At 63.2% G+C, this 57671-nt stretch carries 55 protein-coding genes and 1 pseudogene (1 of these 56 only partly in view); 29 read left to right on the top strand and 27 right to left on the bottom strand.

Going from position 1 to position 57671, the window contains the following annotated elements:
• Nucleotides 1–24: 24 nt before the first annotated feature.
• From ACE03M_RS09095 to ACE03M_RS09115, 5 genes are read left to right on the top strand one after another with little or no spacing between them, the layout of a single operon-like run.
• A complete protein-coding gene (locus ACE03M_RS09095; protein ID WP_485933674.1) occupies nt 25–8757 on the top strand; it encodes an amino acid adenylation domain-containing protein in 8733 nt (2910 codons plus the stop codon).
• 40 nt (nt 8758–8797) lie between these two features.
• Complete coding sequence (locus tag ACE03M_RS09100) at nt 8798–9004, top strand: MbtH family protein (RefSeq protein ID WP_096159599.1); 207 nt, start codon at nt 8798–8800, stop codon at nt 9002–9004.
• Nucleotides 9004–9987, top strand: coding sequence for an ATP-binding cassette domain-containing protein (locus ACE03M_RS09105; protein WP_485933675.1), 984 nt, complete (start codon nt 9004–9006; stop codon nt 9985–9987). The genes ACE03M_RS09100 and ACE03M_RS09105 overlap by 1 nt, the downstream gene beginning before the upstream one ends.
• Nucleotides 9984–10784 carry an ABC transporter permease gene (locus tag ACE03M_RS09110; RefSeq protein WP_485933676.1) on the top strand — a complete coding sequence of 267 codons (801 nt, stop codon included), beginning with the start codon at nt 9984–9986 and terminating at the stop codon, nt 10782–10784. The genes ACE03M_RS09105 and ACE03M_RS09110 overlap by 4 nt, the downstream gene beginning before the upstream one ends.
• On the top strand, nt 10781–11536 hold the full coding sequence (locus ACE03M_RS09115) for a 4'-phosphopantetheinyl transferase family protein (protein WP_485933677.1): 756 nt from the start codon (nt 10781–10783) through the stop codon (nt 11534–11536). The genes ACE03M_RS09110 and ACE03M_RS09115 overlap by 4 nt, the downstream gene beginning before the upstream one ends.
• Before the next feature lie 148 nt (nt 11537–11684).
• Here ACE03M_RS09115 and ACE03M_RS09120 read toward each other — a convergent pair whose 3' ends face one another.
• The 4 genes from ACE03M_RS09120 to ACE03M_RS09135 form a co-directional block, all read right to left on the bottom strand.
• Nucleotides 11685–12959: an MFS transporter gene (locus ACE03M_RS09120; protein ID WP_485933678.1), complete on the bottom strand. Its 1275-nt coding sequence runs from the start codon at nt 12957–12959 to the stop codon at nt 11685–11687.
• Between the two features lie 94 nt (nt 12960–13053).
• Entirely contained in the window at nt 13054–14040 is a 987-nt protein-coding gene (locus ACE03M_RS09125; RefSeq protein WP_485933679.1) for a M56 family metallopeptidase, read from the bottom strand.
• Complete coding sequence (locus ACE03M_RS09130; RefSeq protein WP_485933680.1) at nt 14037–14426, bottom strand: BlaI/MecI/CopY family transcriptional regulator; 390 nt, start codon at nt 14424–14426, stop codon at nt 14037–14039. Before ACE03M_RS09130 ends, ACE03M_RS09125 begins: the two co-directional genes overlap by 4 nt.
• Nucleotides 14423–14917 carry a hypothetical protein gene (locus ACE03M_RS09135; protein WP_260847877.1) on the bottom strand — a complete coding sequence of 165 codons (495 nt, stop codon included), beginning with the start codon at nt 14915–14917 and terminating at the stop codon, nt 14423–14425. The genes ACE03M_RS09130 and ACE03M_RS09135 overlap by 4 nt, the downstream gene beginning before the upstream one ends.
• 166 nt (nt 14918–15083) lie before the next feature.
• Between ACE03M_RS09135 and ACE03M_RS09140 the strand changes: the two genes are divergently transcribed.
• The 5 genes from ACE03M_RS09140 (at nt 15084) to ACE03M_RS09160 (ending at nt 19934) form a co-directional block, all read left to right on the top strand.
• The gene (locus ACE03M_RS09140) at nt 15084–15827 is read left to right on the top strand and encodes a DsbA family protein (RefSeq protein ID WP_485933682.1); all 744 of its coding nucleotides are present in this window, start codon (nt 15084–15086) and stop codon (nt 15825–15827) included.
• Between the two features lie 6 nt (nt 15828–15833).
• Entirely contained in the window at nt 15834–17054 is a 1221-nt protein-coding gene (locus tag ACE03M_RS09145; RefSeq protein ID WP_485933684.1) for a hypothetical protein, read from the top strand.
• Between the two features lie 68 nt (nt 17055–17122).
• A complete protein-coding gene (locus tag ACE03M_RS09150) occupies nt 17123–17866 on the top strand; it encodes a DsbA family protein (RefSeq protein WP_485933686.1) in 744 nt (247 codons plus the stop codon).
• Nucleotides 17866–18762 carry a cytochrome c biogenesis CcdA family protein gene (locus ACE03M_RS09155; RefSeq protein ID WP_485933687.1) on the top strand — a complete coding sequence of 299 codons (897 nt, stop codon included), beginning with the start codon at nt 17866–17868 and terminating at the stop codon, nt 18760–18762. Before ACE03M_RS09150 ends, ACE03M_RS09155 begins: the two co-directional genes overlap by 1 nt.
• The gene (locus tag ACE03M_RS09160; protein WP_485933688.1) at nt 18762–19934 is read left to right on the top strand and encodes a hypothetical protein; all 1173 of its coding nucleotides are present in this window, start codon (nt 18762–18764) and stop codon (nt 19932–19934) included. The genes ACE03M_RS09155 and ACE03M_RS09160 overlap by 1 nt, the downstream gene beginning before the upstream one ends.
• A gap of 46 nt (nt 19935–19980) precedes the next feature.
• Here ACE03M_RS09160 and fdhD read toward each other — a convergent pair whose 3' ends face one another.
• Genes fdhD through ACE03M_RS09175 form a run of 3 tightly spaced genes read right to left on the bottom strand, consistent with a single transcriptional unit; the run spans nt 19981 to nt 22954 of the window.
• Nucleotides 19981–20874 (bottom strand): formate dehydrogenase accessory sulfurtransferase FdhD, encoded by an 894-nt coding sequence (fdhD, locus tag ACE03M_RS09165; protein ID WP_485933689.1) that lies wholly within the window; start codon nt 20872–20874, stop codon nt 19981–19983.
• A gap of 5 nt (nt 20875–20879) precedes the next feature.
• Entirely contained in the window at nt 20880–21431 is a 552-nt protein-coding gene (locus ACE03M_RS09170) for a MogA/MoaB family molybdenum cofactor biosynthesis protein (RefSeq protein WP_485933690.1), read from the bottom strand.
• Nucleotides 21432–21490: 59 nt separating this feature from the next.
• Nucleotides 21491–22954, bottom strand: a complete 1464-nt coding sequence (locus tag ACE03M_RS09175) for an FAD-dependent monooxygenase (protein WP_485933692.1) — start codon at nt 22952–22954, stop codon at nt 21491–21493.
• Between the two features lie 213 nt (nt 22955–23167).
• Here ACE03M_RS09175 and ACE03M_RS09180 point away from each other — a divergent pair, with 213 nt between their 5' ends.
• The 4 genes from ACE03M_RS09180 to ACE03M_RS09195 all read left to right on the top strand — a co-directional run bounded on the left by ACE03M_RS09180 (nt 23168) and on the right by ACE03M_RS09195 (nt 26132).
• Nucleotides 23168–23617 (top strand): MarR family winged helix-turn-helix transcriptional regulator, encoded by a 450-nt coding sequence (locus ACE03M_RS09180; protein WP_143920477.1) that lies wholly within the window; start codon nt 23168–23170, stop codon nt 23615–23617.
• Between the two features lie 92 nt (nt 23618–23709).
• On the top strand, nt 23710–24906 hold the full coding sequence (locus tag ACE03M_RS09185; protein WP_222103555.1) for an LLM class flavin-dependent oxidoreductase: 1197 nt from the start codon (nt 23710–23712) through the stop codon (nt 24904–24906).
• Nucleotides 24903–25469, top strand: a complete 567-nt coding sequence (locus tag ACE03M_RS09190) for an NADPH-dependent FMN reductase (RefSeq protein WP_485933693.1) — start codon at nt 24903–24905, stop codon at nt 25467–25469. Before ACE03M_RS09185 ends, ACE03M_RS09190 begins: the two co-directional genes overlap by 4 nt.
• A gap of 177 nt (nt 25470–25646) precedes the next feature.
• Nucleotides 25647–26132: a DoxX family protein gene (locus ACE03M_RS09195; protein ID WP_485933694.1), complete on the top strand. Its 486-nt coding sequence runs from the start codon at nt 25647–25649 to the stop codon at nt 26130–26132.
• A gap of 38 nt (nt 26133–26170) precedes the next feature.
• On the opposite strand, the gene ACE03M_RS09200 is transcribed toward ACE03M_RS09195, so the two are convergent.
• Complete coding sequence (locus ACE03M_RS09200) at nt 26171–27241, bottom strand: GlxA family transcriptional regulator (RefSeq protein ID WP_485933695.1); 1071 nt, start codon at nt 27239–27241, stop codon at nt 26171–26173.
• Nucleotides 27242–27285: 44 nt separating this feature from the next.
• Between ACE03M_RS09200 and ACE03M_RS09205 the strand changes: the two genes are divergently transcribed.
• Nucleotides 27286–27975, top strand: a complete 690-nt coding sequence (locus ACE03M_RS09205) for an isochorismatase family protein (RefSeq protein WP_485933696.1) — start codon at nt 27286–27288, stop codon at nt 27973–27975.
• Between the two features lie 4 nt (nt 27976–27979).
• Here ACE03M_RS09205 and ACE03M_RS09210 read toward each other — a convergent pair whose 3' ends face one another.
• Genes ACE03M_RS09210 through arsB form a run of 4 tightly spaced genes read right to left on the bottom strand, consistent with a single transcriptional unit; the run spans nt 27980 to nt 31440 of the window.
• A complete protein-coding gene (locus ACE03M_RS09210; protein ID WP_485933697.1) occupies nt 27980–28396 on the bottom strand; it encodes an arsenate-mycothiol transferase ArsC in 417 nt (138 codons plus the stop codon).
• Nucleotides 28393–29877, bottom strand: a complete 1485-nt coding sequence (locus tag ACE03M_RS09215; RefSeq protein ID WP_485933698.1) for an NAD(P)/FAD-dependent oxidoreductase — start codon at nt 29875–29877, stop codon at nt 28393–28395. Before ACE03M_RS09215 ends, ACE03M_RS09210 begins: the two co-directional genes overlap by 4 nt.
• Nucleotides 29870–30328, bottom strand: coding sequence for an arsenate reductase ArsC (locus ACE03M_RS09220; RefSeq protein ID WP_485933699.1), 459 nt, complete (start codon nt 30326–30328; stop codon nt 29870–29872). The genes ACE03M_RS09215 and ACE03M_RS09220 overlap by 8 nt, the downstream gene beginning before the upstream one ends.
• Nucleotides 30325–31440 (bottom strand): ACR3 family arsenite efflux transporter, encoded by a 1116-nt coding sequence (arsB, locus tag ACE03M_RS09225; protein WP_485933701.1) that lies wholly within the window; start codon nt 31438–31440, stop codon nt 30325–30327. Before arsB ends, ACE03M_RS09220 begins: the two co-directional genes overlap by 4 nt.
• A 120-nt stretch (nt 31441–31560) precedes the next feature.
• Here arsB and ACE03M_RS09230 point away from each other — a divergent pair, with 120 nt between their 5' ends.
• A complete protein-coding gene (locus tag ACE03M_RS09230; protein WP_485933703.1) occupies nt 31561–31911 on the top strand; it encodes an ArsR/SmtB family transcription factor in 351 nt (116 codons plus the stop codon).
• A 124-nt stretch (nt 31912–32035) separates the two neighbouring features.
• Nucleotides 32036–33634 carry a benzoylformate decarboxylase gene (gene mdlC, locus ACE03M_RS09235; protein WP_485933705.1) on the top strand — a complete coding sequence of 533 codons (1599 nt, stop codon included), beginning with the start codon at nt 32036–32038 and terminating at the stop codon, nt 33632–33634.
• A gap of 121 nt (nt 33635–33755) precedes the next feature.
• Here the strand turns inward: mdlC and ACE03M_RS09240 are convergent.
• A pseudogene (locus tag ACE03M_RS09240) lies at nt 33756–33956 on the bottom strand (IS5/IS1182 family transposase); the annotation flags it as partial.
• A 19-nt stretch (nt 33957–33975) separates the two neighbouring features.
• Nucleotides 33976–35394 (bottom strand): MFS transporter, encoded by a 1419-nt coding sequence (locus ACE03M_RS09245; protein WP_485933707.1) that lies wholly within the window; start codon nt 35392–35394, stop codon nt 33976–33978.
• Nucleotides 35395–35640: 246 nt separating this feature from the next.
• On the opposite strand from ACE03M_RS09245, the gene ACE03M_RS09250 reads away from it, so the two are divergent.
• Both ACE03M_RS09250 and ACE03M_RS09255 read left to right on the top strand, forming a co-directional pair.
• Nucleotides 35641–36093, top strand: coding sequence for a MepB family protein (locus ACE03M_RS09250; RefSeq protein ID WP_485933709.1), 453 nt, complete (start codon nt 35641–35643; stop codon nt 36091–36093).
• A gap of 246 nt (nt 36094–36339) precedes the next feature.
• Entirely contained in the window at nt 36340–37497 is a 1158-nt protein-coding gene (locus ACE03M_RS09255) for a calcium:cation antiporter (RefSeq protein WP_485933711.1), read from the top strand.
• 30 nt (nt 37498–37527) lie between these two features.
• On the opposite strand, the gene ACE03M_RS09260 is transcribed toward ACE03M_RS09255, so the two are convergent.
• The gene (locus ACE03M_RS09260) at nt 37528–38010 is read right to left on the bottom strand and encodes a winged helix-turn-helix transcriptional regulator (protein ID WP_143920489.1); all 483 of its coding nucleotides are present in this window, start codon (nt 38008–38010) and stop codon (nt 37528–37530) included.
• Nucleotides 38011–38085: 75 nt separating this feature from the next.
• Between ACE03M_RS09260 and ACE03M_RS09265 the strand changes: the two genes are divergently transcribed.
• Both ACE03M_RS09265 and ACE03M_RS09270 read left to right on the top strand, forming a co-directional pair.
• On the top strand, nt 38086–38520 hold the full coding sequence (locus tag ACE03M_RS09265) for a PaaI family thioesterase (RefSeq protein ID WP_485933712.1): 435 nt from the start codon (nt 38086–38088) through the stop codon (nt 38518–38520).
• A gap of 1 nt (nt 38521) precedes the next feature.
• Nucleotides 38522–39028: a PaaI family thioesterase gene (locus ACE03M_RS09270; protein ID WP_485933713.1), complete on the top strand. Its 507-nt coding sequence runs from the start codon at nt 38522–38524 to the stop codon at nt 39026–39028.
• Nucleotides 39029–39105: 77 nt separating this feature from the next.
• Here the strand turns inward: ACE03M_RS09270 and ACE03M_RS09275 are convergent, their stop codons facing one another.
• The 3 genes from ACE03M_RS09275 to ACE03M_RS09285 form a co-directional block, all read right to left on the bottom strand.
• The gene (locus tag ACE03M_RS09275) at nt 39106–40251 is read right to left on the bottom strand and encodes an HNH endonuclease family protein (protein ID WP_485933714.1); all 1146 of its coding nucleotides are present in this window, start codon (nt 40249–40251) and stop codon (nt 39106–39108) included.
• 119 nt (nt 40252–40370) lie between these two features.
• The gene (locus ACE03M_RS09280; RefSeq protein ID WP_485933716.1) at nt 40371–41501 is read right to left on the bottom strand and encodes a GmrSD restriction endonuclease domain-containing protein; all 1131 of its coding nucleotides are present in this window, start codon (nt 41499–41501) and stop codon (nt 40371–40373) included.
• Between the two features lie 175 nt (nt 41502–41676).
• A complete protein-coding gene (locus ACE03M_RS09285) occupies nt 41677–42474 on the bottom strand; it encodes an NAD(P)H-dependent oxidoreductase (protein ID WP_485933717.1) in 798 nt (265 codons plus the stop codon).
• 80 nt (nt 42475–42554) lie between these two features.
• On the opposite strand from ACE03M_RS09285, the gene ACE03M_RS09290 reads away from it, so the two are divergent.
• The 3 genes from ACE03M_RS09290 (at nt 42555) to ACE03M_RS09300 (ending at nt 45385) form a co-directional block, all read left to right on the top strand.
• Nucleotides 42555–43505 (top strand): AraC family transcriptional regulator, encoded by a 951-nt coding sequence (locus ACE03M_RS09290; RefSeq protein ID WP_485933718.1) that lies wholly within the window; start codon nt 42555–42557, stop codon nt 43503–43505.
• 72 nt (nt 43506–43577) lie between these two features.
• Nucleotides 43578–44249, top strand: coding sequence for a hypothetical protein (locus ACE03M_RS09295; protein WP_485933719.1), 672 nt, complete (start codon nt 43578–43580; stop codon nt 44247–44249).
• Nucleotides 44250–44485: 236 nt separating this feature from the next.
• Nucleotides 44486–45385, top strand: a complete 900-nt coding sequence (locus tag ACE03M_RS09300; protein ID WP_485933873.1) for a LysR family transcriptional regulator — start codon at nt 44486–44488, stop codon at nt 45383–45385.
• A gap of 20 nt (nt 45386–45405) precedes the next feature.
• Here ACE03M_RS09300 and ACE03M_RS09305 read toward each other — a convergent pair whose 3' ends face one another.
• From ACE03M_RS09305 to ACE03M_RS09340, 8 genes are all read right to left on the bottom strand, one after another.
• A complete protein-coding gene (locus ACE03M_RS09305; RefSeq protein ID WP_485933720.1) occupies nt 45406–46977 on the bottom strand; it encodes a tripartite tricarboxylate transporter permease in 1572 nt (523 codons plus the stop codon).
• 6 nt (nt 46978–46983) lie between these two features.
• On the bottom strand, nt 46984–47502 hold the full coding sequence (locus ACE03M_RS09310) for a tripartite tricarboxylate transporter TctB family protein (protein ID WP_485933721.1): 519 nt from the start codon (nt 47500–47502) through the stop codon (nt 46984–46986).
• Entirely contained in the window at nt 47499–48467 is a 969-nt protein-coding gene (locus ACE03M_RS09315) for a Bug family tripartite tricarboxylate transporter substrate binding protein (protein ID WP_485933874.1), read from the bottom strand. Before ACE03M_RS09315 ends, ACE03M_RS09310 begins: the two co-directional genes overlap by 4 nt.
• An 83-nt stretch (nt 48468–48550) precedes the next feature.
• Nucleotides 48551–49672 carry a CaiB/BaiF CoA transferase family protein gene (locus ACE03M_RS09320; RefSeq protein WP_485933722.1) on the bottom strand — a complete coding sequence of 374 codons (1122 nt, stop codon included), beginning with the start codon at nt 49670–49672 and terminating at the stop codon, nt 48551–48553.
• A gap of 2 nt (nt 49673–49674) precedes the next feature.
• Nucleotides 49675–50388 carry an enoyl-CoA hydratase/isomerase family protein gene (locus ACE03M_RS09325; protein WP_485933723.1) on the bottom strand — a complete coding sequence of 238 codons (714 nt, stop codon included), beginning with the start codon at nt 50386–50388 and terminating at the stop codon, nt 49675–49677.
• Nucleotides 50389–50605: 217 nt separating this feature from the next.
• Nucleotides 50606–51448: a sulfite exporter TauE/SafE family protein gene (locus ACE03M_RS09330; RefSeq protein ID WP_485933724.1), complete on the bottom strand. Its 843-nt coding sequence runs from the start codon at nt 51446–51448 to the stop codon at nt 50606–50608.
• Between the two features lie 67 nt (nt 51449–51515).
• The gene (locus ACE03M_RS09335) at nt 51516–51875 is read right to left on the bottom strand and encodes an enoyl-CoA hydratase-related protein (RefSeq protein ID WP_485933725.1); all 360 of its coding nucleotides are present in this window, start codon (nt 51873–51875) and stop codon (nt 51516–51518) included.
• Nucleotides 51860–52033: a hypothetical protein gene (locus ACE03M_RS09340; protein ID WP_485933726.1), complete on the bottom strand. Its 174-nt coding sequence runs from the start codon at nt 52031–52033 to the stop codon at nt 51860–51862. The genes ACE03M_RS09335 and ACE03M_RS09340 overlap by 16 nt, the downstream gene beginning before the upstream one ends.
• Nucleotides 52034–52097: 64 nt before the next feature.
• On the opposite strand from ACE03M_RS09340, the gene ACE03M_RS09345 reads away from it, so the two are divergent.
• From ACE03M_RS09345 to ACE03M_RS09360, 4 genes are all read left to right on the top strand, one after another.
• Nucleotides 52098–53405: an MFS transporter gene (locus ACE03M_RS09345; RefSeq protein ID WP_485933728.1), complete on the top strand. Its 1308-nt coding sequence runs from the start codon at nt 52098–52100 to the stop codon at nt 53403–53405.
• A 5-nt stretch (nt 53406–53410) separates the two neighbouring features.
• Entirely contained in the window at nt 53411–54160 is a 750-nt protein-coding gene (locus ACE03M_RS09350; RefSeq protein ID WP_485933729.1) for a GntR family transcriptional regulator, read from the top strand.
• 31 nt (nt 54161–54191) lie between these two features.
• Entirely contained in the window at nt 54192–55199 is a 1008-nt protein-coding gene (locus tag ACE03M_RS09355) for an aldo/keto reductase family protein (RefSeq protein ID WP_485933730.1), read from the top strand.
• A 267-nt stretch (nt 55200–55466) separates the two neighbouring features.
• Nucleotides 55467–56894 carry an MDR family MFS transporter gene (locus ACE03M_RS09360; RefSeq protein WP_485933731.1) on the top strand — a complete coding sequence of 476 codons (1428 nt, stop codon included), beginning with the start codon at nt 55467–55469 and terminating at the stop codon, nt 56892–56894.
• Here ACE03M_RS09360 and ACE03M_RS09365 read toward each other — a convergent pair whose 3' ends face one another.
• Nucleotides 56895–57383 carry an SRPBCC domain-containing protein gene (locus ACE03M_RS09365; protein ID WP_485933732.1) on the bottom strand — a complete coding sequence of 163 codons (489 nt, stop codon included), beginning with the start codon at nt 57381–57383 and terminating at the stop codon, nt 56895–56897.
• A 16-nt stretch (nt 57384–57399) separates the two neighbouring features.
• On the opposite strand from ACE03M_RS09365, the gene ACE03M_RS09370 reads away from it, so the two are divergent.
• Nucleotides 57400–57671, top strand: the 5' portion of a protein-coding gene (locus ACE03M_RS09370) for an ArsR/SmtB family transcription factor (protein ID WP_485933733.1). 85 nt of this gene lie beyond the right edge of the window; 272 of the gene's 357 nt are visible here — the first part of the coding sequence; the start codon lies at nt 57400–57402; the stop codon falls past the right edge of the window.

Raw genomic sequence — 57671 nt, forward strand, 5'->3', positions numbered from 1 at the left:
CCGCCCCCCCACGACCTCGCCTATGTGATCTTCACGTCCGGGTCGACCGGCCGGCCCAAGGGCATCGGCGTCGAACATCAGTCGCTGCTCAATCTCTTCCTCAGCCACCAGGAGACCATCTTCGCTCCAGCCGCGGAACGCCTCGGTCGCGGGCTGCGGGTGGCACACACCGCAGGGATCTCATTCGACGCCGCATGGGACCCGCTGCTGTGGCTCTTCGCCGGGCATGAACTCCACCTCATCGACTCGCTCACCCGCCGCGACCCAGAGGCCCTGACGGCCTACTTCACCACCCATGGCATCGACTCCACCGAGACGACGCCCTCGTTCATCAAGGCTCTGCTGGCTCATAGCAGCTTCGGCGCGGACGGCCACCCCAGCGTCGTCGCGTTGGGCGGAGAAGCAGTCGACAGCGGACTCTGGAAACAGCTGGCCGCGCGTGAAGGAATGACCGCCTACAACCTGTACGGACCGGCAGAGACCACCGTCGACAGTCTGACCGCAACCATCGCTGCCGACACGTCGCCGATCCTCGGCCAGTCCGTCACGAACACTCGGCACTACGTCCTCGATTCCCGGCTGGCCCCTGTGCCCGAACAGGCCACCGGAGAGCTCTACATCGCAGGGCTCAACCTGGCGCGCGGCTATGTGGACCGTCCCGGTACGACATCTGAACGCTTCGTTGCCGACCCGTTCGCCGACGATGGTTCGAGGATGTACCGTACCGGAGACATCGTCCGCCGGCCCCTGAACGGCGGCATCGAGTTTCTGGGCCGCGCCGATGAGCAGATCAAACTGCGCGGCTACCGAGTCGAACTCTCTGAGGTGGAACTCGCCCTGCAGTCTGATCCCAGGATCAGTTCGGCCATCGTCGAACTCAGGCAGAACCAGGCCGGCTATGCTCAGCTGCTCGGTTTCGTCACCTCTCCTTCGCAGCTCGATACCGCCGAGGTGCGCCGCATTATGAAGACCCGTGTCCCGGACTACATGGTTCCCTCGTTCATCATGCAGATTGAGAGCATTCCACTCACAGTCAACGGCAAACTCGACCGCCAGGCCCTCCCCGAACCGGAATCGGCACGTTCCGAATCCGAAGCGCCGAGAGACTCCCAAGAACGGATCGTGGCCGAGGCCTTCAGCGACGTGTTGGGCATCGACTCCGTCGGCATCGACGATGACTTCTTCGAACTCGGCGGACACTCGCTGCTCGCCACCCAATTGGTCGCCAACCTGCGCACGAGCTTCGCCACCGCACCCGCCCTGCGCGAGGTATTCCAACACCCCACGGTCCGCGAGCTCAGCGCCCGCTTCGACCCGAAGGCCACCACCGACGATGCCGGTCATGAGCTCGTCGCCGCAGACCGACCCACCCAGGTACCACTCTCATATGCCCAGGCTCGTCTGTGGTTCATCAACCAGTTCGATCCGAGTTCCGCGGCGTACAACATTCCCCTGACTCTGCGCGTGCGCGGACGACTCGACGTCAATGCGCTGCAATCGGCCATCAATGACGTCACCGCGCGGCATGAGAGCCTGCGCACCGTCTTCCCCTGGACGGCTGGGCAGCCCGAGCAGGTCATTCTCAACCCGGCCGACGCCCGCGTCGCTATGTCCACGGTCGGCGTCAGTGAAGGGCTCGTCCACCACACCGTGGAAGCTGAGGCCACCCGAGGATTCGACGTCTCCACAGAACTTCCGATCAGGGCCCTCCTCATCAGGCTCAGCGAGGATGATCATGTGCTGATGCTGACTCTGCACCACATCGCTGCTGATGGCTGGTCACTTGGACCCCTGGCCAGAGACCTCTCCACCGCCTATCGCGCTCGCGGGCAGGGTCGGGCCCCGGCCTTTCCCCCTCTTACTGTGCAGTACGCCGACTACGCCCTGTGGCAGCGAGAGACCCTCGGAACCGAGGACGACCTGAACAGTGCGCTCTCGCACCAACTGGCATTTTGGAAGGACACGCTGGCCGACGCGCCCTCACAGCTGCGCCTCCCCGCTGATCGGACCAGAAGTGCTGCGAACTCAGGATCTGTCTCCCGTGCAATTCCGGTCGACATCAGTCCCACGGTCCATGCCGGACTGCGCAGACTCTCCAGCGAGCGCAATGCCAGCCTGTTCATGGTGCTGCAGGCGGCATTCGCCGTCCTGCTGGACAAGCTCGGTGCGGGCAGTGACATCCCCATCGGCACCCCAGTCGCAGGCAGAACCGAGACCAAGCTCGACGAACTCGTCGGGTTCTTCGTCAATACGCTCGTCCTGCGCACCGACACCTCGGGCAATCCGAGTGCTGCCGACGTCATCGACCGAGTCCGCGGATCCAACCTCGCGGCCTACGCCAATCAGGATGCCCCGTTCGAGCGCGTCGTCGACGAGCTCGACCCACCGCGTTCTGAAGGTCTTCACCCCCTGTTCCAGGTGATGCTGACACTGCAGAACACGGAGCCTGTCGATATCGACATGGGCGACCTCAACGTCGAGCCGGACTCCGGCCCGCAGGTCTCGGAGGCGAAGTTCGACCTGCTCCTCGATCTGGCCGAACGCCGTGGTGAGGCGGCCGGAATCAGCGGCTCCCTGGAATTCGACTCCACACTCTTCGACGACTCCACTGCCCGCGGGATCGCCGCCAGGTTCGTGGACGTGCTCGAACAGTTCGCCACCGAACCGAACCGTCTTCTCTCAGACGTCGAGGTACTCAGCGGCGCAGAGCTCGACACTATTCGCCAGGAGAGCCGCGGAGCCGATCGCGAGCGAGTCGAGACGACGATCATCGACGCGCTCGACACCACTGTCCACCGTCACCCCGAGCGGACCGCACTCGTGGCCGAGGACACCGAACTGAGCTTTGCCGAACTCGGGGACCGCGTGCACCGCTACGGCCGCGCGCTCAGCCGGCGAGGCATAGAACCCGGTCAGCGGGTCGCGATCGCTCTGCCACGATCCGCCGATGCCATCATCGTGCCATTGGCGGTGCTGAGCATCGGAGCCATCGCCGTTCCCATCGACCTCAGCTACCCGCAGGAACGGATCCGGCTGATCCTCGACGTGAGCGACCCGGTCGCCGTCATCATCGACTCCCCCGACGTGCCGGTGCGAGCGGGCACAACCATCTCCACCGCGGATCTGCATGCCGAACCAGCATTCGCTCGCGGGGACGACTATCGTCCGAATCTCGATGACCGCGCCTATGAGATGTACACGTCCGGGTCCACCGGAACACCCAAGGGCGTCGCTGTGCCCCACCTCGGGCTGGCCAATCTCCTGGCTCACCACCAGGAGACGATCTTCGCCGAGGCAGGCCTGGGTGAAGAGTCGGTCAGAGTCGCACACACCGCCGGTCTGGGTTTCGACGCCGCCTGGGACCCGGTGCTCTGGCTCGTGGCCGGAGCGAGCCTGCACATCGTCGACGAAGATGTGCGCCGAGATGCCGAGGCGCTCGTGGAATTCTGTCGTGAGCAGCAGATCGATGCGCTCGAGACCACGCCTTCATTTGTGCGTCAGCTGATTGCCTCCGGTCTCCTTGACCGGGTCGGAGCCCTCGAACACGACCCTGATCGCGCCGATCACGCCGACGGCCGTGGCGAGACACAGCACCGCAAGACCCCTGTGCTGACGATCGCTCTCGGCGGAGAACCCGTGCCTGATGACCTGTGGCGTGAACTGGCCCAGCACGCGGGTACACGAGCCTATAACTTCTACGGGCCCACCGAATTCACCGTGGACTCAGTCACCGCAAAGATCGAAGGAGAGCACACCACGATCGGGCATCCGGTCAGGAACGTTCAGGCTCTGGTCCTGGACCAGCATCTTCGCGAAGTTGCCCACGGCGTCGTCGGCGAGCTCTATCTCGCAGGAGACGGAATCGCCACCGGCTATGTCAACCGCATGGCAGAGACCTCGGCGCGGTTCGTCGCGAACCCACACGGCGACGGCGAGCGCATGTACCGGACGGGTGACCTGGTCCGCCGAACCTCGGACGGACGCCTCGACTTCATCTCCCGTGACGACGACCAGATCAAGCTGCGCGGGTACCGGATCGAGCTCGGAGACGTCGAAAATGCGCTGACCGCCTGCCAGGGCGTCGAACAGGCCGCGGCCGTAGTCGACAACCCGCAGGACCCGCAATCGGCACGACTCGTCGGCTACTATGCCGGCGACGTCGAGGAGAGCGTCATCCGCAGCCATCTCACCCGCCGACTTCCGGCACCGATGGTCCCACGCGTGCTCATCTCAGTCGACTCGATTCCGCTGACGTCTCACGGCAAACTCGACCGCGGTCGTCTGCCGGTTCCGAACCTGACGGGAGGCCGGTCCTCCCGCGCCGCCCAGACTCAGGACGAACGCACCATGTGTGAGCAGTTCTCGCTCGTGCTCGAGGCCGAGCACATCGGACTCGACGACGACTTCTTCGAGCTGGGCGGTCATTCGCTGCTCGCCGTCTCGCTCATCGGTCACATCCGTGAGGCATTCGACGCCGATCTTCCGCTGCGAACGATCTTCGATGCTCCCACTCCCGCGGCCCTGCTGGGCCGCCTCGATGGCTCGTCCCGCAGCCTGCCGACCGGACTGGATGAAGGCAGGTCAGCACGCACCGAAGAGGTGCCCACCGCTGACCCCGGTGCCACTTCGGGGCTGCGCCTGTCCGAGTGGAAACGCTCTTCCCAGAGTGCTCGCCCTCACGCGATCCCCTTGTCTTTCGGGCAGGCGAGAATGCACTTCCTCAATCAGCTCGACACCAGGGCCTCCGACTACACCATCTCTCTCGCGGCGCGTTTTGAGGGAGACCTGGACCCGGATATCCTGGCCCAGGCTCTGAATGAGGTCATCACTCGGCACGAGATCCTGCGCACCATCTATCCGACCATCGATGGCAGACCTGTCCAGCACATCCTGCCGCCAGAGGCCGGACACGGCATCCTCGATCGCCGCACCACCCCGTCGCCGGCCGCGACCACAGAGGAGATGGCCCGGGAAGCCGCCCGAGGATTCGACCTCAGCACCGACCTGCCCCTGCGGGCTGTCCTCTTCGCCGAAGGCGGCCAATGGGTCCTTCATCTCGTCATGCACCATATCGCCACCGACGGAGCGTCCTTGGGGCCGCTGACTCAGGACCTGGCGACCGCCTATGCCGCACTGCGCGGCTCCGCCCAACCGATGCGACGAAAGCTCGACGTCCAGTACGCTGACTTTGCTCTGTGGCAGCGTCACGTGCTTGAAACGCAGACTCTTGTCGGTGACGGTCGTCCGCTCCTGGAGCACAGAACCCAATTGTGGACCGAGCGCTTGGCGGGCATTCCGTCCGAAACGCCGCTGCCCTCGGACCATCCTCGTCCGCATACCGCCCGTCAAGCCGGCCGTCACCATCACTTCCGCCTCGACGACCGCACGACGCAACGCCTGACCGCCATCGCCGCCGAGGCGGGAGCCAGCCTGTTCATGGCACTGCACGCAGTGCTCGCCGGGTTCCTCAGCAGAATCGGCGGCAGTGAGGACGTCGTCATCGGCTCGCCGAGCGCCGGACGTTCGGACCCAGAGCTCGAGGACATGGTCGGGCTCTTCGTCAACACCGTCCCGATCCGCACCGATGTCTCCTCCCAACCGGATTTCCACACCCTGCTTGCGCGCACCCGAACCGCGGTCATCGACGCACTGGAACTCGACGACGTACCATTCGAGCGGCTGGTCGAAGCCATCAATCCGCCCCGGGTGCTGGGCCGCCATCCTCTGTTCCAAACCATGCTCTCCCTGGAGAATACGGCCTCTCCCCTCCTCGACCTCCCGGGAGTCGACACGAGCATCGAACCGGAGGTCGAGACCGGAGATGCGAAGTTCGACCTCTCCTTCACCTTCCGCAGGACCGCCTCAGGCAGGTCGACTCCCGAAGCCGGTCTGGACGTCGTGCTCGACTACAACTCCTCGATGTTCGAGACCGCAACGATCAGCGACATGTGTGAGAATCTGTCCAGGTTCGTCGCCGAACTCGTGCAGAAGCCCGCAAGGTCGATCTCCGACATCTGCCTCCTCGAGACTGCAGAGGTCACTCACGCGATCAACCAACTCGCCGGCCCGGTCTCCTCGGGTTCTCTGCCGATGGTCCTCGATGTCTTCGCCACCACTGTGCGCCAGCTGCCCGATTCCACCGCGGTGGAATCAGCCGACACCTCGCTGACGTTCAGGGAACTCAACGAAGCCTCCGATCTGCTGGCCCGCGAACTCGTCAGGTTCGGTGCCGGGCCCGGGTCGACGGTGTCCGTGCGGCTGAGCCGCGGCGTAGGCATCATCGTCGCCACCCTGGCCGTTCTCAAGTCCGGTGCTGCCTACAACCCGATCGACATCGACTACCCCACAGGTCGCACGACTGCGATCTTGGCCGATGCGACACCGAGCATCGTCTTAGCCGAAACAGGAACCGCGGAGGAGCTGGCACCTGTCCTCGCCGAGGCCGGGATCGCCCCTCCCATCGTTGAGATTTCAGCCCTCGACGGCACAGTCGACGATGCCCGACCGACCTGGCCGTGGCCAGTCTCGGTGACTGCGGCACCGGAACAGACGCCTCCGGCGGGACAACTCGATCCGGCGGCCTATGTGACCTTCACTTCCGGCTCGACTGGACGGCCCAAAGGCGTTGAAGTCGGCCACGATGCGCTGGCGAACCTGCTCGCCTCCCACCGCGCCACCTATCTGCCGACCCCGGCCACCGGTGCCGAGCAGGTCACGGTGGCTCACACTACCGGTATCGGCTTCGACGCCGCATGGGACCCCCTGCTGTGGATGATGGTCGGGCACCGCGTCCACATCACCTCCACACTGGTCCAGCGCGACCCACAGCAGCTGGCACACCTGCTCCGCGATCTGCGTATCGGGTTCTGGGAGACCACCCCCAGCTACCTGCGTCAGCTCAGAACAGAACCGGACTTCCTGGAACTGATCGACCAAGCGGCCAAGGCAGATGACCCAGTGACTCTCGCCCTCGGCGGTGAGGCGATCGATGAGGACCTCTGGGGGTGGCTGCGCGAACGCCCCGGCATCAGTGCCTACAACCTCTACGGCCCCACCGAAACCACTGTCGACGCCTTTGCCGGGCCCGTAGCCGCCTCCGCGGCTCCGGTTCTCGGCTCGGCGCTGCAGCACATGCGCGGCTATGTGCTCGACGAACGACTCCACCATGTGCCAGCCGGGACGACTGGAGAGCTCTATCTCGCCGGGCGCCAGTTGGCACACGGATACCGAGGCCGCAGCGGACTGAGCGCCGAACGCTTCGTCAGTGATCCCTACGGTGAGCCAGGTGAACGCATGTACCGGACCGGGGACCTCGTTGTTCGTCATCACAACGGCGGCCTCAGCTTCCTGGGTCGCAGCGACAACCAGATCCAACTCCGCGGGTTCCGGGTCGAACTCGGCGAGGTCGAACGCGCACTGCGCTCGGCCCCGAACGTCAAGGACGCACTCGTGAGGCCATTCGGCGCTGATGCCGCCACCATGGCGCTGGTCGGCTATGTCGTAGCGGCTGGGACCACTGCCCCGGGAGCGGGAGAGGAGCGTGCAGACCTCGCCGATGAGGCTCGGCGACATGTGCGGTCGATGGTGCCGAACTATATGGTCCCGCCGCGGATCGTCGTCATCGACGAGATCCCACTGACAGCGCACGGCAAGATCGATGAGTCAGCGCTTCCCGACCCATCACAGACAGAGCTCGGGTCGCGTTCGGCACCTCGCACGCCACGCCAGGAGACCGTGGCCGCCATCTTCGCCGAGGTGCTCTCACTGCCCCGTGTCGGGATCGACGAGTCGTTCTTCGAACTCGGCGGCCACTCCTTCCTCGCCCGACCGCTCATCGCAGCCGTCAACGAGGCCCTCGGTGCCGAGCTCTCGGTCCAGTCCCTCTTCCGCTCGCCGACAGTCGAGCAGTTGGTGGACGAAGCGGGCCAGGAGACTGCTGATTCGGTCAGGGACAGCCTGCAGCGTCTGCTTCCGCTGCGTACGACGGGCACGAAGGCTCCTCTCTTCACGGTGCATCCGGCCACCGGCATCAGTTGGGGCTTCGCAACGATGCTCCACGGCCTCGATGCACAGCGTCCGCTGATCGGCCTGCAGATGCCGGGACTGGCACAGGAGGATCCGGAGCAGGTCACTGCTCACACGCTGATCGAGCTCGCCGACGATTACATCGCGCAGATGAGGTCGGTGCAGCCGGAGGGTCCGTATCACCTGCTGGGTTGGTCCTTCGGCGGCATTCTGGCGCACCGCCTGGCCGCGCGGCTGCAAGAGCTCGGTGAGGACGTTGCCTTCCTCGGGATCCTCGACGCCTTCCCCGACGGTCAAGCCGCCAACGAAATGGTCGTGGGTCCGGAGCTGTGGGCCGACTACCTCGGCGCCAATCATCCTGGCGTTCGGGTCGGAACGGAAGACCTCGACGACGAACGGGTTTTGGAGCTGCTGCGCGAACTCGGCAATCCGCTGGGCAACGTGTCGACTGAGACCATGAAGGCGATGACCGACGGGTTCTTCACCATGTCTCGACTGCTCCGGGAAGCTCCAGCGGAGAGATTCGTCGGCGATGTCGTGGTCTTCACAGCCACCCAGGATGTTCCGCCCGGCACCCCCACTGCCGAATCATGGCGGCCATATGTCACTGGTCACATTCACGTCACCGAAGTCCCGGCACGACACGCAGGCATGCTCACAGTGCCTGCCCTTCGAGAAATTCTTCCCGCGATGGCAATCCACTTGGACGATGACGCCGAACCACAGATGTAAGCGTTATATCTCACCAGCAATCGACAGGAGATGAGGAAAAGTGCAAAACCCCTTTGATGACACCACCGCCACTTTCCGTGTACTCGTCAACGACCTCCAACAGCATTCCCTATGGCCGACGTTCGCCGATGCGCCCGCTGGTTGGGTCATCGCCTTCGGCCCGGCTCAGCGCGATGAATGCCTCGAATTCGTCGAGGCGAATTGGACGGACATCACTCCGCGCCGGCTCGCCGAGATCGCGTCATAGTGATCCGCATTGACCAGCTGAGGAAGAACTACGGAAGCTTCAGAGCCTTGGACGGAATCGATCTGCAGGTCGACCAGGGACAGATCTTCGGATTGCTGGGGCCCAATGGGGCAGGCAAGACCACCACGGTCAAGGTTCTGTCGACGCTGATCCGTCCCGACTCCGGAGACGCGACCGTCGCGGGGAACTCGGTGACAGCCGATCCCACCGCCGTGCGCCGCAGCATCGGACTGTCCGGACAGTATGCGGCAGTCGATGAGAAGCTCACCGGCTACGAGAACCTCCTGATGGTCGCCCGACTCTACGGGATGAGTCGCACCGAGGCGCGAGCTCGAGCTCGCGAACTGCTCAGGGAGTTCGCCCTCGTCGACGTCAGAGACAAACGAGCAGGCGCCTATTCGGGTGGCATGCGACGGCGCCTCGACCTGGCTTCGGCTCTGGTCTACAGGCCACCGGTTGTGATTCTCGACGAACCCACCACCGGCCTCGACCCCCGCGGCAGGCTGGACACCTGGGACGTCATCTCCACTCTTGTCGGCCAAGGGACCACTGTGCTGCTGACGACCCAATATCTGGAGGAAGCCGATCAGCTGGCGGATCGCATCGCCGTCATCGACTCCGGTCGAGTCATCGCCGAGGGGACCTCGAACGAACTCAAGGTCAGCCTCGGCGCAGAACGCATCGCGCTGACCCTGGTCAGCTCCGATTTCCTCGCCGAGACTCTGCGCATCATCGAGCGTCTCCTCGGAGGCTCGGTCACACCGCAGCACGATTCCACGGGTCAGCGCCTCACGGTCCCGGCCTCGCAGGGACAGAAGACTCTGCTGGAGGTGCTCGGAGCTCTGGACCGAGCCGGTGTCGTCGTCACCGAGGCGGCACTGTGCCGTCCGACGCTCGACGACGTCTTCCTGGAGCTGACTGGAAGCCCGGCCACTGCGGAACCATCGCCTCAGCCGCAGCCGGAAGTCGAGGTGGAGGCTTGAGCACCATCACGTCGGCGGCACGCGACAGCTCCGTCATCGCCTGGCGCAATCTCCTCAACGTGGGCCGAACCCCCGGAGCCCTGGTCACCGGCGTCGTGCAGCCGGTGATCTTCGTGTTCCTGCTCGCGTTCGTCTTCGGCGGCAGCCTGGGCGGCGCACCCTATCGGGAGTTCCTCATCGGGGGAATCCTGGCCCAGACGCTGACCTTCAACTCCTCATTCACGGCCGTCTACCTCGCCAAGGACCTTCAGCTGGGGCTCATCGACCGGTTCCGATCGCTGCCGATGTCCCGCGTGGCAGTCATTCTGGGCCGGACCACATCCGATTTGGCCACCGGTGTGATCTCCCTCGTCGTCACCATGGCCTGCGGACTGATCATCGGGTGGCGCATCACCGAAGGCCCATGGTCAGCGCTCCTCGGCATCCTGCTCCTGCTCCTCTTCGGATTCGCCATGTCGTGGATCGGAGCGTTCATCGCGTTGACGGCGCGAAGTGTCGAGGTGGCTCAGAGCCTCGGCCTGATCTGGCTCTTTCCGGTCACCTTCCTCTCAGGGGCCTTCGTCTCGGTCGATTCACTGCCTGGACCAATGCAGCCGATCGCCTCGTGGAACCCCGTCACCGCAGTGGCAACCAGCGTCCGAGAACTGTTCGGCAATGTCTCCCCCGCTGGGTACACCTCAGGCACCGGCTGGGCGGCAGACAACCCGATGCTCTACGCGGTGATCAGCTGCGTGGCTGTCATTGCGATCTTCTCCACGATCGCGGTGTCCCAGTACCGAGGGATCAGTCGCAGATGACCGTTGCCGGGATCGAGTACCTGGTGTGCGACATCAGCGAGGTGCGCGAGATTCAGCGGGCTCACCCATGGCTCGCCTCACTGCTCTCACCGGCTGAGATGAAGCGTTCCGATCGCATGCGCCACGCATCCGATCGGATCGCCTATCGCTGCGCACATCTCGTCCTGCGTCTCGTCGCTGCTCGTCGAATCGGTGCCGATGTTCGGAGTGCTGGTGACCTGGAATTCACGCGTTGCTGCCGCAGCTGCGGTGGACCACACGGCAAGCCGCGGGTCACGGGCGCAGAAGTCAGCCTGTCGCGATCGGGAACGATGGTGATGGTCGGCTCTGCGCCGCCGTCCTCACCCATCGGCGTCGACATCGAAGGTCTCCCGAGCGCCGTATTCCCCGGATTCGATGACTATGTGCTGGCCCCGAACGAGGGCACCTCCGACTGCACGAACCCAGATCGGAGGCGTCTCGAACTCTGGGTAGCCAAGGAAGCCGCGCTGAAGACGAGTGGACATGGTCTGATTGTGGAGCCCAACAAGCTCGAAGTGGTGCGAACCGAAGTGATGCGAACCAGTGAGGAAACGTTATCTCTTGACGGCAGCGGTGCTTGGACATCTTCGATCAGAGCCCCCGACTATCCGGAAATCGATGGATTGAGCCTAGCCTCCGTGCCCTGTCGTCGCTCTCATGCGGCGGCACTCAGCTGTGTCGACCAACGACCGGTTACTCGCCTGACCCTCTCGGACCTTCTCATCGAGTGACGGGACGACCGTCACGTTGGGGTGCCGGTGAGCATACCGGCAATCAATCCGAGCACTGCAATGACGGCCAAGACGATGATGAGCACACGTTTACGCATAGTCCTGATTCTACGCAGGACGCCTGGACAGCAGCTCCGCGAGGAACGAATCATTCGCTTCTCCTCGACACACGCATGAGCAGAACCGCCAGCAGGACGCAGAGCAGGTAGACCAGTCCGACAACGGCCCAGCCCAGCGAGAAGCCACCGGGTGAGCTGACCAACAGCCCCATGGCCACCGGCCCCAGGGCGAACCCGGCGAACATCCCGGCGGTGACCATTCCACTTGCCGACGCCATCGCGATCGCGGGAATCGATCGAATGAGAGCGCTCATGAGAACCACCGAGACGCCGAGTGCCGAGGTGCCATGCAGGGCCGCCGCGATCCACAGCAGCCACGGCCAACTGGTCGCACCAGCGGCAAAGAACAAGGCGGCACCGATGACGGCGATGAACGCAAGAAGCAGCAGCACGCGGGGCCCAGAAGCACCGCGAGCCATATGCCTGGCCCAACCGACTCGGGCAGCCACACCGATCGCACCGGCAACTGCGGCGGTGACACCGCCGAGCACGAGCGGAAAGTCCAACTCGCGCACTGAGAACAGCGGCATGTAGACATTGGTTGCTTGGACTCCGATGCCGTTGAGCAGGCCGAATGCCGCCAGTGCCCACATCATGCCCGGATACCGCGGCGAGGTGGCTGGCGTGGGTGTCACCGGCGCAACAGGATCAGCGGCAGCGCCGACGCCTTCGGCGAGATCGAGTTCACCGGGATCAGGTTCGGCAACCGAGGCCGAAGTCTCGGTCAACAGTGGTGCGGCGCCCAGCGAACGCCAGGCCATCACCATCAGGACGAGCGGGACGAGTGCGATGACCAGCGCCGCGCCCCGCCACCCTGCAGCCGCTGCCAGAAGAGGGAAGACCGCGCTGGCGACCAGCTGGCTGACCTGCACCCCCGACTGCTTGATCCCCACCCAGCCGATCCGCTTCTGCACCGGAACACGTTCGAGGAGGATCCGATTGGTGACCCCGTTGGGGAAAGACTGAGCAAGGCCCGACAGTGCTGCGGCGATGATCAGCATCACGAATCCGGCAGGGACTGCCACCAGTGCCAATGCCGCGGCGGCGAGTGCGAACACAATGATCATGAGGGACATGTCCGAATGCCTGTCGGCGACACGTGCCAGTGTGGCGTTGCCGATGGCCGCACACGCGAAGCAGGCGGTGGCCAGGAGACCGAATTGTGCCTCCGAGATGCCGAGGTCGACGATGATCGAGTCGCTGACAGCACTGAGTCCGTAGAGCAGCAGTGGTCCGGCACCGACAGCGCCCAGCAGGACCGTCAGCAGACTTCGGCTCGGTGCCTGCTGCTCTCGTCTCGCCAAACCCCGCTCCCTTCATGCTCCCTTTCCGCATGGTAGGCAAACTGAGGGGCCGCAGTGGTTTGAGTCCGAGTGGTGACCACTTCACTGAGGTCGATCAGGGGATGACGCATCCGCTAGCCAGCACCGTGGCGTAGGAGTAGAAGACTGAGGAGAACACGGTGACGAATGCCGCGAGCACACTGACCAGAGCCAACACCGGCAGTATCCCGGACGTCATCGTGGCCGGTGAGACCAACTGCCGAATGCGATCAGCTCCGGCGATGTTGAGGGCATGGAGACCGCCGAGGTGGTCGCCCTGGCTCGTCGGCTGCCCGATCTTGAGGAGAGCGCTGGCCAGAGCCGCCGTGCCGGCGACCTGCCTCGCTCGGTTATCGGCAGCGATCTCGAGATAGCGGGGAATGGAAGCGGCCACCTCGGCGAACAAGGGAATGAACGACAGCGGTCGCACGAACGTGTCGACGATTGCCATCACCCGATGATGCCCGCCCTCGATGTGGGCTCGTTCATGCTCGAGCACGGCGGTGAGCTCATTCTTCTCCAAGCTCGCGCACAGCGCTTCGGAAACGATCACACCACCGTATTTCTGTGGCAGTGAGAACGCGAACGGGGCCCGGCCCTCGAGGACGTTCAGTGAATGCCCGTTGACATCAGCGACCGCCGAGTCCCGGCGCAGACGCCGGGCTGCAGCCGAGTTCGCCTGTTTGCGACGAGTCCGCTGATGCAGCGCCCAGACGACGGAGACCACCGAGAGCACAAGCGGGAAGATGAGGAAGAGGACCACCGGGACCAATGTGTCGACCTGCGCCAGCCCGGGGAACGGGCTGGCTGCGATGAGGCACCGCTGGCACACATCGGCAAGGGGAACGGGGAGAACATCCGGGCCCTTGAACAGCGTGGCGGCCATGAGGCTCAACGCTGCCACGACGGCCCACCACATCAGGGACACCAACAGGAGCCCATACACAGCCAGTTGCGGTACTCGCATGAGAACCGGCGCGGCCGTTCTCACGAGAAAGGGACCGATGAAGGTGATGAGGGCGAACAGAGCGATTGCGCCGGCGCCGATGAGCACCAGACTCATCCGCGTTCGTCCTTGGAACTGAGATAGCCACGAAGGAGCTCGACGTCCTCGGCTCCGATGCCTTCGACGAAGTGCAGGATCGATGCCGCCCGGTCTCCCCCGTTGAGAAGCGCGTTCTGCATGAGCGTCGCCGCATGCTCTTCGCGGCTGATGATCGGACGGTGCAGCACCGATCTGCCCTGTCGCTCACGCCGTACGAGGCCCTTCCGTTCAAGGTTCGTCAGCACAGTCGCGATCGTCGTGTAGGCGGGAACATTGTCTAAGTCCTCGATGATCTGCCTGACCGTCAACGACCCTTCGTCCCACAACAGGTCCATGACCTGCTGCTCGAGAGCCCCGAGGCGAATCGGCGATGACTTCTCAGTCGAACCCGACTTTGATGTCATGGCAGACGGCTCCTTTCACGAGTGGGCACCGGACAGGAGAACTGCCCCTTGAGGCGGACGACCACCGCAACCAACAGGAGGAGGACCGACAACACCGCCAGCACAGGCTGCAGCGGCGCAAAGTATGTGAGAGCCCCAGTGTAGCCGAGCACCAGAAGTGCGATCTTGTTACAGACAGGGCACCCGACCGCGAACCACCCGAGCATGCCGCCCACGGTGCCGAAGGTACCGCCGTTGGTCCTCATCACGCCAGCCCCGGACTCCCCGACATAGGTGGCGATGAGCAGGCCGATGAGAACGGACATAAGGATCCAGATCGGATAGTCCCACCACACGGGTGGAATGTCTCTGGAGAACAGGGAGTTGGGGATGAGCACCGTCGACACGCCGATGACGAGCACAGAGACACAGGCCGCCGCGATGGCGACGAGGATTCGGCGGGCGCCCCACATTCGAAGCGCCTGGGTCGCGTCTGAGAGATACGAGATCAATACATAACCCCTTCTTTGCACAGTGCCAGGCAATCTGATTACTATGGTCGTTAGTATACTATGTGCCATAGTAAAGTGCCATGGCACGCCGTCTCGGGCGCTCGGCGGCGCGGCGTTCCCGACTCGACCCCCTCAGCTCTCGACCCGACTTCCTCAGGAGGATTCCATGTTCCGTTCGGCTCGCGGCCCCATGGTGTGGCTCGTCCCCTTGGCCGTAATCGTCCTCGCTGCGGTTCTCATCGGCGTGGTCATCGTCAATCAGGGCTCGCCCGAGGGCGGCACGAGCGTTCAGGGCACAGATTCGCAGAGCGAGTCGGGAGCCCGCGGCGAGTCCGATTCCGGCGGGGAAGAAGTCGACCTGTCATTCGTTGAGCACAGGGTCGACGGCGACAGCCGTGCAGCCGGCGATGTGGATGCCCCCGTGACCCTCGTCATGTTCTCCGACTACCAGTGCCCATACTGTGCGACCTGGAACGAGGAGACATTGCCGACCATGATGGAATACGTCGCCGAGGGCGATCTGCGAATAGAGATGCGTGACCTCGCCGTCTTCGGTGAAGAGTCGGAAAGGGCGGCCCGCGCAGCCTATGCCGCCGGACTCCAGGACAAGTACTGGGAGTTCCACGATGCCATGTTCGAGGGCGGCGAGCATCCTGCGAAATCCGAACTCGATGACGACTCGCTGGTGGCTGCGGCAAAGGATCTCGGGCTCGATCCAGTGAAGTTCAAGGGAGACTTGAATTCGGTCGATGCCCACGAAGAGTTCGAGGCCAACGCCCAAGAGGGCTCTTCCCTGGGTGTGGCCAGCACCCCGACGTTCGTCATCGGCGGCAAACCCCTCGTGGGCGCCCAACCGACCAAGGAATTCGTCAGCGCCGTCGACGACGCCCTCGCCGAGGCGGAAGGGTAAGGAATCGTGCGACCATGGTCCACCACCTCGGCGGTACTGCCACTCGTTCTTGCCATCGTCCTGCCGCTCAGCGCCTGTTCTGTCCTCAACCAGGAATCCCCGTCCTCCGAGCCGAGCACGGCTGGCTCACGAGCCCCGAGCTTCGGACCTTCGGGGGCCGGGGCCGACTCCGAGACGCAGGGCGCGGGGAACGATTCCGCAGCGGCGCGGACCGTCGACCCCGGCTGGGATGCCCCTGCCCAGGAAGCGAAGGGTACGTTCCTGTCTATGCATGAAAAGGATGCCCGCCTGGAATACCGCGCCGTCGACTCAAACGGCGTGATTCTGTGGACGGCGCAGCGTCCACGCGTCTGCTCCGCCTACCTCGTCACGACCACCGATTCCGGCGCCATCGCAGTGCTCATGGACCAAGGCCCCACGACAGAGGGCTCACTCACATCGACCGCGAGCGGCTATGACCTCGAGACCGGTCAGAAGCGGTGGGGGCCAGTCGAAACGCCCGGGGCCATGCTGGGCAATGGACTCGTCTTCGCGAGCGCACCGAAGGACTTCATCGGAACCGGCGGTCCCCGCACCGCACTCGACCCGGCCACCGGCGATGTGGTCGCCGCCGAGAACGACGACACCTCAACTCGGGTGGTCGCACTGTTCAGCGAGCATCTCGTTCGCAGCCGGGACGATAACCTCATCGGGGAGAATCTCGATGGGGACAGGCTCTGGACTCGGACCGCTGGAGACTTCGACGTGTCCGCAGCCGAGGCCAGGGAGCTTCCCTGGGAGCCGATCGGCGCAACTCACGCACTGCTGGGCGACGCCGGCAGCGAGGAACGAACCCTCATCGATCTGAACTCGGGGGCGAGCGTCGACTCTGATATCTCTGGGGCCTGGTTCGATTCATCGACCGACACCCTGGTCACGGCAGGTGCTGATCTGCAGGGTTTCGATAGTGACGGCAGCGAACGCTGGGAGTCATCCCTGCCCGAGAACGCCGAGGTGGCCGCCGTAGGTGCCGGCCTCATCGCCTTCGATACGGAGAGCACGGGCAGCCCGGATCAGACAGATCGGTCAGTCGCGGCCCGATCGGCTCGGAACGGGAGCCTTGCCGAAGGTGACACTCCCCTGCTGAGGACGCTCAAGAGTCTGGGATCGCCCCACCACATCGCCGAGTCTGGGGCCGCACTCGTCGGCGCTCCGCAATCGCCGCTGCTGATCACAGGGCGGAGTTGAACTTTGGCGAGGACGAACAGTCATGTCCAAAACTTTTCTCAGCATGGTAGCAGTTCAGGAGTGGTGATATGCCGAGACACGAAGCAGCCAGGCCCCGATATCGTTGGTGGGTGCCCCTCGTGGTCATCGCCGTGGCGGTTGCCCTCGTGCTCATGATCCTCTTCATGGATCGAGAGCACGGCGACAATTCCGCCCAGAAGGCGACCGGCGAGCACACGGAGCCGGATGTCGTCGTCACCGAGGTCGAGGATCCTCAGCAGAAGGATGTCAGCGACTTCGACACCGACGATGAGAACCCACTGGCCGAGGGTCCAGTCGATGCTCCGGTCACACTCGTCGTCTTCTCCGACTATCAATGTCCGTACTGTGCGGCCTGGTCCCAGGACACCCTGCCGGAGATGCTCGACTACGTCGACTCCGGTGATCTGCGCATCGAATGGCGCGAGGTCAATGTCTTCGGCTCCGCGTCCGAACAGGCAGCCAAGGCAGCCTATGCAGCGGCTCTGCAGGACAAGCACTGGGAGTTTCACGACAAGCTGTTCGCCGGAGGCACACCACGGCCGCCGGCGGATCTCTCTCCCGAGGCGCTGACTTCCGTGGCCTCCGACATCGGCCTCGACATGGACCGGTTCACGAAGGACATGAATTCGCCTGAGACGGCCAAGGCCGTAGACAAGAACGCCAAGATGGGCACCGAGCTCGGCGCATTCTCGACGCCGACGTTCATCCTTGACGACGAACCCTATGTCGGGGCTCAGCCCACCAGCGTCTTCGTCGACGCCATAGAACAGAGACTGGAAGAAGGATACTGATGGACATCGGATTGCTCAGTGCCTTCATCGGCGGAGTGCTCGCACTGCTCAGCCCATGTGCGGCACTGCTGCTGCCCGCCTTCTTCGGCTCCACCGTCGGCGTCGGCTCACGGCTGGTGCTCCACGCAGCCATCTTCTACGTGGGCATGCTGCTCGTGCTCATTCCGCTGGGAATGGGAGCCGGAACACTCGGTGCACTCTTCACCGCATATCGTGGCACGATCGTCCTCGTCGCCTCGGTCATCCTCATCATCCTCGGCATCGTCCAGTTCTTCGGATTCGGTTTCGACCCCGCTAAGGCACTGCCCGGCGCCGAGGCCATGAGATCCAAATCCGCGACTGCGACGGGAGCGACGAAGACGTTCCTCCTCGGCGCCACGAGTGGGATCGCCGGTGTCTGCTCCGGCCCCATCCTCGGCGCGGTCCTCACTTTGGCGGCGACCCGAGGCAGCGTGTTCCTCGGCGGCGTGATGCTCGCGATCTACGGTGCCGGCATGGTCGTGCCGCTGTTCATCATCGCGGCTCTATGGTCGCGAATGGGTCCGCGAGCCCGATCGGTCATGCGCGGGGGCTCGGTGAAGCTGTTCGGCCTTCGCCTGCCCGTCATCTCGATGCTCACCGGGGCGCTGATGATCATCATCGGCATCGTCTTCTGGATGACGAACGGCCTGGTCTCGGCGCCGTCCCTGGTCTCGACGTCCACCCTTGCCCGTGCTCAGGAATGGACGAGCAACTGGACGTCGACGACGATCGACATCCTAGTCATCTGCCTGCTGGCGGTCGTCGCGATCATCCTGTGGTTCCGTCATGAACGCCGACGCGCTCAGGACATGCGCGGCACGGACACGAGAGGGAAGAGCAATGAGAGCTCGGCCAGAGACGAGCCGAGGCACTGATGGCCCGACGAAAACTCTTCGCATTGGCCGCCACCCTGCCCATGGCACTGGCGCTTCTCGGCTGCACTCCGGTCGAGGAGCCGCCCGAGCTCGAACGCGGAACAAGACCGGTCGACACGAAGCTCGATGCAGTCGATGCCTCCGACCTGCAGCTGCCACTGATCGTCGAACCGCTCGAACTCGTGGAACCGGACTGGGACCTCGACGTCAAGCACCTCGACGATGTGTTCCTGTCCGCAGGCAGCAGCGAGGATCGGCTGGACTTCAGTGCCGTCGACAGCAACGGCACCACCCTGTGGCAGGTCAATCGGCCCGTGGGGTGCACCGGGTTCGCCGTGACCGCTGACAGTGAGGGGACACCACTGGCGGTGCTCACCGACTCGGCTACTGACGAAAGCTGCAGCACCGAGGTGACGGCAAGCGCCTATGACCTCGAATCGGGTGAGCAGCGGTGGGGTCCGACTGACGTTCCCGGTCCGCTGCAAGGCCCGGGAACGGTCTTCTCGCCCGGCGACGATGGCGGCGACACAGATGACGGAGAAGCTGTGGCACTCGACTCTGACACCGGTGAAGTCGCAGATGAGGATTCCTCGACCTCGCGAGTCCTCGGCGAATTTCAGGGGACGTTCCTCAGCGTTGGTCAGGACACTCTCTCCGCCTCGGACGGAGGAGACACCAGTTGGGAGATTTCGCTGGCGGATCACGGCTGGAGCGTCGAGGGGCTTACAGCCTTCCCCGAACAGGTCGACGGTCTCATTCATCTCGATGCCGACGATGGGTCCGGGCCCGTCATCGATGCAGAAACTGGTGATGTCCTCGACGAGTCCGCCAGCGAGATCGCTCAAGATGCGAACTCGGAGACGATCATCACGAGGGACGAGCAGGGCCTGACGGTCATCGATGCGACGGGCACGAACGAACTGCCGGTCTCTCTGCCCGAGCCTGTGATGTTAGAGGCTGCCGTCGGCGGGCTCATCTACCTGCGCGAGGGCGCGAGCCTGCGGGTCCACAACGCAGCCACCGGCAGCGTCGCCAGGGGCTACCCGGCCGAGGGCTCGGGTATCGTCGCAGTTCCTGACCTCTTCACATCACAAGGTCTGGGAACCTTGCGGGCCGGTGATCGAACCCTGCTGGCCACGGACAGGGTGGTGGAGGAGTCAGCGGAAAGGTAGCAGTGTTCTCATACGATTCGTTCAGGCCATCAGCTCAGGTCGGAGCTCAGGCCACCCGCTCCGGATACGAATAGGCATTGAAGCGGCCCCTGCGGTTGAAGCCGATGACAGACACCCCCACGCTCTTGCCATGGTCGACGGCCAGGGCCGAGGGTGCGCTGACGGCCGACATCATAGGGATGCCTGCCATTGCCGACTTCTGCACCAGTTCGAATGAGGCACGCGCTGAGACCTGCAGGACCGTTCGGCTCAGCGGCAGACCACTTCCCTGGTGTGACATCGCCCAGCCGATGACCTTGTCGACGGCGTTGTGACGACCCACATCTTCACGTCCGATAAGGAGTTCCGGCTCGTCGTTCGGATCCTCGCCGACGGCGAAGAGTGCAGCGGCATGGACTCCCCCGGTCTTGTCGAAGACGTCCTGCTGAGTACGCAGACGCTCGGGCAATTCACCGATGCGCGCTGCCGAAAGCAGGGGCGGGAACCGGTACTCCTCATCGTCATCCTCGTCGAGGTGACAGGAAGCTGGGATCAGGGGGTAGGCGGAGGTCTTCGTCACCGCGTCGATGGCCGCGGTGCCGCAGATTCCACACGAGGAGGAGGTGTAGACGGATCGGGCAGGGGCCGCCTCGGCGCTCCAGATTCCGGTTCGCAACCGCACCTGTGCCACGTTGTGATTCCGGGTTCCGTCGGGAGCAAGCCCTGTGGAGAAGTCGATCTCCTCGATGTCGGCCATGGTCGTGATGATCGCTTCGGAGAGGAGATAGCCGGCCACGAGTTCGATGTCATTGCCGGGTGTGCGCATGGTGACGGAGAACTGCTCCCCGTTGAGGCGGACCTCCAGCGGCTCCTCCCCAGCCAGGGAGTCGGGCCCGGCGGAGATCTCTCCGGTGGCGTCGAATCTGTGGACTCGGGCACGAACGGCCCTGCGTTGAACCATGGTGATCAGACCCTTGGTCCGTGGTCGGTGGTGTCCTCGATGGAGGTTTGGATGTGCTCGAGGAGATCGTCGATGACGGTGATGCCGTCCTTGACACCACCCTTCGACCCGGGGAAGTTGATGACGAAGCTGCGGCCGCGAACGCCGGCGACGCCGCGACTCATCACCGCCGAGGTGGTCGTCTCCAGGCCTTTGCGCCACATTGCGTAGATGAGTCCAGGAGACTGTCGTTCAAGGAGTTCGGCGGTGTATTCCGGGGTCCGATCATCGGGTGCCAAACCGGTGCCGCCGCTGGTGACGATGATGCGCGGGCGTTCGTGTTCGGGAGTGTCGACGAGGAGCGTGCGCAGCGCCTGACCGACAGGCTCACCGTCACGGACGACGATGGCATCGGGAGTGTCATATCCGCGCGTTCGCAGCCAGTCGACGAGGATCGGCCCGGTGGTGTCGGCCGCCTCTCCTCTGGCCGCCGAGGTGGAGGCGATGATGACCGCGGCTGACCGGCCCTCACCGAGGAGGTCGTCAGTCTCACCGACTGCTGAGTTCTGGCTATTCACGAATCAATCCTTCTTCCCAGCGCACACACAAGCTCTGCCACCCATTGTTCCACGAAGAGCTAGAGACCGAACCAGAAAGTCAGTGCTTCGCTCAGCCCCTCCGTGCTGGACTGCCCGACCCATGCCACATAACCGTCAGGACGAATGAGCACGGCGGTGGGAGCGACTACCTTACCGATCACCGGAAGGTCCCACTCACCGTAGTAACGCGCGTCGACGCGGTCGACCTGGTCCACCCATGCCGTGATGTCGATGCCGCTGGGATCGCCGAGGTTGAGCAGAACCGGGCGGCCCCCGTGGAGAAGCGTGTACGCCCGAAATGCCCCTGCCGGGCTGTGGAGATCCAAGTCGGGTACGCGGCGTCCCACCAGCGGGTGCGCCTCGTCATTGGAGATGTCCGTTCGGCTTGTGTAGTGGATGGCGAGGCCGGAGAGGTCACCGGCAAGTGATTTGCGGGGTCCGTCCATGTGAAGCCAGCCATCGATGACTTCATTGAGGGCTTTGACGCGGTCGTCCATCCGCATCAAGGACGTCTGCGCCAGGTTATGGTGAATGACCTGAGCCCCGACGGCGTGGCGCTCCCGGTGATAGGTATTGAGGAGATTCTCTGACGACGTCCCCTTGACCACCCGCGCCAGCTTCCACCCTAGGTTCACCGCGTCTTGGACGCCGGTGTTGAGGCCTTGGCCACCGACCGGCGAGTGGACGTGCGCCGAGTCTCCGGCCAACAGCACCCGTCCGGAACGATAGCTCGCGGCCTGGCGAGCCATGTCGGTGAAGCGACTGATCGAGCCGGGATTGCGGACGCCGAAGTCAGTCCCCCACGCATCGATGAGCCCGGCGCGCAGATCCTCAAGGCTGGGCTCCGTGTTCTCCTGCGGTTCCCTCTCGGAGACGACGAGGCTCACCCGACCGTGCGGGAGCTGGCTGAATGCCTGCGTGCCGAATTCATGATGGTGGACACCCCATTCGGGGTCCTCGGTCAGTTCGACGTCGGCGATGAGGCTGCTCATGGTCGGCTCCCAGCCGGGGAAGTCGATTCCCGCAGTCTTTCGGATCAGACTGCGTCCGCCGTCGCAGCCGACGATGTAGTCGGTTCTCAGAGTCCGGCCATCGGAGAGCCGGACATCGACTCCGTCGCGATCCTGGTCGAATCCGGTGACTTCGACGCCGTAGTCGATTCGCACCCCGAGTTCTCCGACCCACTCGGCCAAGATGCGTTCGGTGTGCTGCTGGCCCAGCCCCAAGCCGTAGGGGTGCCGGGACGGAAAATCGATGATGCCAAGTCGAGTGTTGCCGAATCCCAGCACCTGCGAAATCTGGCCCGCGTCCAGGAACCGATCGACGATGCCTCGCTGATCGAGCATCTCAAGGGTCCGCGACTGCAGACCCATCGCACGCGTTCCGACCAGGTCCTGGTTTGCTCGTCTCTCGACAAGAACGCTGTCCACCCCTGCCAGAGCCAGCTCTGCGGCCAGCATCAACCCGGTCGGCCCGGCACCGACGATGATCACTTCAGTCACAACTGCTCCACTCTCTCAACGCGAGGTACCAGTCTGCCCCGCAGACGGGGCCTTGCCGCAAGTCCCCATCTGCACTATAAGGTAAATAGAGGCAAGGTACTTTGACTTCCCTGCCTTCGTCATCTGTCGCTATCTTCTGTCGCTTCGCCACGATGTAGATTGACCATCAGGCAGCACCGCCGACACACTCGGCCCGACAGCACAGGAGGCACCATGGAAGATCTGTCACTGAGCACGTTGATCTGGCTGCGCATGGTCCGCTTCGTCCAGAACAGCAATCAGATGTCGAATACCCACCTGCGCCGCTTCGACCTCACCATCGCCCAGTTCGAGATGCTCAGCCATATCCGCGCCTACGAACCGGTCACCCAGTCAGATCTCGCAAAGGGGCTGACTGTCACCGGCGGCGGTGTCTCCCGAATGGTCTCTCGCCTCGAAGGCGAGGGCCTGATCTCACGTGAGCAGGATTGGAAGACGAAGTTCATCTCGCTCACCGACGCCGGTCGGCAGCGGCTCGAAGCGGCATACCCCGCCCAAGTGGCCTTCCAATCCGCGCTCTTCGACGAAGCCCTCGACGAGGATGAGAAGAAGCAGCTGCATGCGCTGATGAAGAAACTCTACGAACACAGCGTCACACGTCGTGAGGCGGAGGAAGCGCTCTAGGGAATATTTCTCCAGAGCCATCAGTTGACATGGCAAACGATACTTTGCGGAGTCGACGACTGCACCGACTCCCCTGTCACTGAGGAGAAGACATGACCGCACCTACCTCCCGCACGGAACCCGTCACCAGCACCGAACCCGTCGCCCACACCGAGTCGGTCAACATGATGGATCACCTGGGATTCAGCTCCGGCCAGGGACTGCAGTTCGGGATGTACAGCCTCGGCGACCATCTGCCGAACCCGGCCGACGGATCCAGAGTCAGTGCGGGCGAGCGCATCCGCGAGTTCATCGGCTATGCACAGGCGGCCGAGGATGCCGGCCTCGACTTCATCAGCGTCGGTGAGAGTCACCAGGAGTACTTCGCCTCGCAGGCCCACGCCGTCATCCTCGGCGCGATCGCCCAGGCGACGAACACCATCCGCATCGGCAGCACCTCGACGATCCTGAGCACCTCGGACCCGGTTCGCGTGTTCGAGAACTTCTCCACGATCGACCACATCTCCGGCGGCAGGGCCGAACTCGTCGCCGGCCGCGCCTCACGCGTCGGGCTCTTCGAACTGCTTGGCTATGATCTGCGTGACTACGAGGAGCTGTTCGAAGAGAAGTTCGAGCTGCTCAACCGAATCAATCGAGAGCAGAAGCTCAGCTGGAGGGGCAAGTTCCGTGCGCCGCTGAACGATGCCGAGGTGCTCCCCCGCCCAGCACAGGATCCGCTGCCGATCTGGCGAGCCGTGGGTGGTGCCCCGACGAGCGCGATCAAGGCCGGTCTGGCAGGAGTACCCATGGTCATGGCACACCTGGGCGGCACCACCTCCTCGTTCAGACCCACGGTCAATGCCTACCGGGAGGCGGCACGCCACCAAGGGTTCGATCCAGCTGCCCTGCCGATCGCGACTGCGGGATTCTTCCATGTTGCCGAGACCTCGCAGGAGGCGCTTCGCGGTCTCTACCCTCATATCAATGAGGGGATGAAGCGCACGAACGGTCAGGGCATGCCCAAGCAGCTCTTCGCCCAGGCGGTAGACCCGCACAGCATCGTCAACCTCGGCAGCCCCCAGCAGATCGTCGAGAAGATGCTGCACCAGCATGAGGTGTTCGGCCATCAGCGATACCTGGGTCAGATGGATTTCGGCGGCATGCCCTATGACCAGGTGATGAAGCAGATCGAGATCATCGGCTCGGAGATCATCCCGGCCCTGAAGAAGTACACGGCCTCACCGACGCCCACTTCTGCCACGACTGCCCCGGCAGCGAACCGCCATGCCGCCGAGGAGGCTGCCCGATGAAGCTCGTCGCGATCTCGGGTTCGAACGTCGGCACCAAGACGCGGACCGTCATGGAGTATGTCACTCAGACCGTGATGGTCCAGGACCCGGACGTCGAGGCCACGCTCATCGACCTCGCCGAGGTCGACATGGTCTTCAGTGACGGACGGAACTTCACCGAGTACACCGGAGATACCGGTCGTGTCACCCGGGCCCTCATGGATGCCGATGCCATCATCATCGGCACGCCGATCTTCCAGGCCTCGATTCCGGCGACGCTGAAGAACATCTTCGACCTGCTGCCGGTCAATGCCTTCCGCGACAAGGTCGTGGCCATGATCGCGACCGCGGGGTCAGCCAAGCACTATCTCATCCCCCAGCAGCAGCTGCAGCCGATTCTCACGTATATGAAGGCCCAGGTTGTGCAGCCCTACGTGTTCGTCGAGGAGAAGGACCTGCTGCGCAAGCAGATTGTCAACACCGATGTCATCGCCCGCCTCGACCGGCTCGTCGAGGACACCCTTGTACTCGCACAGACCTACGCCTCGATCAGGGAAGCGAAGGACGCCGCCTACGGGTTCTGAGCATCAGACTCCGACGGCCAGCGTCGTCAGGACGGCCAGCGTCGTCAGCGAGGGTCGGCGTCGTCAGCGAGGGCCGTCCGCGATTATCTCAGATGACAAGCGAAACTGCTGTCAGCGTCTTGCCAAGCGCAGCATATACCCTAGTAGTTGCAATTTCAATCAACCCTGGAGCTCGCTGTGTACGCCACGACTGGATTCCCGACCATCGCCCGCGACATCATCACCGTCATCGCTCGGATCGCCCTCGGCGCCATCTTCATCGCCCACGGCTGGCAAAAGTTCAACGAGTGGACCGTTTCGGGAACCACGCAGTCCTTCGCACAGATGGGCGTGCCGCTGCCAGACATCGCGGCTCCGTTCGCCACGTTCGTCGAACTCATCGGCGGCGCGCTCCTCATCCTCGGCGCCCTGACTCCGATCGTCGGAGTCCTGTTGGCAGCCAACCTCATCGGGGCACTGGTCATCGTCCACCTCACCCCAGTTCCCTTCGTCGATCAGGGCGGCTGGGAACTCGTCGCAGCCCTGGCCGCCGGCGCCTTGCTGTTGGCTGCCATGGGACCAGGTCGCTTCAGTGTCGACAGGTTCCTGCTCAAAGGGAAGAAGGGGCAGAAGCAGTCGCGGAGTGCCGCAGCAACGAGCGCAGACTCTGTTCCGGCCGAATAGGCGCCGGCTATATAACCGCGGGCTGATCAGACGTCGAATCAGCTGAGGTCGGCCCCGGCTGGGGTTGGCCCAGCTGGGGTTTGCCCAGTTGAAGTGGGTCGCGCTTCGAACTGGCGACGATATTCCGAAGGAGTCGTCTTGAACGCGGCAGCGAAGTTCTGCCGCAGAGTCACCACACTGCCGAATCCGCAGTTCACGGCGATCTGATCGATCGACAGGCTCGTGGTCTCCAGCGCCCGACGGGCCTCATCGAGGCGACGCATGCGCACCCACGAAGCAGGCGTCGCCCCAGTCGATGCCCGAAAGGTGCGGATGAAGGTCCGCACACTCATGTGTGCGACCTCGGCCAACCTCTCTACCGGCAGTGATTCGTCGAGGTGATCGACTGCCCAATCGAGAACCCGAGAGATGGGGTCGTCATCGGCATGTTCCGGCAGCGGTCGCTGAATGTACTGCGCCTGCCCACCGTCGCGGTGCGGTGCGATGACGAGGGAACGCGCCACCTGGTTCGCAGCGTCGGCCCCCAATCTCGTACGTACCATGTGAAGACAGGCATCCAACGCCGAGGCTGTGCCAGCCGAGGTGATGACATCGCCGTAGTCGATGTAGAGAACTGAATCGTCGATCTCCAGATCCGGGTGTCGAGCGGTGAGTTGGTCGAATCCCTGCCAGTGCGTCACCGCCCTGCGGCCGGCGAGCAGACCGGCGTCTGCGATGGGGAACGTGCCCAGACAGAGTCCGGCAATGGAAGCACCCCGGTGATGGCTGTCAACGAGCAGCTGTCGCAGGGGCTGCCCAGCCGGGCGACCATCGTCGTACCAGGACGGGACAACGATCACCTCGGAGCCGTATGCCGCGTCCGGCCCACTCACCCCAGTGATCTGATACCCCTCCGCCGTCGTGACCGGCGCAACGTCGTCGGAGAACAGGACGGTATCCCACGCTGCCAAGCCCTGGCGAGCAACCTCGTTGAAGACCATCTGCGGCACAGACAGGTGGAACATGGTGATGCCTGTGAAGGCATAGATGGCAATGCGCACGTCGGTGCCCTCCTGTTCGGCTGGTGGCAGGCTCGTGAAGTTTGGCGTGATTCCATCGTAGATGAGCATTTGTGCTACTGGTAGTGCCCGACCGGCTCTCGCACACTGGAGGTGTGCCGCAGTTGCGCGCCACGTCCTCACTGACCACAACTTTGGAGTTCGCTATGACTACCGCCCGCCGTGCCCTTGTCCTCGTCGATGTGCAGCAGCAGTACTTCGATGGCCCCTTGGAGATTCAATACCCGAGCCATGACCAGTCACTGCCGATGATCACTGCGGCCATCGACGCTGCGGTTGCCGCCGACATCCCGGTCGCCGTCATCCAGCACACGATGGGCACCGAAGCCCCGGTCTTCAATCCGAACGAGCCCGGGTTCGCACTCCACCCCGAGGTCGCTCAGCGCCAGGTCGATTCCTGGAAGTCAGTGGTCAAGGAGTACGGCTCCGTCTACGCCGACACCGATCTCGAAGCATGGCTGCGCGAGAAAGGCGTCGACACAGTCACCCTCGTGGGCTATATGACCAATAACTGCATCCTCGCTTCGGCAGCAGGCGCCGAGCTTCTGGGCTTCACCACGGAGGTGCTCTCCGATGCGACCGGCGCCATCAACATCGCCAATGATGCCGGCTTCGCCGATGCCAAGACCGTGCACACGACACTGATGGCGCTCCTGCATTCGAACTGGGCCTCCGTCGCGACCACCGAGGCTTGGACCCAGGCACTGGCTTCTCAGGAGCCGCTGCCGAAGGGAGACCTGGGCAGTTCGGCCGTCACGGGTGCGCAGAAGGCAGGGCAGAACTGATTGCTCAGTAACCCGTGCGCAACCGCTCCAGAAGGTCGGTGACTCGGTTGCTGATGTCGTTGCGAACCAGACGCATGCGCTCGATTCCTTCGATGCCGCGCGCGGAGGGCTCGTCGGTGTCCCAGTTTTCAACCTTGGTGCCCTCGGGCGCATGCACGGTCGCCTCGCGGCCCAACGTGACGACGACATCAGCGGCTTCCAGATCCGCCGGCGTGACCGGTTTGGGAGTACCTTCGCTGATGTCGATGTTCCATTCGGCCAGCGACGCAACCGAGAGCTGATTGAGCGAGGTGCCGGGCTTGGTCCCGCCGGAGACGACGTCGATCGAGTATCCGGCGATGTCGCCCATGAGCCCCGCAGCCATCTGTGACTTTCCGCCGTTCTTCACACAGACGAAGAGGACGCGAGGTGGGGTGCTCACTGCGCCTCCTGGTGTGCACTGCGGCCGTGTTCCAGCCCTGTGGGGATGCCAATCGAGACCGGCTGTCCGGCTTCGCCACAACACGACTCCGGCTCGGCAGCTTCGACAGCAGGCGCTGGCTCGCAGCACCCGCTACTGTCTGCAGCCACCGCACCAACCGATGGCGCATCGCATGACGAACCGATGTCGGCCGAGCACACTCCGGTCTCCGGGAGCACGAGCTCGACCCTCTCTGCCGCTTCCTGATCGCCGGCGATCGCGGCGACGATCGAGCGAACCTGCTCGTAGCCGGTGGCCATGAGGAACGTCGGCGCGCGACCGTAGGACTTCATACCCGCAATGTAGAAGTCCTTCTCCGGATGGGCCAGCAGGCGGGCTCCGTGTGGCGCGACGGTTCCACAGCTGTGGAATTCCGGATCGATGAGTGGGCCCAGGCCTGTGGGCGCTTCGACGATCGGGTCGAGGTCGACTCGGATCTCGCGGAGGAAGCTGAGGTCAGGCCGGAACCCTGTGGTCGGAACGACCCGGTCAACGTCAAGAGTGACTGCGCCTGCGCGGGTGGTTCCGGAGACCGTGAGTTCGCTTGTGGACTCGGTCGCCGAGGTGGAAGTCGGGTTGGCGTTGGAGACGTTCGTGATGGTCACCGATGTGTGAACCTCGATGACTCCGGCTTCGACGAGATTGCGCAGTCGGGTGCCCAAAGCTCCGCGGGCTGGGAGTCCGTCCTGGTCGCCACCGCCGTAGACACTCGCAGGATCAGTTCCTCGTATGGCCCAGCTGATGCGGGTGCTCGGTTCGGCCTCGCGGAGCTCTCCCAGAGCCAGCAGAGTGTTGGCCGCCGAGTGACCGGCTCCGACGACCAGCGTGTGACGGCCAGCGAACTGTGCCCGGTCCCGGCCGAGGACGTCGGGCAGCGGTGAGGTCACGAGCTCGGCCGCTCGGGCCTCGGGTTCACCGATGGCCGGCAGCCCCGCCTGGCCAAGCGGATTCGGGGTCTCCCAGGTGCCTGAGGCGTCGATGACGGCACGAACGACATGATCCTCGATTGATCCGCGCCCGCTTTGGGTGCGAACGAGGAATGGAGTGTCGCCACGGCCCGGGGTGCGGGTGCGGTCTTTGCCGACACGGCTGACTGCAATGACTCGTGTCTGCGTGCGAATCGCGTTGCTCAGCTGTGGAGTCGCGGCCAATGGAGCGAGATACTCGGCGACGAGTTCAGCCCCGGTGGGCAAGTAGTCGCCATTGGGCTCCACCCATTGTGCTTGCTCGAGCAGTGTTCGTGCAGCCTGGTCGATGTTGTACTTCCACGGCGAGAAGAGGCCGATGTGGCCCCACGTACTGACAGCGGCCGCAGGTGTCGCACCTGCTTCGAAGACGAGCGGTTCCATTTCGCGAGCGATGACGTGGGCTGCGGCGGCAAGACCAACCGGGCCGGAACCGATGACGGCTACGGGGAGTTCGGCTGTGTTGATATCAGTCATGAGGCGTCCTGTCTGGGAGCGGGTCGTCTGCAGAAGCTCTGGATATAGACAGGCTGGTGAGCAGATCGTGAATGCGAGCGCGAATGTCATCGCGAATGGTGCGCACGGTCTCGATACCCTGACCTGCCGGGTCATCGAGGTCCCAATCTTCGTAACGTTTGCCGGGGAAGATGGGGCAGGCGTCGCCGCAGCCCATGGTGATCACCACATCCGAGTTCTTCACCGTGTCCGGGGTGAGAATCTTCGGGTGCTGGTCGGTGATGTCGATGCCGACCTCAGCCATCGCCTCGGCGGCGGTGGGGTTGAGCATTTTCCCCGGTTCGCTGCCGGCGGAGCGGACCTCGACTCGGTCACCTCCGAGCTCGCGGAGGAATCCTGCGGCCATCTGCGATCGGCCGGCGTTGTGCACGCAGACGAAGAGGACGCTGGGCTTCTGTTCGACTGTCGTCATTTCTGTGCCTCCTGGCGCTCCGAGCGCATCTGGTGTCCGGTGTGTTCGGGGAAGAAGCGTTGACGTGACCATAGTGCTACGTAGACGAGGGCGACGAGGATGGGTACTTCGATGAGCGGACCGACAACTCCTGCCAGGGCCTGTCCGGAAGCAACTCCGTAGGTGCCGATGGCCACTGCGATGGCGAGTTCGAAATTGTTGCCCGCAGCGGTAAATGCCAGAGTGGCCGTCTTCTCATATCCCAGCTTCAGGCCACGGCCCACAACCATGCCGAAGCCGAAGACGACGGTGAAGTAGAGGAGCAGCGGCAGCGCGATGCGCACGACATCCAAGGGGTTCGAGGTGATCTCGTCACCCTGGAACGCGAAGAGCAAGACGATGGTGAACAGCAGCCCATAGAGCGCGAAAGGGCCGATCTTCGGCAGGAACCGGTCTTCGTACCATGTCCGACCCTTGGCTTTCTCGCCGATGAGGCGGGTGAGGAACCCGGCCAACAGTGGAATACCAAGGAAGACGAGCACGCTGAGCGTGATCGCCCAGAACGAGAATTCGCCACTCGTCGTCGGCAATCCGAGGAGGTTCGGCAGCCACTGCAGGTAGAACCAGCCGAGGAGACCGAAGGCGAGGACCTGGAAGACCGAGTTGATTGCAACGAGGACGGCAGCGGCTTCACGGTCCCCGCAGGCAAGGTCGTTCCAGATGAAGACCATCGCAATGCAGCGGGCGAGACCGACGATGATCAATCCCGTCCGATATTCCGGAAGGTCTGGCAGGAAGAGCCACGCGAGGGCGAACATGAAGGCGGGGGCGGCCAACCAGTTGATCAGAAGGGACGTGATCATCAGTCTTTTGTCGGTGAGCACGCGCCCGGTTTCGTTGTAGCGGACCTTGGCCAGCACCGGATACATCATCACCAGCAGCCCCAGAGCAATCGGCAGTGACACATCGGCAACCTTGACCGAATCCAGGGCCGCAGCGAGTCCGGGGACAAGCCGACCGAGCAGCAGCCCGAGGATCATCGCTGCGATGATCCACACCGGCAGGAAACGATCGAGGGTCGACAGTTTGATCTGCGCCGGTTCACTGGTGGGGGCTGTCACTGAGGTGCTCATCGGACTCCTGGGGCGAATCTGCTCATGGCCGAGGTTCCTCAGCCACAAACATCGAAGGTTATCGATATGAATCTAAGCACTGCATATCGACAACTGTCAATGTATGGGCATAATAGAGAAGTGACCCTTGAACAGACATTGCCCGCACCCGCCTCGGCGGCGTGCTGCACGACACTGACCGGCGAACCTCTGGACGAGGATCGGGCACGCGAGTTCGCCCGGATCTTCAAAGCCTTGGCCGACCCGACACGTCTGCGCCTGGTTTCCCTGGTCGCCGCCCACGAAGGCAATGAAGCCTGCGCATGTGACCTCATCGATCCGGTCGGGCTGGGCCAACCCACGGTCTCACACCACCTGAAGATCCTCGTCGACGCGGGAGTCCTGCGCCGTGAGAAGCGAGGCATCTGGTCGTACTATTCACTGGCGGCAGAGACTCTGGAGCGCATCGCTGCATTCCTCTCCCCTGCATGAAGCTGTGACCGTGCGTCGGGAGGACGCTGTGACCGGACGTCGGGCGACCTCGCCGCGCCGGACTGGATCGGGGTACGCTCCGAAATGAGACCGCCCCACTCCCCGGACGAAAGCAGAGAGGTCAATGACCAAGACTGTCCTTCAGGCAAGCCTGGATGTCTTCCGCGCCCACGGAATGACGACGATATTCGGCAACCCCGGATCGAACGAATTGCCATTCCTCGCGGGACTCGGCGATGATTTCCGCTTCGTCCTCGGCCTGCATGAACAGGTCGTCGTCGGCATGGCCGAAGGCTTCTCACGCGCCACCGGGCGTCCGGTCCTGGTGAACCTGCATGCCGCATCCGGCTCCGGCAACGGTATGGGAGCGCTGACCAACGCTCATTACGGACACGTTCCGCTGGTCATCCTCGCCGGCCAGCAGGTCCGCCGGACAGTCGGTCAGGAAGCGATGCTGGCCAGCGCGGATGCCGCCGCACTGCCGACGCCGCTGGTCAAGTACTCCCACGAGCCGTTGTCTGCCACCGACGTCCCCCGGACCCTGTCCCAGGCCGCCTTCGAGGCAACCACTCAGCCAAATGGTCCCGTCTATGTGTCGGTACCCTTGGACGATTGGGACGAACCGGCACTCGACGATGATGATCTGCTGCCGGCACGATCAGTGTCGACCGGTCGTGGCCTTGATCCGGAACTCGAACAGGAGCTGCTCGCCTCCCTCAACGGTGCGAAGCGTCCGGCTCTCGTCGTCGGGCCCCAGGTGGATGCCGCCGCTGTTGCTGACCCGAGCGTCACGGAAGCAGTGACGTCGCTGGCGGAGAGGCTCGATGCCTCCGTCTATGTCGCCCCATCTCCCACCCGCTGTCCTTTTCCGACGACCCATCCGAACTTCGAGGGCGTCTTGGTCCCCGGGATCCAGTCCGTGCGAGACCAGCTGGCCGACCATGACCTCGTCCTGGCGCTGGGTGCGGCCGTGTTCAGATATCACCGCTGGGAGCCCTCGAATTATCTGGCTCCCGGCACCGAGGTCATTCAGATCACCCAGGACCCGCGCGAAGCCACCCGTGCACCGTTCGGCAAAGCCGTCATCACCGATGTCGCCAGCACCGCTGAGACTCTCGCCGCAGGGGTCACTGATCGCGGTGCCCGGCGCGGCGATCGCGGTTCACGGATCATGAGCCCAGCGGCCACCTCGGCGGAGGGAATGACTGGCGGAGAGGTACTCGAAGTGCTCAACGAGCACGTCAACGACTCAGTGTCCTACGTCAACGAGACCACCACCTTGGACCTCGACTACCTCGAACGGGTCGCCATCGACAGACCAGGAATGTACAGCTTCCCAGCCTCCGGCGGTCTGGGCTTCGGGCTTCCTGTTGCCGTCGGAATGTCGATCGGAGCACCGGAGAAGACGATCGTCGCGACCGTCGGTGACGGCTCCGCGAACTACGGCATCACCGCGCTGTACACGGCCGCCCAACTGCAGACGCGAACCGTGTTCGTCATCATCAACAACTCCGGCTACGGCGCCTTGGCCGGCTTTGCCCAGCGCATGGGCGTGCCCAAAGTTCCTGGTCTGACCCTGGGCGGCATCGACTTCGTCTCCCTGGCCCAGGGCTACGGGGTCCCGGCCAAGCAGACGTCGACCCGTGCCCAGTTCGCCGCAGCCTATCGGGAGGCACTTGACGCGTCCGGACCGGTGCTCATCGACGCCTCGATCGTCTCGTAACTAAGGGGTGAGCGGCTTCAGTCCGAGACGCGTAGCTTCCAATCGTTGAAGTACACGCGGAGTGGGCCAGAGAGTCAACACGATGTAGCCGCTGATCCCTCCGCGGCCAGACAGTCCCTGCACCGACCGGAATTCCGTCGTCGTCCACGAGCAGAGATGTCTTGAGACCAGATTTGCCGCGGTCGACAGGGCTGCGTCCAGTGTTTTCTCCGCCGCACGGTGCTTTGACGATTCATCCGTCGACCACGAGGTTGTGCAGGTCGAGGCCGACGGCCTGGTCGTAGGCTTCGAGGGCCAGGCGGTGGAGTTGTTCGAAGGCGCCGGTGCGGCGGCCTGCTCTGCTACCCGGCCTGCGGCTGCCCCACAGCGGTGTCCGGCGAGCGGGAAATGACCACGACTCCGACGATCAGCCCGATGATGGCGAGCACCGCCGCGATCACGAACGGGTCTCCGGCGTGCAGGGCGGGGGCGAACCCGAGCCCTACATAGATGGCCACGCCGGTTGCCCCGCCGAGCTGGTCTGCTGCTCGCTGGACGCCGGAGGCGATCCCTGCGTCCTCGTCGGTTACCCCGCTGACCGCGATGTACTGCAGACCCACGAGTCCGAAGCCCATGCCCGCTGCGATTAACAGCATCGCCGGGAGAAGCCATGCCACCCCGCCGCCCAGGACGGCCACGAGTGCGACGACGCCCATCGCGCCTGCAGCGGCCGCGAGCCCGACCACCACGCACACGCGTGCACCCCAGCGTCCCAGCAACCGGGGAACGAGCACCGATGCCGCAATCAGCGCCGCGGCCAAGGGCAGCATCGTGAAGCCTGCCCCCAGAGGCCCGACACCGAGCCTTTCCTGCAGGTAGAAGGTGAATAGCAGGAACGAGGTCGAGAGTGCACCGCTGAGCAGCATCGTCGTCAAGTTCGCCCGCAGTCGAGTGCGGTCAGCGAAGAAGGTCAGTGGGACCAGCGGGTTCGGCGACCTCGACTCGACGCGCACGAACCCGGCACCGGCCAGCACCGCACCAACCAGCGCGGCCACGCTCACCCAGAGGCTGGTGGCAGGCTCACCCGCCTCCACAGCGGCGTAGACGAAAAGCAACGGGCATGCGGTCAGCAAGAACGAGCCCGGGAGGTCCAGGCGGACCCGCTCACGAGACACGGACCGGTCCGCAGGGACCAGGAGGAGCGCGGCCACGATCACGACCAGGATGAACGGCACCGAGACCAGGAAGATCCAGCGCCAGCCCAGATGTGCGGTGAGGATCCCCGACAGAGCGAACCCAAGAACGAGGCCGCAGCTGGCCACGGCGGCCCACACGCTCAGGGCGCGCGACCGGCGCGGGCCTTCGGGGAAGAGCAGCACGATAGTGGCCATTGCCGCGGGCAGCGCTACGGCCTCGCCGGCTCCCTGGAGCAGGCGTGCGGCGACCAGGACTGGGAAGGACGGGGCCAGACCGGCCAGCAGAGAAGCCGCGCCGAAGAGAGTCGTACCGACCAGGAGAGTGCGACGACGGCCGAGAAGGTCACCGACCCGGCCGCCGAGCATCAGCAGCCCACCGCCGGTGATGGTGTAGCCGACCACGACCCAGGTCAAGGAGTGGCTCTCGACGCCGAAGTCCGCGCCGATCGAGGGCAGCGCGATATTGACCACGGTCACATCGACCGCGATGAAGAACTGCAACATGGACATCGCGCACAGCACGAGCCATGCGCGCACACGTGCGGGACTGTGCACGCGGGTAGAAGAGAAAAAAATTGAACGCATCTGTTGCTCCGTCGCTCTGAAGAGTTAAGAGCGGCACAAAGTGCCGCTCCGGATCGATCTCGAAGCGACTGGACGTTCCAGGTGAAATGTTGCTGAGAACCAGACGTCCCGCCGCTAGCGGGACGCCCTGTTCACTGCCGCGCAAGCGGCCGAGCATGAAGAGGCAGACATACTGCAAATTCTAACAGCGGAACCCTGTGACTCCTGGCCTGTTTTCCCATCGGCGCAAGCTCTAAGCTGATCCGCATGGGATTCAGTGCTTTGGAACACTACGCGCAAACAATGGGCCTGACCCCGACAGAGGTGGTCGCTGAGGAGCAGAACAGCGAATATGAGTCTGGCCGTGCCATGCTCGACGCAACCTGGTGGCGGATCCGGACTGCCCGCGTCACTCCTGCCAAACCGGGCGCTTTCGTTGCCGTTTGGGGTCGCACATCGGAGGGAGTCATCGCACCGTTCTCCGGCGGGGAGGACAGCGTCGATGACTGCGCAGGCCTTCTCGTGTTCGTCTCCGAGGAAGAACACTTCGGAGTCTTCACTTTCACCGCCGCCAGCCTGGTCGAACTGGGAATCTACTCTTCCCGACGCTCACCAGGGAAACGAGGTTTCCGCCTCTACCCACCGTGGTCCGCCTCGCTGAATCCCCAAGCGACTCGAACTCAACGCAGACAAGCTCCATACTTCGAACGGATCTGTTGATTCGTTCGGATGACCCGACCGACTCATTCATCGACGGCCAGATTGATCGGCTGCAATATTGATCGGCTGCAATATTGATCGGCTGACTTGTCACTCGACAGTCTTTCGGAGAACGGTGTTGCAGTTTGTCCCCCATAGACTCGACTGGATATCCTGGGCATCAGCACCATGGGAAAGAAGCGGTCGGGACGACCCGAACGCAATCAGTCACGATGAGGACGGCCTCGAAGAACAGGAATGCCCGTCATGACTGCCGCCATTCGCAGCATCCTCACCCCCTCTGCCATCGTTCGACTGATCCTCGGCTGGGGCGCCTTCGCCGCTCTCCTCTTCGCAGGCCCACTGCTGACTCCGCCCGTTGCAGGCCCGCTCCTCGTCAGCGCCCTGATCGTCATCGTCGGCGTCATCCTCATCTGCGCCTTCGGCGTCGTCCACGAGGCCGAACATCTGGCCCGCCTCCTCGGCGATCCCTATGGCTCGCTGGTGCTCACGCTCTCGATCGTGCTCATCGAGGTGGTGCTCATCGCCGCCGTCCTCCTCGGCCCCGGAGACCACGCCACGATCGCTCGTGACTCAGTCATGGCTGTGTCCATGATCATTCTCAATGCCGTCATCGGCCTGTGTCTGCTCGTCGCGGGGCTGCGCCACGGCAGTCTCGCCCATAACCGCACGGGCGTCTCGACGTATCTGTCACTCATCATCGTCCTCGCCGCTCTCGCCTTCGCCCTGCCGGCGCTCATCGGCGCGAACGGCAGCTACGAGGAGTGGCAGGAGGTCCCGATCATCGTACTCACGATCGGCATCTATGCCTTCTTCCTCTACCGTCAGATGGGTGCCCAGGCCGCGGACTTCCACGAGGTCGATCCGCGACTGCCCCAGATCCCCGCGGAGGTGGGTGCGGGCGACTCCGTGCCACCGAAACTGAGCATCCGCGAGATCATCTTCACCCACCGCACCGAGATCATCGTGCGTCTGGCGCTGCTCGTCGCCACGGTCACTCCGATCGTGCTGCTCTCCCACGATATGGCGTCGCTGCTCGATGACGGCTTGGGCCGCCTCGGCGCTCCTGTGGCTCTGTCGGGTGTCGTCATCGCGCTCATCGTCTTCCTCCCGGAGACGATCACATCGATCAGGGCCGCATGGCAGGGCGAGATCCAGCGGGTGAGCAACCTGTGCCACGGGGCGCAGGTGTCGACGGTGGGGCTGACGATTCCGACGGTGCTGCTCATCGGGCTGCTCACCGATCAGCCGATCGTGCTTGCGGAGTCCCCGGCGAACCTGCTTCTGCTCGCGGTCACGCTGCTGCTGTCGGTGACGACCTTTGCGGCGAAGAAGGTCACAGCCATCCACGGTGCGGCCCACCTCGTCGTGTTCGCGATCTTCGGGATCACGCTCTTCTCCTGAGCCACCCCGCCGCCGGCAATGCGCTCGACTTCAGCTCGCGCGGGGCCGTTCGGCGTCGCGCATGCGGGTCACGGACTCCCGGGGTGAGGATATGGGATGACCCGCGGCGCACTCGACGACAGCTTTCACTGGTTCGCCGCAGTCGCGATGCAGCACTTCGAGCGGCGGACCGCCCGATCCGTCATCCTGGCCACCACCGTGCCTATCTCCCCAGCGCAGCAGAGAGATCATCACCGGATAGAGGTCGAGGCCCTTGTCCGTCAGCCGGTATTCCTTGCGGGCGCGCTGACCTACTTCGCGATAGGGCTTCGCCGTCAGGACTCCCGCGGTGACAAGCTTGCGCAGCCGGTCGGAGAGCACCGGGTCCGAGACGCCGACATGGTCACGGATCTGGTCGAACCGGCGCACTCCATTGAATGCTTCGCGGAGGATGAGCACGGTCCATTTCTCCCCGATGACGTCCAAGGTCTTCTGGATCGAGCAGTCTGCAGTATCGAAATCCAGCCAGTCCACAGGCCCTCCTTCGTTTGACCGCCTGATCCATTGTAGGCTAACTTCAAATTATTCAGCCAGCTCGAAGGGGATCTCATGAATCCGCAGTCAGACTCACTTCCAGACGTCTCACTTAAGACAGCCAGCAACTTCGTCGCCGCCTCGGGACTCATCATCGACAAGGTCACGAATACAACTGTCCGCGGCCATGCCGACCTGGGCTCCGACCATCACACACCCTGGGGCGTCGTCCACGGCGGCGTGTACACAACGCTCGTGGAGAGCACGGGAAGCATCGGCGCCAGCCACGCCGTGGGCGAGCGCGGCGAGTTCGCCGTCGGCATCCACAACGCCACCGACTTCCTGCGCCCGACCACCGGCGCCAGTGTCGCAGTCGAGGGCACTGCCCTGCACCAGGGCCGGACCCAACAGCTGTGGGAGGTCATCATCACCGACACCTCCTCCGACAAGGTTCTTGCCCGCGGCCAGCTGCGCCTGCAGAACGTCCCCATGCCGAAGGAAGCCAACTGAGATGAGCAGGGAATCACGCACTCGCGAAGCCAAGGTGACGTGGAGCGACCCCTCTGAGGGGCTGGCACTTCTGCCGACGCTGGACGGCATCGACTACCTGCGCAAGATGGCTGCCGGTGAAATCCCCGGGGCCCCCATCGGCTCCCATATGGGCATGGAGATCGCCGAGGTGGGCGAAGGCAGGGTCACATTCCACTGCCGTCCCGATGAGTCCCATTACAATCCGATCGGCATGATTCACGGAGGATTGGTCTGCACCCTGCTCGACTCGGTACTCGGGTGCGCGGCGCACACCACTTTGCCGAAGGGCACCGGATACACCTCGATCGAGATCAAGGTCAACTACCTGCGCCCGGTCACAGCCAGCAGCGGGCCGCTTGTCGCCACAGGTCGAGTCGTCAAGCCCGGTCGCCGAGTGATCTTCTCAGAAGGCGAAGTCGTCGACAACAAGGGCAAGACCGTCGCCACAGCTTCCGGCAGTCTGCTCGTCTTCCCACTGGAAGCCTAGCAGCGCGCGGCTCTGCAGCCGTGGTCGACTAAGCGGCCGGTGCCCGCCTGACGACAGCCTCGGCGGCCAATCGCGGTCTACTCCTCCGGTGAAGCGGTCTCTGTTTCATCGGTCGAGCCATCCGCGCGGCCGTCGGTCGAGTCTGAGTCGCCGTCATTCTGGTTCGTGTTGTCACCGGTCGGACTCGTTGAGGATTCTGTTGAGTTCGCCTCCGAAGACTCGTCCGAAGACTCCTCCGGGGTCTCCTCAGCGGCTGATTCGGCACTGACACTCTCACCTTCGCCCGGTTCCGGCCAGGCCACTTCTTTGTTGAAGGCGGGCTGATCCGCACACGTGTCGAGCACGGCCTCCATCGCGTCCTTCTCAGCAGAGGCCACCCACAGTCCGTACTTGTGCTTGATCGCGATCTGCCGGGATACATATTCGCATTGGAAATCCTCGTTCGGCGGCAGCCATGCGGCCGCGTCGCCGCCGCCCTTCTGCCGGATGACATTCGCGCTCACGGTCAGCAGGTTGAGCGGGTCGTTTCCGAACTCCCGCAGTTCGCTGACGGACATGCCCGAAGCCCCGGTCTGCCAGGCGTTGGAGCCGGAGACGATGTAGTCGACGTCGACATTAGCAGATCCGCGCTCGAAGGCGTATGACTCACCAAGGTATTTGTCATCGAGATCACCGGCGATGGCAACACAGCCGTTGGTCTCCGCCTCGATCTTAAGATCCTTGAGGTCGCGCCTGAGCGCATCGTTGCGTGTATCGCAGCCGTTGTCATCGACATCCGCATTCCAGTCGAAGAGTTCCGGGTCGTAACCGGTCCTGCGCTCTTTGACCTTCACCTCAAGCTCGTCGAGCATCGAACGTGCCGGGCTCAACTCGGCGGTGCCTGCGCTGTCCTGTGGAGAATCGCTGCCGTCTTCACCGTCGGCTGCAGGCTTCGACTCGTTCTGCGCGGAGACATCGGGACCTGAATTGGCGGGCACTTCCTGGTCATTGTGCGGTCGAATTCCCTGGGCGGGTGCCGCCGAGGCTGAAGGTCGTGAGGGAACCGGGTCGGAATCCGCTGTGCCGCCTCCGCCGGTCGACCAGGAAACTTCGCTTCCGTTGACCTGGCTTGAGCCGCTGCCGCCGCACCCGGAGAGCAAGGCAAGAACAGATACAGCAAGAAGGGACATTGCCCGAATCCGAGCGCTGCGAGTCGCGACTGCGGAGTTCATCGAATTGGACACGCTTGAAATGTTAGGGCAGGTTGTCACTATAGGGAACGACCCTGAGCATTCGGTAACCGATTCGTTATCTGTTGAAATCGAAACTGTCATAAAACTGTCACGCTCGGCCGCCTCGACAACTATTCGCAGCCGATTCCATCACCGTCGCGATCAAGGTGAGACGCATACCCCGGGTCACCTCGGCGAACGGGTGCGGCACCGGCGTCACGAACCGCGGTGCAGTTCTTGTAGAAGACCGAGCCCGATGATCCCGAGCCGGATGACGTCGACCTCTCACCCGATTCTCTCTTCGAACCGGAGCTCGACTTCGAACCGGACGATGCTGGCTTCTTCGTCGGGGTGTCTTGTGCGGTCTTCACATTGTCACCCGCGCCGGGTTCTGGCCATGCGACATCCTTCGTGAACGCGGGCTGATCATCACACGCGCTGAGGACTCGTTCCATCGCGGACTTCTCGGCCTTGACGACCCACAGCTCGTACTTGTGTTTGATCGCGATCTGGCGGGAGACGTATTCGCAGCGGTAGCTCTTGGCCGGCGGCAGCCAGGTCGCTGCATCCCCGTCGCCCTTCTGCCTGTTGAGGCTCGAGTCCACGGCCAGCAGGTTGAGCGGGTCATTGCCGAATTCCTTGAGTGTGCCCTCGTCGAACTTCGCGGCACCGGTCTGCCAAGCGTTGGAGCGGGCAACGATGTGGTCGATGTCGATGTTGTTCGGGCCCCGGTCGAAGGCGTAGATCTCACCCTTGTACTTGTCGTTCAGATCGCCGGCGATGACGACACAGCCCTTCGTCCCGGCCTTGAGGGTGATGTCGTTCAGGTCCCGGCGCAGCACGTCATTGCGGGTGTCGCAGCCATTGTGGTCGGCATCCGATCGCCACTTGAACAGGCCCCTGTCGTAGCCGGTCTTCGGAGCCCGGCCCTTGACCTCCAGTTCCTGAAGCACCGCGAGAGCTGCACCGGCAGTCGTTCCGCCGGCTCGGCCCTGTTCCGTCTCCTCTGGCTTGTCCTGACCTTCGCTGTCCGCGGCGTCTTCGTTCGGCGCCGTGGCCTCGGGCTCGGTTTCCTGCCCGGTGGCCTCTTCAGTCGCGGGGCCGGCTTCCGAGGTCCAGGATGCATCATCGGCGCTGGTCTCGACGTCGCCGCCATCGGCACAGGCGGAGAGGAGGACGAGGCTGAGAATTGTGATGAAGGAGAAGACCATGCCAGCGCGCAGACGTGTCGAGGCATGGTTGAGGAAGGCGGAAAAGGGCATGGGTGTCCAGTCGTACACAAGGGTGGGGAACATGGTCGTGGACCGTGATCGGCAATGCCGCCGACCCCCGATCCACTACAGATATGATATGACTGAACCGTGTCCGTTGCACGACCTGCGGACACATAGAGACGCATTCGTTATCGACGTCACGCAGGTCACTCCCCCAACCCGTTCAGTCGCTGAGGTGGATGGCCAGGTCCGTGCGTCCGGGATTCACGCCGTCAACCAAGGCCCGGGTCCGGCGGTCATAATCTCCGCCCAGCATCTTCCGATACGGGCGGACCCGCTCGCGGGGAAGGCCCGATAGCCGATCGGCCAGTCGCTGTCGCTCTTCCTCGCGCCCGGCTTCGCCGATAGCTTCCACGTCATAGACCACGTGGAGGTCAAGCGCTTCGATCCCCACATACCACAAGGCACCATGCGTCAAAGGGAAGAGCAGAGATTCCAGGTCGCCGCTGATGCCGCGCGGACTCAGCGTGCGCTGATCGTCCCCAGCGGTGACAATGATCAGAGCCTTCCTCCCCATCAGCCGACCGTCGCCATACCGGCGCGGCAGCCCCGTGTCCTCGTCGAGGTCCCCCTGTGCGAATCCGGTCTGCAGCACCCGGTCAAGCCACCCCTTCAGCATCGCGGGAGGCCCGTACCACCAGAGGGGAAACTGCAGCACCAGCAGCTCAGAGGCTGCCAGGGCCTCCTGCTCTCGCCTGACCTCGGGTTCAACTTCGCCACGTGCATACGCCTCACCTGCCAGGTCCGAGACGTTGCCGGGAACCGTGGACAGGCTTCCCAGATCACGCTCACTCAGTGCCGGGTCGAATCCGTCGGCGTAGAGGTCGGACACAGTCACGTCATAATGTTCGGATAGTGCAGAGCAACCTGTCCGGAACAGGTGCTGGTTGAAGGAATCCGCCCGTGGGTGCGTGTAGACCCAGTGGGCGCGGCCTGGCGTAGGTTCATGAAATGAGTTCATATGCCAATCTCACCGCACATGAGTGAGACGTAGAATCGCCCACAGTCTCATAAAGATCATTCAGCGTCTAAACTGGGGGTGTGGACACGCTTTCCGATGTACTCACACACATCCGTTCCTCCGGCGCGCTGGTGGGCCGGACTCTCGCGAACCCGCCCTGGTGCGCCACCTTTGCAGAGGACGCTTCTCTGTCCCTGATCACAATGCTGCGCGGGGAAGCATGGATCGTCGACGGCGAAGAATCCCATCAGCTCTTCGCCCACGACATCGCCATTGTCGTCGGACCAGCACCCTTCGACGTGACCAGCGACCCCGCAGCGAACCCCATCCCCATGTACGTTCAGACCCAGACCGGAGTGTGCTTCGCTGAGGGCGGCGCGCAGTCCGAGAACATCGCGCTGGGCGCTCGAACGTGCGGGGTGCAGTTGGATGCAGATGACGCCATGCTGACCGGCTCATTCACCGTCACGGGGCGCATCGCCGATCGCCTGCTGAACACTCTGCCACGGGTCCTCGTCGTGCCGCGGGCCGTGCAGCGCACAGCGGCGCTGCAGTTGATGGAGGCAGAGATCCTGCGTGAAGAACCGGGCCAGCAGGCCATCCTCGACCGATTGCTCGATCTGGTTCTCGCAGGTGCCCTGCGTGACTGGTTCGCCCTGCCTGAGGCGAAGGCACCGGGCTGGTATCGGGCGAGTTCAGATCCGATCGTGGGCACCGCGTTGACAGCCATGCACGAGGCCCCACACCGAGGTTGGACCGTCGAGACGTTGGCGCGTCAGGCACTCGTCTCGCGTGCCACCTTGGCGCGCCGCTTCACTGATCTGCTGGGCGAGCCTCCGATGTCGTATCTGAACGGGTGGCGACTGTGCCTGGCCGCCGACCTCCTCGAGCGCACCGATGCCACAGTCGAGTCCGTGGCCCACGAAGTCGGCTATTCCAGCGGCTACTCTCTGAGCACCGCCTTCCACCGCGAATACGGCGTCCGGCCCAGTCAGCACCGTCAAGCGACAGGCAAACAGGCAAATAGCTGAGGCAGGACACCGATTCATGCCATGGTGGAGGAGCACGAATTCGTCGGTGACGAAGGAAGAAGGGAGGCGATCTTGCGACACGATGCAGAACGACCGCAGACCACTGGCCTGATCACTGACGCCCCGGTTCCCGACCACTGGATGCAGGTGCTCGCGACGCTGCGTGCGAACCCCTTCACCCACTTGCGCCGAGCGGAGATCGCCTCTGAGGCGCCCCACATTCTCATCGTCTCCCCCACCGCCGAGGTGGCCCGCACCTGCTTCGCCGAGCTTCTGGGCGGCGCTGGTTCAGACACCGACACCCGTGCCACGGACGAGTTTATCGCGGTCATGATCGCGAAGGAGGTTGTGCCCGCCGACGTCCCCGCTGGGACGTGGATCTTTCTTCCCCACCGACAGGACGGGTGGACGGAGCTCGAAACCACCTCGGCGAGGGTGCTTGCGGCACTGGTCAAAGAGAACACCGCCCGGGAACAGGAAGAGAAGCTCACCCTCATCGAGTACGGGGTCAACCTGTGGCATTGGGCCGAACCGCCCTACGGCGGAGGCGATCCCGTCTGCCACGCCGGCGAGCTCATCAGCTGGGAGAGTGCGTGGGCACTGGGCGGGGCGAGCGACACAGGACCTGCTGGCGCAGGAACCGGTGGCAGCGGATTCTCCGCCCGTGCGCCGGGAGTCTCCTTGCGGCCACCCATCTATTTCGGCCTGCCCACCGTGCTGCGTGAGCGCCGCCGGAACGGGTAGCGCGGGGCCGGCCAGCGCCGGGCCGCATCGAGCAGTCCACTTGTCACTGAAGCGTCATCTTATAGCCTAGGCTGTCGACGCCAAGGTAGCCGGCCGGCGCTTGGAGACAGATTGCACCGAGTATTGGCGCAGTCTCCTCAGTTCAGCGACGACGGGCGAGGTCAAGGACAAGCACGAGTTCGCACTAAGCTGGACCTATGTCGACAAGCTCGCCAGCCGCATCCGAGACTGCGGATATGCCGTCTGCTCAGGAGTTGCTGATATTCCTCACGTTGAAAGAATCAGGAAGCATCACTGACGCCGCTGAGGATCTGCATCTGTCTCAATCACAGCTGAGCCGAATCCTACAGAGGCTGGAGCGGAAGCTCTCCGTAACACTCTTTCAACGAAGCACCGCCGGACTCAGGCTCACCCTGGAAGGCGAAATTTTCACCCGAACCGCGTCGGCGCTGCAGAATTCCTACATCCACAACATGCGACAGTTTCGCAACGAGCTGGCGGGAGAGACTGGTGAGGTGCGGCTGTCGATTCTGCCGTCCATGGCATTTGAGTTCCTGGGGTCGTGGACCGACGCATTTCGACAATCTCACCCGCAGGCCACGATCACGGCGACAGATGACATTTCGGGCAGCGCCCTGCAACAACTCCAGGCCGGAACGGTCGACGTCGCCATCTCCGCCTGCCTGCTCCGTTTGCCAGACGGCAGAGAACGGCAGCTGTTCCCCGAGCTCGATGACCTCAATCTCACAGCGATACTCTCCGAAGGATTTGCCCTAGTCAGTCCCCCGGGCACCGAAGTTCCGAGCGAGATGACGTGGGACTACGCTCTTGGCCACTCCACAGTCGGATTCACTACTGCAGCAAGCGTCCATCGCTGCATGTCGCAGATCAGCCAGCTCGAGGACATCGCCTATCAGCCCGAAACTCTGACGAACAGCCCGCTGACGATCGCCGGTATGGTCGAGTCCGGCCTGGGCTCATCCATCGTCCCCGAATCGAACCTCGGGATCATGCGGATCCGCCAGTTGGTGACCACACCGCTCGAGGGGTACCGACGAATCGTCTGTGTCGCGACCACTGATTCCGAACAGACCGCACTAGTGCGTCACTTCGCCAACATGCTGACAACGAAATGACGTACCAAAGGCGTTCCAGCTCAGTGTTTTTCATCAACCGACTCTGTCGGCTCCTCCGCAGAAGCCTCAGAAGTGCCCGATAACGCCGTGAGTCCGCGAATCTTCTTGGAACTGCGCTTCTTCCGCAGCGCCGACCAGATCTTGAACCCGATGAACGCGACCAACACCACAATCAGCGCAAGTGAGATCGGCCGGGCGAAGAAAATGTCGAAACTTCCATCCGACATGATCAGGGAACGGCGGAACTCCGACTCGATCATCTCGCCGAGGACGACACCGATGAGCATGGGCGTCACCGGTAGCCCGACCTTTGTGATGAGGAAGCCGATCACGCCGAAGGCGGCCATCACAAGGACATCGAAATACGAATTGTTCAGTGCGTAGGTGCCCAGCACGCAGAGCAGGACCACGATCGGCATGAGGATCGTGTTCGGAATCCGCGATACTCGTGAGAACAGCGGAAGCAACGTCCTGCCCATGAAGTACATGAGGATGTTGATCACGATGAATCCGACGATGATCGAATAGACGAGAACAGGCTCATCGGTGATGAGAAGAGGACCTGGTGTCAACCCTTGGACGAGAAACGCGCCTAGGAGCACCGCTGTGACTGCGTCTCCGGGAATGCCCAATGTCAACAGAGGAACCAGCGTTGCACCGGAGGTGCCGTTGTTGGCCGTCTCCGCCGCGACCACCCCTTCTTCCGAACCCCGGCCGAACGCTTCGGGCTTCTTCGAGACCGCCTTGGCACGTGAGTACGCCATATATGCCGAAACGGTAGGGCCCAATCCGGGAATAACACCGATGACATAGCCGATCAGTCCTGACCTGCCCACCGTTTTTGCGTACAGACTTCGCGAAATCCGATCCTCGTGTGGGCGCTCGGGCTCTTTCGCAGTCAATCGGTTGCCGGTAGTGGCCTTCAGCTTAGGGGCACTCACCTGGCGAAACACTTCGGCAAGGGCGAAGAGCCCGATGATGACCGGGATGAAGTCGATGCCCGACATCAGCGACACCTGGCCGAATGTGAAGCGAGCAGTTCCCGAGATCGAATCGATCCCCATCGTGGTGATGAACAGCCCTATCGCTGCAGAGATCAGTCCCCGCACGAATGATGAACCTTCGATACCGGCGACTAGGATCAGACCTCCCAGGGCAAGCAGGAGGAACTCCGGAGACGAGAACTTCAGAGCGGCGGCGGAGATCACCGGGGCACCGACGAGCAGACCGATTCCTGAGATCAGAGCCCCGAGGACCGACGCGGTCAGTGACAATGTCAATGCGCGCTTGGCGAAGCCGCGTCTGGCCATGGCGTACCCATCGGCGACCGTTGCCGCGGAGGCTGCGGTTCCAGGTGCTCCGATGAGAATCGCTGAGATGCTGCCACCGTAGATCGCGCCGCAGTAGCATCCGACGAGGAGCATCATGGCTGCCGTGATGTCCATCGAAAAGGTGATGGGTAGCAGCAAGGCGACCCCCATCGTTGCGCCCAGACCGGGCAGGGCACCGATGATGATCCCGGCGAAGAGCCCCAAGATCATCGCAAGTATCGAAGCGATGTTGAAAATCGAACCCAATATGTCCATGATCATCAGCGATCACCAACCAATCAGTGAGAGTTGCACACGCAGGAGCTCGGCGAAGACGGCATAGGTCACACCGATCGTGACAACGACGAGAATGATCAGCTGCACAGGTCGTCTCAGCCCAAAAGCCACTGCGGTCAGGGACATGAGGATCAGGGAGCTCAGACCGTAGCCGATCAGCACTGTCGTGTAGACCCAGACAGCGATCCCAGCCAAGATCAGTCCGTATGAGATCAGCCGAGCCTTCCGATCCAGGGGATCGTCGGAGCTCTGGGCCTCGTCGGAGCCTTCAACAGTGGCAGCCGGCCTTGTCGTCATTTGCAGGATCAGATCTGCCAGGCCGCCCAGCGTGACTGCCGAACCGCTGAGGAATGGAAGAAACCTCGGGCCGACCGGGTCGGTCGTCGAATCGATGACCTGCAATGGTGTCAGGACCATGATGAGGATGCCGAGGAGGATGAGCGCGAGTGGAAGGATCAGGCGAGACCACACCGCGCTCTTCGACGATTTGTGAATCGTGGCCGTGATCATTTCAGTGGTCCTCCGTTGAACTCATTGGCCTTGTCGACCACCGTTCCCATGTCGCTGATGTCTGACTGAAACGCGCTACTGCCCTTGAACGTCGGCTTCATCTTCAAATTGGCGAAACGCTCCTTCGTTGCCTTCCTATTCAAAGTCGCTTCAATCTTCTTTTCCAGCAGGGTGACGAGCTCAGGAGTCATATCCGGTGGTCCGGCAATCCCGAAAAAGAGGTCGTTGTCAATCGAATAACCCAAGTCCGTTGCTAACGGGACATCCTCGAAGCCCTCGGGCCGGTGTGATCCGAGCACAACCAAAGGACGAAAATCGCCTGACTTCACGTTGGGGATGGCATCAATTGATTGGATGACTGCGCTGTCGAGATTGTTGCCGAGGACCGCATTAATCATCGGGGCGTTGCCTTCATAGGGGACGTCAGAAGTCTTCATTTCCGCCTCACCCGACAGCGCCGCGAAATTCACATGAGCAGAAGAACCGACTCCGGTCGTCCCGTACCTCATTCCGCCCGATCGCTTCTTGGCCTCGGCGATGTAGCCTTCGAAAGACGTGATATCGGAATCCGAGTTCACCACCAGAACGTTTGGAAGCGCCGTCAGCTCGGCGATCGGAGTGAGGTCCGTAGGCCCATACGGGGTGGAATCGAAGTGTGGCTGTGAACCATAGGAGGTGCCCGTGACCATAGTCAGGTTGTACCCGTCAGGATTGGAATTCATCACGTCGACCGTGCCGACGATGCCTCCGGCGCCCGTCTTGTTGACCACGGGTATCTGTGCTCTGTGACCATCGGTGCTCAGCTCTTGTGCCAAGCCGTCTGCGACGATGCGCCCAACTATGTCTGTCGGACCGCCAGCGGAGAACGGCACGACCAGTTCGACCGGTCGGTCCGGAAAATCGTCGGCAGTACCCGCGACAACTGGGGTGCAGCCGACGATCGCGGCCGACACACTGCCCAGCATCAGCACTGTGACACCGCGTCGACTCCATTGTCTCTGTCTCATTTTTTGTTTCCTTCTTGTTCTGCGCTGTCAGCGCCGCAGCATCATCGCCACAGCGGTCGATCGGCACCGAGTTCCGGCGCAGATCTGTAACTTTCGACGGGTGTGCGTTCAAACGTCACCGGAAATTTGACCGCTTTGACCTCCGGCGCATCCTCCAACGGCTGAAGTATTCCCCGTTCAGCGGTGAATGGGCTCTCGACGATATCGGTCAATGTGTTAACCTTCGACCCTGGTACACCCGCCTCTTTCACGGCCGCATCCAGGTCATCGGCGCTGAGAGTAACTGTGTAGTCCTCGATGAGGCCGATAAGGACGTCACGGTGTTCGACTCTCAGGGCGTTCGTGGCAAATCTTTCGTCCTCGAGCAGGAGGTCCAGTCCCACTGCCCGGCAGAAACGCGTGAAATGAGCGTCATTGCCGCACCCAAGCATGTAACCGTTGTCTGCCGTAGAAATGATCTGGTAGGGCGCCAGCGCCGGGTTGCCTTGCCCCATCGGCTGTGGAGCTGTTCCTGTCGAGAGCGCAGCAAGCAGCCAGTTGTTGAGCATTCCATATTGCGCGTCGAACATGGCAACGTCCAGGTACTGGCCCTGACCCGACTTCTCCCGTTCGTAGAGAGCCGCCAGCAGGCCCAGTCCTCCGTACAGTCCTGTGGTGACATCGGCGATCGACGGACCGATCTTGACCAGTTCGCCATCGGCGTTCCCAGTGATCGACATCATGCCGGACTCTGCCTGCATGACGATGTCGTAAGCCGGCCAGGTCGCGCGGGAACCGATGCGACCGTATCCGGAGACCGAGAGGTAGATCAGCCGTGGGTTCTTCTTGGCCAAAGTGGGATAGTCGACGCCGAGGCGCTCAGCCACACCCGTCCGATAGCTTTCGGTGACGACATCGGCCTCAGCAGCCAATTCGTAGAGCACCTCGAGGTCCTCTGGATCCTTGAGATTGAGAGTCACGGACCTCTTGTTTCGGTTGACGGCATGGAAATAGCAGCTCATACCGTAGTAGGTCGGCGGGGTGAACGACCGCGACTCATCGCCGCTGCCGGGCTGTTCGATCTTGATGACGTCGGCGCCCAGATCGGCCAGCACGTGACCGGCGAAGGGGCCAGCCAGTGTGCGGGAGAGTTCGAGAACGCGGACTCCGCTGAGGATGCCCATAATCAGTCGTTCTTCCGTGCGAAGGCCAGCGAGAATTCCTTGCGTGAATCGGTGAGCGCCTCGGCCTCGAACATGTTCTTCCAGGTGTGGAAGAGTCGCTTCTGCTGGGCGATGACCGTGCGGTCGGACTCCATGGTGTCGCGCAGAAGCGCAACGGCAACCTCGTCTACCGTGGCGTCCTCGACCGCTGTGTTGAGGAATCCGCACCGCTCCATCTGTTCCGCAGTGAATCGTCTGCCTGTCAGTATCATCTCGTTGGCCTTCGTCCACCCCATCAGGCGGTGGAGATTGACCGATTCGAGCACTGAAGGGATGCCGATGCGAACCTCAGGCATGGAGTACCACGATGAATGCCCACCGACACGGAAGTCGGCGGCTGCTGCGATTTCGACGGCGCCGCCGATGACGTATCCCTTCATGGCCATCGCGACCGGCAGTTCGCACTCTTTGACCGCTTCGCACACGCTTCCGAGCAGCGTGATGGTCTCAAAGGCCCGGGTGGAACTATTGTGCTCGAACTGCGACGTGTCCATCCCTGCGGAGAATCCCTTGTCGCCCACGGCGTTGACGAGCACACCACCCAGCTCCTGGTCCACGGATGCCGTCTGGAAAGTCTCGCGCAACTCGACCAGGGCGTCGGCAGTCAGCGAATTGGCACGAGAAGAATTGTCGATGGTGACGGTGAGAATGCCGTTGTCGACAGACTGGCGGATCATAGGATCTCCTGTGATGGTGACGATGTTGTGAACTGAGAATCATCGTCGCACCTGACTCCTCTGCTCCGCCCGGCGTTTATTCTCGAATTGCATGCATAATGCGCATGAAGAGATTAGCTCGATGGGTCAGCGTCGCCGAGCGAGGCCCTCAGTAAGAGGACACTCGATTCAAGCGAGCTTCTCGGTTCCACCACCCCGTCAAGTGGCCGTTCTGACCTCACGACGCAGCGACGACGACTCCGGCTGTGATCAGCAGGATGACGTAGCCCCAGGCATGGACGATCTCCCGGATCTTGGGCACACGGCGACGCAGCAGCACGATCAGCGGGATCGCTCCGATGAGGAGGGCGAGTGCCGAGCGCAGGTCCACAGAGCCGACCATTCCCGGGACCTCGGTGGAGGCATGAGTGGTGATTGTGACGAAGACCGCTGGAAGCATGATCACCAAGGTCAGCGGATTGGCCAACGTGGTCGCCACGGTCATCGTCGCCCCGGACCGGCGCATCATCGGCACCGTCATCACGCTGCCGCCGACGCCGAGGAAAGACGCCAAGCCGCCGATCGGGAAACCGAACAGGGCGGCGATGCCTCTACCGCCGTCACCCAGATCATCTGCGTCGCTGACTGCTCCGGCTCCACCATTCCGACCATCGCCGCCCTTCCCATCTTTCCTGCGGGCCTTCGCACCACCTCGGTGGAAGAAGCCGGGGCGGACTAGCAGGTCGATGGCGGTCACGGCGATGTAGACGACGAAGCCCCACTTCAGGAGCGCTTCGGGGGCGAATTCGGCACAAAAGGCACCGAATGCTCCGCCGGCAGCGAGGAGGATGAACAGCCACCATTCCCCTTTGAGGTGGGCCAGGGCCTCGCGTTTGGTCGAGATCGTGGAGACCACGGCGTTGACCAGCATCACCAGCGCCGAGGTGGCTGCGGCCACCCGTGCCGTGTCACTGCCGAGGTCGGCGTGGATGAGGGTGATGATCGGGACGGTGACGAAGCCGCCGCCGAATCCGAACAGCACAGTCGTCAGTCCGACCAGAGCGCCGACCAATATCAACACCAGAAAGTCCACTCGCCCATCTCACCCCACAGTCACCTCGGCGGGCAAACCCTGACAGCTTCGTCGGTCAGTTGTTCTTCCGTGCGAACGCGAGCGCGAACTCTTTCCGGTTGTCGGCCAGCGCCTCGCGTTCGAAGCTGTTCTTCCACGTGCGGTGCAGTCGTTTCTGTTGAGCGATGACTTCGCGCGAGGCCTTCATCGTGTCGAGGAGGTAGCTCAGCGCCCGGTCCTCGACCGTGGAATCCTCGACGACCGTGTTGAGGAAGCCGCATCTGTCCATATCAGCTGCGGTGAAACGGCTGCCGGTGAGGATGAGTTCCGTGGCCTTCGCCCACCCCATGAGGCGGTGGAGGTTGACGGATTCGAGGACCGATGGGATGCCGATGCGCCGGCCACAGGCAGGTCGCAGCTCTAGACCGCTTCGCACACCTGGCCCAACCGAGTGATCGTGACGTGGGCGAGAGACGCGTTCGTATGCTTGAACTGCGAGGCGTCCATTCCTGCGGAGAAGCCCTTGTCACCCGCCGAGGTGACGCGAAGGACATCACGAGCGGTATGCAGCCAACTCGGCAGTCCTGAGATCATCTTGTATCCAAGATGGATCCAAGATACGTTGTGTGGGTATCTTTCAGGAAGAAGGAAGGCGTCGATGAAGACCCGCACGCGCGCACAGGCCAAACTGATCTCCGCACAGCTGCTCTCCGGAGCCGGAATCGCCTCCGGCTACGCCGTCGGCGGGCTGCTGGCCGAGGAGATCACGGGCAAGACGTCGATGGCGGGCATCGCGCAGATGAGCGTCATCCTCGGCGCCGGCCTCATCGCCTATCCTCTTGCCGTGTTGGCAGGCAAGACCGGACGTCGGACCGCCCTGACCCTGGGATTCGGCATCGGCGCGCTGGGCGCGACGGTCGTCCTGCTCGGTGTCGCCTTCCAGTTCCTTCCGCTGTTCATGCTGGGCATGATGTTGTGCGGGTCCGCGACGGCCTCTGGCCTGCAGGCCCGCTACGCCGCGGTCGACCTCGTCGATCCCGCGAATGCTGGGCGGGCCATGTCACTGGTCGTGTGGGCGACGACGGTCGGCTCCGTGCTCGGACCCAGCTTCACTGCACCGGGCGCGCACCTCGGCGCGGCACTGGGCATGAACGAACTCGCCGGACCGTACCTGATCTCGATGACCGCCTTCGGATTGGCGACCCTGGTCGCGTCGACGCTGACCAAGAAGATCAAGCCGGGTGCCTCCGAGGCGGTCCCCGAATCTACCGAACACAGCGACCCCACCGACCAGCCGCCGACGATGAAGCTGGGTCCGGCACTGCGCTTCGCACTTGCCCGCCCGGTGCCGCTGTTTGCCATGGTCACGATCATCGCCGGTCAGATGATGATGACCAACGTCATGGTCATGACGCCCGTGCACATGGACCACCAGGAGTTCTCCCTCGGGGCGATCGGCATTGTCGTCAGCGTACACATCGCCGGCATGTACGCCCTTTCCCCCGTCTTCGGGTGGATGGCCGACCGATGGGGGCCTGGAACCGTGATCGCCGGTGGCGTCCTCGTCTTCGCCACGGCGATCACCCTCGGCGTGGTCGATGCCACGGCCGAGGTCTCTTCCATGATCCTGCTCAGCACCGCGCTGATCTTCCTCGGAATCGGCTGGTCGATGTTCCTCATCGGAGGATCGGCGCTGCTGACGGCCTCGGTTCCACGACATGCGAAGGTCACTCTGCAGGGAGCATCGGATGCGGCGATGAACCTCGGCGGTGCGCTCATGGCCGCGATGGCCGGACCTGTGCTCGAGGCCGGAGGGTTCCTGTGGATCAATATGATGGCCACCGTAGTCCTCCTCATCACCCTGAGCTTCTCGATCCGGGCGGTGCCGTTCATGCGCTGGCCGGGCCGACACCGCGCACCATCGGTCGCCGAGGATGACGCTTCGGAGACCTCCCACGCGCATTGAGTGAGATGATCGACGTGGCAGATCATGAGTCCGCCAATCGACCAGGAGAGGAGCGTGCGATCGTGACGGGCAGTGGCGAGACCCGCAGCGCAGCCGAGCGCGCCTATCAGCTCATCCGCACTCAGATCCTCAACGGCACCCATCAGCCGGGAACCATGCTGGGCGAAGCGGGCCTGGCAGCTGATCTCGCGGTCAGCCGCACTCCGGTGCGAGTGGCTCTTGCCAGACTGCAGGACGAGGGGTGGATCGTCATCTACCCTAAGCGCGGAGCCATCGTCCAAGGAGTCGATGAGCGCACCGTCGCCGAGCTCGCCGACGCCCGCTTCGTGCTGGAGACCACGGCGGTCGACCGGGCCCCGGATCCGCTGCGGCAGAAGCTGGCCGACGCCCTCGACGCCTCGATTCGAGCTCAGCGCGAGGCTTTCGACGTCGGTGACATCGCCGCGTTCATCGACCTGACACTTGAGTTCCATCGTGGTTTCGTCGAGGCCGGGGACAACGCCGTGATGCTGGAACTGTACTCACGGCTCTCCGACCGGCACCGCTTCATCCTCTTCGCCTCCGGAGACCGCCTCCTCGACCGGTGCGAGGAGATCATCGCCGAGCACGTCTCCCTCGTCGAACACCTGCGCGAGGGCGACTCCACCGGGTTCGCGAACATCCTGCGCGGACACCTCGCGGAGAACGCACCGCCCACGGCCACCTCGGCGAGGACGTCAGCGGCATTCGAATCGACGATGCTCCGAGGGCACTGACAAGCTTGCCTTCCAGCAGTAGGCTGAGTCCATGGAGCACAGATATCTTGGAAACAGCGGCCTGAAGATCTCGGAAATCACCTACGGAAACTGGCTCACCCACGGCTCCCAAGTGGAGAACGACACGGCAACGAAGTGTGTCCGTGCAGCCCTCGGCGCAGGCATCTCCACCTTCGACACCGCGGACGTGTATGCGAACACCGTGGCCGAACAGGTCCTCGGCGATGCACTCAAGGGCCAGCGTCGCGAATCCCTGGAGATCTTCACCAAGGTGTACTTTCCCACCGGCCCCAAGGGCCACAATGACACCGGACTCTCCCGCAAGCACATCATGGAGTCGATCAACGGTTCTCTGTCCCGCCTGGGCACCGACTACGTCGACCTCTATCAGGCACACCGGTATGACTACGAGACCCCCCTGGAAGAGACCATGCAGGCGTTCGCGGATCTCGTCCGCGCGGGCAAGGCCCTCTACATCGGCGTGAGCGAGTGGAACGCCGATCAGCTGCGTGCCGCGCACTATCTGGCCCGAGACCTGGGCATCCAGCTCGTGTCGAACCAGCCGCAGTACAACATGCTCTGGCGCGTCATCGAGTCCGAGGTGATCCCAGCCTCGAAGGAGCTCGGGATCTCGCAGGTCGTGTGGTCACCGATCGCCCAGGGTGTGCTCACCGGCAAATACAAGGCTGGCCAGCCTGCCCCTGCCGGGTCACGGGCCACCGATGAGAAGGGCGGCAAGGACATGATCACCAACCGCTATCTCAACGATGAGACGGTCAATGCGGTAGCCAAGCTTGAGCCGATCGCGGCCGACCTCGAGCTGACCATGGCACAGCTCGCCATCGCCTGGGTGCTCGCCAACGATAATGTTGCGACCGCGCTTGTCGGCGCATCACGTCCCGAACAGGTGGAGTCGAACGTCGCCGCAGCCGGTGTGAAGCTCGACGCCGAGGCGCTCTCCCGCATCGATGACGCCCTCGGTGATCTGCCCGAAACGGATCCATCGAAGACCAAGTCTCCGCCGACCCGGATCGTGTGAGCAGGTAGTCGCCTGCCGATCGTGCCCCTGTCGCCCCTCAGCCGGGTGGCTGGGGCGGCGATCAGCTCGGTCAGCTCACACACATGTTTCCTGATCCGGTGTCATCTGCGCCTTGACCTCCGCTGAAACCCTGCCCCCAGAGTCTGATCCGACGGGGAGTAGACTCGCACGGCGCGGTTGAGCACCGACGCGGTACGGATGGTCGGATCTGCACTGCTGCCGGCTGCGCCGGCAAAGTCAGACGTTGAGGGGAAAGAGGGAACTTCGGTGACAAAAGAGGACGACGGGCAGTACACAGCAGCCGATGGCAAGCCGATCAATCGGAATGTGGTCCTGGCAGTCCTCGTCTCCGGTGCCTTCGTCATCATCCTCAACCAGACGCTGCTCAACACCGCACTGCCCGCGTTCATGCAGTCCTTCGACATCACGGCCAGCGCTGCGCAGTGGGTGACGACGAGCTTCATGCTGGTCAACGGCATCATGATTCCGATCACGGCCTTCCTGATCCAGAAATTCACCACCCGCGGGCTCTTCCTCACCGCAATGCTCCTCTTCATCGTCGGCACTCTCGTCTGTGCGCTGGCGCCCACCTATCCCGTCCTTCTCCTCGGACGTGTCATTCAGGCCTCGAGCGGAGGCATCATCATGCCGCTGATGCAGACCATCCTGTTCGCAATCTTCCCGGTGGAGAAGCGCGGTACCGCCATGGGCACGTTCGGCCTCGTCATCGCCTTCGCTCCGGCAATCGGGCCCAGCCTCTCGGGCTGGATCGTTGATCACCTGCCCTGGGAAGTTCTCTTCTACATGATGCTGCCGATTGCGATCATCGACATCATCGTCGCCTATTTCATCCTCAAGAACGTCACCGAACGCACGTACCCCAAGCTCGACGTCGCCTCGGTCATCCTCTCGACCTTCGGCTTCGGCGGGCTGCTCTTCGGCTTCGGAACCGCCGGTGACGCAGGCTGGCTGAGCCTCGAGGTCATCATCCCCCTCGCCATAGGCGTGATCTCCTTGGCCATCTTCATTCCACGCCAGCTCAAGCTGGACCAGCCGATGCTCGAGTTCCGAGTGCTCCGCTACCGTATGTTCACCCTCAACACCGCACTGGGCATGTGCGTCTTCATCGTCATGATCGGCGGCATGATGATCCTGCCGCTCTACATGCAGAACATGAACGACTTCTCCGCCATGGAATCAGGCCTGGTGCTTCTGCCGGGTGCGGCAGTGATGGGGCTGATGTCTCCGGTCACCGGCCGCATCTTCGACGCCATCGGCGCCAGGTGGTTGGCCGTGGCCGGGTTCACCCTGCTCACCGTCACAACATTCCTGTTCGCCGACCTCGAGGCAGACACCTCGTTCACCTTCCTTGCCGTGGTCAACACGATCCGTATGTTCGGAGTCGCCATGGTGATGATGCCGGTGACCACGGCAGCACTCAACCAGCTGCCGCAGAGCCTCATCCCACACGGGACGGCGCTGAACAACACCTTCCGCCAGATTGCCGCCTCGGTGGGTACCGCTGTCCTGGTCACCATTATGGTCTCCACAACACGCGACCCCGAAGTCTACGGAGTCGAGGGGCTGGTTCACGGCGCGGACGTCGCCTTCTTCGTTGCCGCGGTCATCGGCATATTCGGTATCGTCGGGTCCTTCTTCATCAAGAACTCGCACGGGCAGAATACGCCTGGCTGACTACTTGTAGAAACCTTCGCGCAGGTCGATGCCGTATTCGACCCAGGCCTTCAAAGCGGCGAGCATGCCGGTCCAGCCCATGCAGTTGCCGAAGGCACCCTCTGCGCCCCCGACGGTCATCTTCCACGACTTCTCGGTCACCGTGACAAGAGTCCGAGCTCCGTCATCGACAGGAGAGAACTCGAAGGTCGTCGTCGTGGACTTCTCCGTGGCATGCTCCGTACCTTCCCACGCGATGACGATCTTCTCGTCCTGAACGGACTCGAGGACCTCAACCGGGAACCGACCGGGGAAATCCGCGAAGTCCCAGGTCACCTCGGCGCCGGAGTCCAAACGTCCGCGTGCACCGCCTGTGGTGAAGTACTTCGAGAGCTGCGCTGGGTCGGCCACGGCTTCGAAGGTCTCATGCGGGGTCTTCGAGATGTAGCCCATGACTGTGAAAGAGAGTTCTTCCAGTTGTGCATCTTTGGTGCTCTGTTCATCATTCATGTGATATTTTTATCACATGTCGTCTGCAAATGGAATGGCTTCACCCGTCGACGAAGACGAACGCGACGATGCCGTGTTCAAAGCGCTGGCGAATTCCACCCGTCGCCGGATCCTCGACATGCTGCGTGACGAGCCCCGAACAACAGGAGAGGTGTGCGCCGCCTTCTCCGATCTCGATCGCACGACGGTCCTCCAGCACATCCGTGTCCTGGAGAGAGCGGAGCTGATCGGCGGGCATCGCGTCGGCAGGACCCGCCAGCTGGCACTGGCTCCCTTGCCGATCAAGCG

Source organism: Brevibacterium sp. AGC70, from assembly GCF_057334195.1.

Coding starts and splice junctions, on each gene's coding strand:
- ACE03M_RS09115 (WP_485933677.1), top strand. CDS start 10,781: ATGACCGTTGCCGGGATCGAGTACCTGGTGTGCGACATCAGCGAGGTG.
- ACE03M_RS09125 (WP_485933679.1), bottom strand. CDS start 14,040: ATGAGTCTGGTGCTCATCGGCGCCGGCGCAATCGCTCTGTTCGCCCTC.
- ACE03M_RS09130 (WP_485933680.1), bottom strand. CDS start 14,426: ATGACATCAAAGTCGGGTTCGACTGAGAAGTCATCGCCGATTCGCCTC.
- ACE03M_RS09140 (WP_485933682.1), top strand. CDS start 15,084: ATGTTCCGTTCGGCTCGCGGCCCCATGGTGTGGCTCGTCCCCTTGGCC.
- ACE03M_RS09150 (WP_485933686.1), top strand. CDS start 17,123: ATGCCGAGACACGAAGCAGCCAGGCCCCGATATCGTTGGTGGGTGCCC.
- ACE03M_RS09155 (WP_485933687.1), top strand. CDS start 17,866: ATGGACATCGGATTGCTCAGTGCCTTCATCGGCGGAGTGCTCGCACTG.
- ACE03M_RS09160 (WP_485933688.1), top strand. CDS start 18,762: ATGGCCCGACGAAAACTCTTCGCATTGGCCGCCACCCTGCCCATGGCA.
- fdhD (WP_485933689.1), bottom strand. CDS start 20,874: ATGGTTCAACGCAGGGCCGTTCGTGCCCGAGTCCACAGATTCGACGCC.
- ACE03M_RS09180 (WP_143920477.1), top strand. CDS start 23,168: ATGGAAGATCTGTCACTGAGCACGTTGATCTGGCTGCGCATGGTCCGC.
- ACE03M_RS09185 (WP_222103555.1), top strand. CDS start 23,710: ATGACCGCACCTACCTCCCGCACGGAACCCGTCACCAGCACCGAACCC.
- ACE03M_RS09190 (WP_485933693.1), top strand. CDS start 24,903: ATGAAGCTCGTCGCGATCTCGGGTTCGAACGTCGGCACCAAGACGCGG.
- ACE03M_RS09200 (WP_485933695.1), bottom strand. CDS start 27,241: ATGCTCATCTACGATGGAATCACGCCAAACTTCACGAGCCTGCCACCA.
- ACE03M_RS09215 (WP_485933698.1), bottom strand. CDS start 29,877: ATGACTGATATCAACACAGCCGAACTCCCCGTAGCCGTCATCGGTTCC.
- ACE03M_RS09220 (WP_485933699.1), bottom strand. CDS start 30,328: ATGACGACAGTCGAACAGAAGCCCAGCGTCCTCTTCGTCTGCGTGCAC.
- arsB (WP_485933701.1), bottom strand. CDS start 31,440: ATGAGCACCTCAGTGACAGCCCCCACCAGTGAACCGGCGCAGATCAAA.
- mdlC (WP_485933705.1), top strand. CDS start 32,036: ATGACCAAGACTGTCCTTCAGGCAAGCCTGGATGTCTTCCGCGCCCAC.
- ACE03M_RS09245 (WP_485933707.1), bottom strand. CDS start 35,394: ATGCGTTCAATTTTTTTCTCTTCTACCCGCGTGCACAGTCCCGCACGT.
- ACE03M_RS09250 (WP_485933709.1), top strand. CDS start 35,641: ATGGGATTCAGTGCTTTGGAACACTACGCGCAAACAATGGGCCTGACC.
- ACE03M_RS09255 (WP_485933711.1), top strand. CDS start 36,340: ATGACTGCCGCCATTCGCAGCATCCTCACCCCCTCTGCCATCGTTCGA.
- ACE03M_RS09265 (WP_485933712.1), top strand. CDS start 38,086: ATGAATCCGCAGTCAGACTCACTTCCAGACGTCTCACTTAAGACAGCC.
- ACE03M_RS09270 (WP_485933713.1), top strand. CDS start 38,522: ATGAGCAGGGAATCACGCACTCGCGAAGCCAAGGTGACGTGGAGCGAC.
- ACE03M_RS09280 (WP_485933716.1), bottom strand. CDS start 41,501: ATGCCCTTTTCCGCCTTCCTCAACCATGCCTCGACACGTCTGCGCGCT.
- ACE03M_RS09285 (WP_485933717.1), bottom strand. CDS start 42,474: ATGAACTCATTTCATGAACCTACGCCAGGCCGCGCCCACTGGGTCTAC.
- ACE03M_RS09300 (WP_485933873.1), top strand. CDS start 44,486: ATGCCGTCTGCTCAGGAGTTGCTGATATTCCTCACGTTGAAAGAATCA.
- ACE03M_RS09305 (WP_485933720.1), bottom strand. CDS start 46,977: ATGATCATGGACATATTGGGTTCGATTTTCAACATCGCTTCGATACTT.
- ACE03M_RS09310 (WP_485933721.1), bottom strand. CDS start 47,502: ATGATCACGGCCACGATTCACAAATCGTCGAAGAGCGCGGTGTGGTCT.
- ACE03M_RS09315 (WP_485933874.1), bottom strand. CDS start 48,467: ATGCTGGGCAGTGTGTCGGCCGCGATCGTCGGCTGCACCCCAGTTGTC.
- ACE03M_RS09320 (WP_485933722.1), bottom strand. CDS start 49,672: ATGGGCATCCTCAGCGGAGTCCGCGTTCTCGAACTCTCCCGCACACTG.
- ACE03M_RS09325 (WP_485933723.1), bottom strand. CDS start 50,388: ATGATCCGCCAGTCTGTCGACAACGGCATTCTCACCGTCACCATCGAC.
- ACE03M_RS09340 (WP_485933726.1), bottom strand. CDS start 52,033: ATGATCTCAGGACTGCCGAGTTGGCTGCATACCGCTCGTGATGTCCTT.
- ACE03M_RS09345 (WP_485933728.1), top strand. CDS start 52,098: ATGAAGACCCGCACGCGCGCACAGGCCAAACTGATCTCCGCACAGCTG.
- ACE03M_RS09350 (WP_485933729.1), top strand. CDS start 53,411: ATGATCGACGTGGCAGATCATGAGTCCGCCAATCGACCAGGAGAGGAG.
- ACE03M_RS09355 (WP_485933730.1), top strand. CDS start 54,192: ATGGAGCACAGATATCTTGGAAACAGCGGCCTGAAGATCTCGGAAATC.
- ACE03M_RS09365 (WP_485933732.1), bottom strand. CDS start 57,383: ATGAATGATGAACAGAGCACCAAAGATGCACAACTGGAAGAACTCTCT.